General features: G+C 39.5%; 50 protein-coding genes and 1 tRNA gene (1 of these 51 only partly in view). 31 read left to right on the forward strand and 20 right to left on the reverse strand.

What is annotated here, in order from left to right; translation table 11 throughout:
• Positions 1-79 precede the first annotated feature (79 nt).
• Positions 80-967 carry an alpha/beta hydrolase gene (locus IX83_RS03000; RefSeq protein WP_158332740.1) on the reverse strand — a complete coding sequence of 296 codons (888 nt, stop codon included), beginning with the start codon at positions 965-967 and terminating at the stop codon, positions 80-82.
• Positions 968-1,354: 387 nt separating this feature from the next.
• Here IX83_RS03000 and prfB point away from each other — a divergent pair.
• The 12 genes from prfB to IX83_RS03065 all read left to right on the forward strand — a co-directional run bounded on the left by prfB (position 1,355) and on the right by IX83_RS03065 (position 16,146).
• Positions 1,355-2,453 (forward strand): peptide chain release factor 2 gene (prfB, locus tag IX83_RS03005; RefSeq protein WP_143244809.1). Its coding sequence is split into 2 segments (ribosomal slippage): positions 1,355-1,435 and positions 1,437-2,453, totalling 1,098 coding nucleotides; the frame shifts between segments, so codons are not numbered across the junction.
• Positions 2,454-2,456: 3 nt separating this feature from the next.
• A complete protein-coding gene (gene lysS, locus IX83_RS03010; RefSeq protein ID WP_038499036.1) occupies positions 2,457-3,950 on the forward strand; it encodes a lysine--tRNA ligase in 1,494 nt (497 codons plus the stop codon).
• Positions 3,951-4,429: 479 nt separating this feature from the next.
• Positions 4,430-4,708 (forward strand): Flp family type IVb pilin, encoded by a 279-nt coding sequence (locus IX83_RS03015; RefSeq protein WP_038499039.1) that lies wholly within the window; start codon positions 4,430-4,432, stop codon positions 4,706-4,708.
• Complete coding sequence (locus IX83_RS03020) at positions 4,708-5,901, forward strand: hypothetical protein (RefSeq protein WP_038499042.1); 1,194 nt, start codon at positions 4,708-4,710, stop codon at positions 5,899-5,901. The genes IX83_RS03015 and IX83_RS03020 overlap by 1 nt, the downstream gene beginning before the upstream one ends.
• Positions 5,902-6,365: 464 nt before the next feature.
• The gene (locus IX83_RS03025; protein WP_038499045.1) at positions 6,366-6,992 is read left to right on the forward strand and encodes a TadE/TadG family type IV pilus assembly protein; all 627 of its coding nucleotides are present in this window, start codon (positions 6,366-6,368) and stop codon (positions 6,990-6,992) included.
• On the forward strand, positions 6,989-7,876 hold the full coding sequence (gene cpaB, locus IX83_RS03030) for a Flp pilus assembly protein CpaB (RefSeq protein ID WP_051919169.1): 888 nt from the start codon (positions 6,989-6,991) through the stop codon (positions 7,874-7,876). Before IX83_RS03025 ends, cpaB begins: the two co-directional genes overlap by 4 nt.
• Complete coding sequence (locus IX83_RS03035; RefSeq protein WP_051919174.1) at positions 7,876-9,228, forward strand: type II and III secretion system protein family protein; 1,353 nt, start codon at positions 7,876-7,878, stop codon at positions 9,226-9,228. Before cpaB ends, IX83_RS03035 begins: the two co-directional genes overlap by 1 nt.
• A 60-nt stretch (positions 9,229-9,288) precedes the next feature.
• Entirely contained in the window at positions 9,289-10,983 is a 1,695-nt protein-coding gene (locus IX83_RS03040) for an ATPase, T2SS/T4P/T4SS family (protein WP_051919177.1), read from the forward strand.
• 259 nt (positions 10,984-11,242) lie between these two features.
• Positions 11,243-12,088, forward strand: coding sequence for a type II secretion system F family protein (locus tag IX83_RS03045; protein WP_038499048.1), 846 nt, complete (start codon positions 11,243-11,245; stop codon positions 12,086-12,088).
• A gap of 217 nt (positions 12,089-12,305) precedes the next feature.
• On the forward strand, positions 12,306-13,082 hold the full coding sequence (locus IX83_RS08535; RefSeq protein ID WP_051919180.1) for a type II secretion system F family protein: 777 nt from the start codon (positions 12,306-12,308) through the stop codon (positions 13,080-13,082).
• Between the two features lie 122 nt (positions 13,083-13,204).
• Complete coding sequence (locus tag IX83_RS03055) at positions 13,205-13,648, forward strand: DUF192 domain-containing protein (RefSeq protein ID WP_158074713.1); 444 nt, start codon at positions 13,205-13,207, stop codon at positions 13,646-13,648.
• 470 nt (positions 13,649-14,118) lie between these two features.
• Complete coding sequence (locus IX83_RS03065; RefSeq protein ID WP_038499057.1) at positions 14,119-16,146, forward strand: BCCT family transporter; 2,028 nt, start codon at positions 14,119-14,121, stop codon at positions 16,144-16,146.
• Between the two features lie 133 nt (positions 16,147-16,279).
• Here the strand turns inward: IX83_RS03065 and IX83_RS03070 are convergent, their stop codons facing one another.
• From IX83_RS03070 to IX83_RS03090, 5 genes are all read right to left on the reverse strand, one after another.
• Complete coding sequence (locus IX83_RS03070) at positions 16,280-17,452, reverse strand: multidrug effflux MFS transporter (RefSeq protein WP_038499060.1); 1,173 nt, start codon at positions 17,450-17,452, stop codon at positions 16,280-16,282.
• 680 nt (positions 17,453-18,132) lie between these two features.
• Positions 18,133-19,071 carry a prolyl aminopeptidase gene (gene pip / locus IX83_RS03075; RefSeq protein WP_038499063.1) on the reverse strand — a complete coding sequence of 313 codons (939 nt, stop codon included), beginning with the start codon at positions 19,069-19,071 and terminating at the stop codon, positions 18,133-18,135.
• A gap of 182 nt (positions 19,072-19,253) precedes the next feature.
• Positions 19,254-19,961: a tRNA (guanosine(46)-N7)-methyltransferase TrmB gene (gene trmB / locus IX83_RS03080; protein ID WP_236620619.1), complete on the reverse strand. Its 708-nt coding sequence runs from the start codon at positions 19,959-19,961 to the stop codon at positions 19,254-19,256.
• Between the two features lie 16 nt (positions 19,962-19,977).
• Complete coding sequence (metG, locus tag IX83_RS03085) at positions 19,978-22,041, reverse strand: methionine--tRNA ligase (RefSeq protein ID WP_038499066.1); 2,064 nt, start codon at positions 22,039-22,041, stop codon at positions 19,978-19,980.
• 189 nt (positions 22,042-22,230) lie between these two features.
• Positions 22,231-22,509: a hypothetical protein gene (locus IX83_RS03090; RefSeq protein WP_143244817.1), complete on the reverse strand. Its 279-nt coding sequence runs from the start codon at positions 22,507-22,509 to the stop codon at positions 22,231-22,233.
• Between the two features lie 123 nt (positions 22,510-22,632).
• On the opposite strand from IX83_RS03090, the gene apbC reads away from it, so the two are divergent.
• The 7 genes from apbC (at position 22,633) to IX83_RS03125 (ending at position 35,041) form a co-directional block, all read left to right on the forward strand.
• Complete coding sequence (gene apbC / locus IX83_RS03095; RefSeq protein ID WP_038499072.1) at positions 22,633-23,736, forward strand: iron-sulfur cluster carrier protein ApbC; 1,104 nt, start codon at positions 22,633-22,635, stop codon at positions 23,734-23,736.
• The gene (locus IX83_RS03100; protein WP_051919189.1) at positions 23,733-25,508 is read left to right on the forward strand and encodes an autotransporter assembly complex protein TamA; all 1,776 of its coding nucleotides are present in this window, start codon (positions 23,733-23,735) and stop codon (positions 25,506-25,508) included. Before apbC ends, IX83_RS03100 begins: the two co-directional genes overlap by 4 nt.
• Positions 25,508-29,695: a translocation/assembly module TamB domain-containing protein gene (locus IX83_RS03105; RefSeq protein ID WP_038499075.1), complete on the forward strand. Its 4,188-nt coding sequence runs from the start codon at positions 25,508-25,510 to the stop codon at positions 29,693-29,695. The genes IX83_RS03100 and IX83_RS03105 overlap by 1 nt, the downstream gene beginning before the upstream one ends.
• 24 nt (positions 29,696-29,719) lie before the next feature.
• Positions 29,720-30,283, forward strand: a complete 564-nt coding sequence (dcd, locus tag IX83_RS03110; RefSeq protein WP_038499078.1) for a dCTP deaminase — start codon at positions 29,720-29,722, stop codon at positions 30,281-30,283.
• 26 nt (positions 30,284-30,309) lie between these two features.
• Entirely contained in the window at positions 30,310-32,553 is a 2,244-nt protein-coding gene (locus IX83_RS03115) for an arginine/lysine/ornithine decarboxylase (protein ID WP_038499081.1), read from the forward strand.
• An 18-nt stretch (positions 32,554-32,571) separates the two neighbouring features.
• Positions 32,572-33,741 carry an NnrS family protein gene (locus IX83_RS03120; RefSeq protein ID WP_077315835.1) on the forward strand — a complete coding sequence of 390 codons (1,170 nt, stop codon included), beginning with the start codon at positions 32,572-32,574 and terminating at the stop codon, positions 33,739-33,741.
• A 94-nt stretch (positions 33,742-33,835) separates the two neighbouring features.
• Positions 33,836-35,041, forward strand: coding sequence for an NnrS family protein (locus tag IX83_RS03125; protein ID WP_038499087.1), 1,206 nt, complete (start codon positions 33,836-33,838; stop codon positions 35,039-35,041).
• Positions 35,042-35,194: 153 nt separating this feature from the next.
• Here IX83_RS03125 and cysK read toward each other — a convergent pair whose 3' ends face one another.
• A complete protein-coding gene (gene cysK, locus IX83_RS03130) occupies positions 35,195-36,130 on the reverse strand; it encodes a cysteine synthase A (RefSeq protein ID WP_038499090.1) in 936 nt (311 codons plus the stop codon).
• A 22-nt stretch (positions 36,131-36,152) separates the two neighbouring features.
• Positions 36,153-36,941, reverse strand: a complete 789-nt coding sequence (gene cysE / locus IX83_RS03135; RefSeq protein ID WP_038499093.1) for a serine O-acetyltransferase — start codon at positions 36,939-36,941, stop codon at positions 36,153-36,155.
• 514 nt (positions 36,942-37,455) lie between these two features.
• On the opposite strand from cysE, the gene IX83_RS03140 reads away from it, so the two are divergent.
• On the forward strand, positions 37,456-37,674 hold the full coding sequence (locus IX83_RS03140) for an accessory factor UbiK family protein (RefSeq protein WP_038499095.1): 219 nt from the start codon (positions 37,456-37,458) through the stop codon (positions 37,672-37,674).
• Complete coding sequence (locus IX83_RS03145) at positions 37,674-37,931, forward strand: hypothetical protein (protein ID WP_051919196.1); 258 nt, start codon at positions 37,674-37,676, stop codon at positions 37,929-37,931. The genes IX83_RS03140 and IX83_RS03145 overlap by 1 nt, the downstream gene beginning before the upstream one ends.
• Positions 37,932-38,061: 130 nt before the next feature.
• On the opposite strand, the gene IX83_RS03150 is transcribed toward IX83_RS03145, so the two are convergent.
• The 11 genes from IX83_RS03150 to IX83_RS08965 form a co-directional block, all read right to left on the reverse strand.
• Positions 38,062-39,276 (reverse strand): class I SAM-dependent methyltransferase, encoded by a 1,215-nt coding sequence (locus IX83_RS03150; RefSeq protein WP_038499098.1) that lies wholly within the window; start codon positions 39,274-39,276, stop codon positions 38,062-38,064.
• 5 nt (positions 39,277-39,281) lie between these two features.
• Positions 39,282-39,854, reverse strand: coding sequence for an HIT family protein (locus tag IX83_RS03155; protein ID WP_051919199.1), 573 nt, complete (start codon positions 39,852-39,854; stop codon positions 39,282-39,284).
• Between the two features lies 1 nt (position 39,855).
• Positions 39,856-40,641: an indole-3-glycerol phosphate synthase TrpC gene (trpC, locus tag IX83_RS03160; protein WP_038499101.1), complete on the reverse strand. Its 786-nt coding sequence runs from the start codon at positions 40,639-40,641 to the stop codon at positions 39,856-39,858.
• A gap of 4 nt (positions 40,642-40,645) precedes the next feature.
• Positions 40,646-41,665: an anthranilate phosphoribosyltransferase gene (gene trpD / locus IX83_RS03165; protein ID WP_038499104.1), complete on the reverse strand. Its 1,020-nt coding sequence runs from the start codon at positions 41,663-41,665 to the stop codon at positions 40,646-40,648.
• 8 nt (positions 41,666-41,673) lie between these two features.
• Positions 41,674-42,240 carry an anthranilate synthase component II gene (locus IX83_RS03170; RefSeq protein ID WP_038499107.1) on the reverse strand — a complete coding sequence of 189 codons (567 nt, stop codon included), beginning with the start codon at positions 42,238-42,240 and terminating at the stop codon, positions 41,674-41,676.
• Positions 42,241-42,267: 27 nt separating this feature from the next.
• Positions 42,268-43,788 (reverse strand): anthranilate synthase component I, encoded by a 1,521-nt coding sequence (gene trpE / locus IX83_RS03175; protein WP_038499110.1) that lies wholly within the window; start codon positions 43,786-43,788, stop codon positions 42,268-42,270.
• Between the two features lie 238 nt (positions 43,789-44,026).
• Positions 44,027-44,695: a phosphoglycolate phosphatase gene (locus tag IX83_RS03180; protein WP_038499113.1), complete on the reverse strand. Its 669-nt coding sequence runs from the start codon at positions 44,693-44,695 to the stop codon at positions 44,027-44,029.
• Complete coding sequence (gene rpe, locus IX83_RS03185) at positions 44,692-45,369, reverse strand: ribulose-phosphate 3-epimerase (protein ID WP_038499117.1); 678 nt, start codon at positions 45,367-45,369, stop codon at positions 44,692-44,694. Before rpe ends, IX83_RS03180 begins: the two co-directional genes overlap by 4 nt.
• The gene (locus tag IX83_RS03190; RefSeq protein ID WP_038499121.1) at positions 45,356-45,835 is read right to left on the reverse strand and encodes a dihydrofolate reductase; all 480 of its coding nucleotides are present in this window, start codon (positions 45,833-45,835) and stop codon (positions 45,356-45,358) included. The genes rpe and IX83_RS03190 overlap by 14 nt, the downstream gene beginning before the upstream one ends.
• An 8-nt stretch (positions 45,836-45,843) precedes the next feature.
• Positions 45,844-46,641, reverse strand: coding sequence for a thymidylate synthase (locus tag IX83_RS03195; RefSeq protein ID WP_038499124.1), 798 nt, complete (start codon positions 46,639-46,641; stop codon positions 45,844-45,846).
• A 6-nt stretch (positions 46,642-46,647) separates the two neighbouring features.
• The gene (locus IX83_RS08965) at positions 46,648-47,070 is read right to left on the reverse strand and encodes an OsmC family protein (protein ID WP_236620620.1); all 423 of its coding nucleotides are present in this window, start codon (positions 47,068-47,070) and stop codon (positions 46,648-46,650) included.
• 159 nt (positions 47,071-47,229) lie between these two features.
• Between IX83_RS08965 and coq7 the strand changes: the two genes are divergently transcribed.
• Positions 47,230-47,895 carry a 2-polyprenyl-3-methyl-6-methoxy-1,4-benzoquinone monooxygenase gene (coq7, locus tag IX83_RS03205; protein ID WP_051919202.1) on the forward strand — a complete coding sequence of 222 codons (666 nt, stop codon included), beginning with the start codon at positions 47,230-47,232 and terminating at the stop codon, positions 47,893-47,895.
• 318 nt (positions 47,896-48,213) lie between these two features.
• Positions 48,214-49,266: a glycosyltransferase gene (locus IX83_RS08540; protein ID WP_051919205.1), complete on the forward strand. Its 1,053-nt coding sequence runs from the start codon at positions 48,214-48,216 to the stop codon at positions 49,264-49,266.
• Here the strand turns inward: IX83_RS08540 and IX83_RS03215 are convergent.
• Positions 49,250-50,626, reverse strand: coding sequence for a phosphomannomutase/phosphoglucomutase (locus tag IX83_RS03215; protein ID WP_038499128.1), 1,377 nt, complete (start codon positions 50,624-50,626; stop codon positions 49,250-49,252). The genes IX83_RS08540 and IX83_RS03215 overlap by 17 nt on opposite strands.
• A gap of 57 nt (positions 50,627-50,683) precedes the next feature.
• On the opposite strand from IX83_RS03215, the gene IX83_RS03220 reads away from it, so the two are divergent.
• The 8 genes from IX83_RS03220 to pth form a co-directional block, all read left to right on the forward strand.
• Positions 50,684-52,102, forward strand: a complete 1,419-nt coding sequence (locus tag IX83_RS03220) for an FAD-binding oxidoreductase (RefSeq protein WP_038499131.1) — start codon at positions 50,684-50,686, stop codon at positions 52,100-52,102.
• 124 nt (positions 52,103-52,226) lie between these two features.
• On the forward strand, positions 52,227-53,918 hold the full coding sequence (locus IX83_RS03225; RefSeq protein ID WP_143244782.1) for a hypothetical protein: 1,692 nt from the start codon (positions 52,227-52,229) through the stop codon (positions 53,916-53,918).
• Positions 53,908-54,426 (forward strand): lipoprotein insertase outer membrane protein LolB, encoded by a 519-nt coding sequence (locus IX83_RS03230; RefSeq protein WP_038499137.1) that lies wholly within the window; start codon positions 53,908-53,910, stop codon positions 54,424-54,426. The genes IX83_RS03225 and IX83_RS03230 overlap by 11 nt, the downstream gene beginning before the upstream one ends.
• Position 54,427: 1 nt before the next feature.
• Positions 54,428-55,315 (forward strand): 4-(cytidine 5'-diphospho)-2-C-methyl-D-erythritol kinase, encoded by an 888-nt coding sequence (gene ispE / locus IX83_RS03235; protein ID WP_038499140.1) that lies wholly within the window; start codon positions 54,428-54,430, stop codon positions 55,313-55,315.
• Between the two features lie 108 nt (positions 55,316-55,423).
• Positions 55,424-55,500, forward strand: a tRNA-Gln gene (locus tag IX83_RS03240).
• 63 nt (positions 55,501-55,563) lie between these two features.
• Positions 55,564-56,502: a ribose-phosphate pyrophosphokinase gene (locus IX83_RS03245; protein ID WP_038501463.1), complete on the forward strand. Its 939-nt coding sequence runs from the start codon at positions 55,564-55,566 to the stop codon at positions 56,500-56,502.
• 78 nt (positions 56,503-56,580) lie between these two features.
• Positions 56,581-57,198, forward strand: coding sequence for a 50S ribosomal protein L25/general stress protein Ctc (locus IX83_RS03250; RefSeq protein ID WP_038499143.1), 618 nt, complete (start codon positions 56,581-56,583; stop codon positions 57,196-57,198).
• 129 nt (positions 57,199-57,327) lie between these two features.
• On the forward strand, positions 57,328-57,671 hold the 5' portion of the coding sequence (gene pth, locus IX83_RS03255; RefSeq protein WP_038499146.1) for an aminoacyl-tRNA hydrolase. 238 nt of this gene lie beyond the right edge of the window; 344 of the gene's 582 nt are visible here — the first part of the coding sequence; it begins with the start codon at positions 57,328-57,330; its stop codon lies off the right edge, out of view.

The raw sequence follows: 57,671 nt of genomic DNA on the forward strand, positions 1-57,671 counted from the left end.
ATTACCTGTAAGCACTGTATAAATAATCAGTATATTATAGGTAAAATTTTAACGATTGGCTAGTACCACTGGCACATGGTTACTCGTGTGAGAGATATGTTTGAAAAGAGCGTCGAAAAAGGCTTCCATGCGTCTCATCTGGATAAAAACGATAATGAACGTTCAGATACTGTTTTTTTGATAAGATTTCGCTGATACGTTCTAAACTAGGAACGGCTTGGATCAAAAGCTGCCGACGTTCTGAAATCGCTTGCATATCTGGCGTGGGTTGTTGAGGGGTAAGACCACTTTTTTCGAGTGATAATGAAATGGGCGAAGATAGGGCTTTTTTCAAAAAAGATTGTTGATAGGAAAGAATCAGGCCATCATGCAACCAAATAGAGGGATCGACGGCTATATAGTGTTGAAAGGCGGATGGGGTGGTAAACAATGTATAAAGCACAAATAGTCCGCCATAGGAATGCCCCCAAAGTGTTTGTTCTTGAGGATTGATAGGTGCATGCTGTTCAACGAGAGGGCGAATTTTAGTTTGGAATAATTGCAAAAAACTAGCTGCACCGCCATTTTTACGAGTGGGGTAAAAAGGATCAATAAGTACGTTGCCTTGAGGATCTGGAGGGGTATAGTCAAATGCCCGACTTTCTGTATCCAAGCGTTTGTCTGTTTCATAGCCAATAAACACCATGACGGTGGGTGTTTGATGAATAAATGTTTCTAATTTAGCTGGCTCAATAATCGTGGAAAAAGCATTGCCATCTAAAGCGTAGAATACGGGGAATCCTGCTTTAGGAGGCGTTTGGGTAGGAATGAGCATGGTGATGCGATAGTGTCGTTTTCCATCCTCAGCACTGAATTGAAACGACTGATATTGGGCATTTGCTATGCTAGGAAAGGAGGATTGATGAGTGGTCATGGTGGTAGGAGAATTTATGGGTTGGGTCAAAGAAAAAGCGATGTGATTGCTCAATAAGCACAGTAGGAGAAGGATTTTTTTGAACATTCATCTTATTCCTTGATAATAGCCTCATTCCGCTAAGAACGAGGCGAATAGGGAGGTATTGGCTTCATTCATCGCCTGTCATTGGCTGACATTGTATTGGATTCATTATACGATGTCAGCCTTAGCGATATGAAAATTAGTGTGCTTTTCCACGAAATACCCAATAAGCAAAAATATGATAGCCAATAATGCAAGGTAGGGTAATGCCGTTATTTTTGCGAGTGCACAATTTAGATAAGGACGCTGAATGATTGAGTTTTTAAGCAAAAAAGTTCTCTATCCTTTGGTCTAAAAACGGTTGGGAGGTAAGGTGTTTATGTTAAAATTTAAGGTTTTTATATATTTTTTTAGATTATGGAAGCAGAACGCTTAAATTCGATTGGTTCACGCTTATCTGATTATGCAGAACGTGAACAAGCTCTTAGGGGGTATCTTTGACTTTGATCAGAAGTCAGACCGATTAAAAGTAGTGAATTTAGAACTTGAAAACCCCGATATTTGGAATCATCCTGAAAAAGCTCAAGAATTAGGACGCGAACAGAAGTCATTATCTACGGTGATTGATACGTTGACTCAGTTGCACCAGAATATTCAAGATGCTCAAGAATTATTTGAAATTTCTCAAGATGACGATAGTGCCTTAGAAGCGATTGAGCAAGATTTAGATTCATACCAGAAAATTATTGAAGAGTTTGAATTCCGTCGTATGTTCAATAATCCTGCTGATCCTTGTAATTGCTTTATTGATATTCAGTCTGGTGCTGGCGGCACGGAGGCTCAAGATTGGGCATCTATGTTGTTACGCCAGTATTTGCGTTATTGTGAACGTAAAGGGTTTAAAGCAGAATTGCTAGAATGCTCAGATGGTGATGTGGCAGGTATTAAATCGGCAACGATCAAAGTAGAAGGTGATTACGCTTTCGGCTTTTTGCGTACGGAATCAGGCGTGCATCGTTTAGTGAGAAAGAGTCCTTTTGATTCCTCTAATGGTCGTCATACTTCTTTTGCGAGTATTTATGTCTATCCTGAAATCGATGATTCGATCGAGGTGGAAATTAATCCTGCTGATTTACGTATCGATACGTTCCGTGCCAGTGGTGCAGGTGGACAGCATATTAACAAAACCGATTCTGCGGTTCGTATCACACACCAACCAACAGGTATTGTGGTTCAGTGCCAAAACGATCGTTCACAGCATAGAAACAAGGCTGAAGCAATGGCGATGTTGCGTTCTAAATTGTATGAATTAGAAATGCGTAAGCGTCAAGCGGAACAACAGAAGTTAGAAGATGCCAAAACAGATGTGGGCTGGGGTAACCAAATCCGCTCCTATGTATTGGACCAAAGTCGAATCAAAGATTTAAGAACGAATGTGGAAATATCAAATACCCAAAAAGTGCTGGATGGGGATTTAGATGCCTTTATTGAAGCCAGCATGAAACAAGGAGTATAAAAGATGTCAGAACAACAGTTAGATGAAAATAAATTAATGGCTGAACGCCGTGCGAAATTAACGGAAATCCGCCAAAAAGGCGTGGCATTCCCTAATGATGCACGTCCTACCGATAAAGCGGGTTTGTTGCATGAAAAGTTTGATGATAGTGCTAAAGAAGAGTTAGAAAGCCAAAACCATCAAGCCTATATTGCAGGTCGCATGATGCTTAAACGCGTGATGGGCAAAGCGAGTTTTGCTACGTTACAAGATGCAACAGGCCGTATTCAGATTTATTTAGATAAAGATTCTGTGGGCGAAGAACGTTATGCAGAATTTAAACAATGGGATTTAGGCGATATTATCGAAGCCAAAGGTACGGTGTTTAAAACCAATCGTGGGGAATTAAGTATTCATGCTCACGAGATTCGTTTGTTAACGAAATCATTACGTCCTTTGCCTGATAAATTCCATGGTTTGGCGGATCAGGAAATTCGTTATCGTCAACGCTATGTTGATTTGATCATGACACCTGAAACGCGTGAAACATTTTTAAAACGTAGTAAAGCATTAAATGCCGTTCGTCAGTATATGATGAAAGCGGGATTCTTAGAAGTGGAAACGCCAATGCTTCACCCGATCCCAGGTGGTGCCAGTGCTAAACCATTTATTACGCACCACAACGCTTTGGATATGGATATGTATTTGCGTATCGCACCTGAGCTTTATTTGAAACGTTTGATTGTTGGTGGGTTTGAACGTGTATTTGAAATTAACCGTAACTTCCGTAATGAGGGCGTTAGTGTTAGACATAATCCAGAATTTACGATGATGGAGTTTTACGCGGCCTACTGGAATTATCAAGATATGATGGACTTTACAGAACAGTTATTGCGTGATGTCGCTATTGAAACGACGGGTTCTGCAGTCTTAACTTATCAAGGTCAAACAGTTGATTTATCCCAACCTTTTGATCGTTTAACCGTGACTCAAGCGATTTTGAAATATTGTCCTCAATATACGAGCGAACAATTAGCTGATGAAAACTTCTTGCGTCAAGAAATTAAACGCTTAGGTGCAGAAGTGCCTGTTACGCCTGGTATCGGAGCGTTGCATTTTGCTTTGTTTGAAGAAACGACTGAACACCTATTATGGAATCCAACGTTTATTGTGGACTATCCTGTTGAAGTGTCGCCATTAGCACGTGCTTCTGACAAAGACCCAAGTATTACCGAGCGTTTTGAGCTATTTATGACAGGTCGTGAATATGCGAATGCTTTCTCAGAGTTGAACGATCCTGAAGATCAAGCAGAACGTTTCCGCAAACAGGCTGAAGCCAAAGACGCGGGCGATGAAGAGGCGATGTATTATGATGCAGATTTTATTCGTGCATTAGAATATGGTATGCCACCTACAGCGGGTTGTGGTATTGGAATTGACCGTTTTATGATGCTTTTAACGGACAGTCCTAATATTCGTGATGTGTTACTGTTCCCGCATTTAAGAAGAGAAGAATAAATTTTCTTTTATTAAATGCTTGTGTTTAACTGGCTCCTGTGATTGATAAGATGACGGGAGCCAATTTTTTTGTCTATTTTATCCCGTCTCAATACACAATCATCGCCATCAAAATAGTTTCTCACGATCGTGATACTTGAGATGAAGTCGTTAACGTATTGGGTAATGATGAGCAGAAAAGCCACGTAATAGATGAGGGATGGACGATCGGATTAAATGATGAAAAGTTATTCATTTTCCCGTACTGCTCTAAATCTCGTGTGAGCAGTGTCCCGAAAACGAGTAATGAAGCGGGTTACCAAGCACGTTCAAAATATATGATGAGGTGGTGGTGTGCTGAAAAGTTTCTCATGGTTACGAACTTTCAACATTGTGGAATCTGCTTAATTGCTTGTTCTTTAAGTATATTATCGAATTGTTAGAAATCTTTTTTTATAGCAAACTTATCACATCGTCATTTAAAAAACGGGAGATGAAAGATGATGAGCTATAGAAAAGCATTGAGATATTGTAAACAGTCAGGGCAGGCGATGACCGAGTACATCATCGTGGTTGCTTTAGTGGCTATTTCAGCTATTGGTGTTTATCAGTTATTTGGTCAGGTGGTCCGTTCACAAACTTCAGCGATGGCTCATGAGCTTGCGGGAGAGAACGGTAGTGAAGCATCTGAACGAGCACAGGAATCTGCACGTAATTCGATGGCAGAAACGGAAACGAAAACCTTAAAGTCCTTTACGAATAACGCCCAAGGTGACTAATGTTTAAGAATAGCCGTGATGAAGATGGTCAGGTATTAGTATTGGCTCTTATCTTATTAAGTGTGATTATCGTAGCGATACAAGGAATGTACGAGGTGATGCAAGAAGTCGATAGGAAAATAAAATTGACTCAGGTATCTGATCTAGCCGCATTCTCTGCAGCAAATGCTGTAGCAACGAATTTAAATACACAGGCTTTTATTAATCAAGCCCAGCTATCTCATCAAATGGCTGTTGGAAACTTAGTGACGTTATTGTCGTTAGCAAAATACAGAAGTGCGATGAGTGAGCGTAGTAAACGTATGAATCCACCTGTTTGGTTAATTGGCATGCACTTTGGTCCTGCACATTCTATGGTCTATTCTTCAGCACAAAATACGGATTCTGAAATTAGACGACTAGAAAAAGCATTAAGTGAGCATCAACAGGCTTCATTAGATTTAGCGAAAGTAGCACGAGCACTGCATTTTAATTTGAAAAAAGTAAGAGACGAAACGATAAAACAGATTGTGACATCACATTACCCAGAAGCTGATGGAGAAATTACTTGGTGGATAGAAGAGGATACAGTGCCAGACATGGTGAGATGGGAAAAGTTTACAGGTAATTATCACGCTTTGATAGAACGTTTGTCGAAGACTTATAAGTTTCTTTCACCACGTAATAAACGACGGCTTTCACCTAATGTCCTGCCGCAGTGTACTTATATGCCGCCTGTTTTGTTAAGACAAGGTGAAACGAGTTTAGAGAAAAATGGTTTATGGATGTCAAGGGACTCTGAGTCTTTTCACAAGGTTTTATGGAATATGTACACGAACTGTTTTTATCGTGAATATCCCATGGGATGGGGAATGAATAAAGCCACTCAGTATGTGGATGAAACGAATGCACCGAGTAACTTTGCTTCACAAACATTTTTGTCATGGGCGATTTCTCAAGGCATTAACGTTTTTACAGCTTCTAACAATAATTTGGCCAATGCTTGGGCCCAAAGAGATGCTTCGACCTCCCAATCTAGTGCCTCACTTCAACGAGCAGTATTACACAGAAAAACAGGAGGATTTAAATTGGTTTTAAAAGAAAAGAAAAGGGTCGCTACCTCAAAGGGAAAAGTATTTTATGAATCATGGGATGGGAAAAAGAAAGACCCCAGTTTGTATCAAGCATATTGGCATGGACGATTATCTTGGTAGTAGTTAAGGCGATGAAGTAAAAGTTCTGATAGATGAATGATGATTTAAATAAGTACTGATGGGGATCTTGGAGTGAGGGTAGTGTTGGTATATGAAGATGATGAGATGGAAAGATGATGATGTGTGGTGGGCTGAATAAGTGTTAATGGGGATCTCGCAGTGAGTGTAAGTGTTGGTGCATGAAGATGATGAGATGGAAAGATGATAATGCGTGGTGCCTTGAATAAGTACTGATGGGGATCTTGAAGTGAGGGTAGTGTTGGTATATGAAGATGATGAGATGGAAAAATGATAATGCGTGGTGCCTTGAATAAGTACTGATGAGGATCTCGGAGTGAGTGTAAGTGTTGATGCATGAAGATGATGAGATGAAAAGATGATGATGTGTGGTGGTTTGAATAAGTATTGATAAGGATCTTGGAATAAAGATAAATGTGGTGTGTAAAGATTAAGGTGTAATGAGAATGGACATATTCATACAAAACAGAACATTAAATGATGAATCTGGTCAAGCAATGATCGAGACAATCGTTATTTTTGTTTTATTTATTAGTATTTTTTATGCACTCGTATTTTTAGGAAGAATCAGTTACTTTTGGGTTAAGGAGGCGAGTATTCTTAATTATCAAACAGTGATGAGTGCTTACCATGCTTCAGATGCTCATCGTTCGGAAGAAAGGAAATATCTATTGTCTGAACATGAACATAACTATCTAAAACGTCAATATAACAAAGTTAACGAAACATATCGTTTGTCCGCACTAGATTTTCCAGTCCTTTCTAATAAGGATGCTAAACGAAGCATATTAGCCAAAGATTGGGAAGTTGATCAAAAAATGGTCCATTTGTCGAAAGTGGGAAATTTTTGGAATATTCCGTGGGAGAAAGAAAGGTTTGTGGTACCAGAATATGGGCAGGTCCCTTTTACGGCTAATCAAATGGTGAAATCCTCATGGGGATGGAAGAAGCCCAATGGATTATCACGATCGATAACAAATATCTCAAAAGTGTGGGCCAACACGATAGACAAACCTTGGTTACGGGCAAATATGGTTAATGATTGGGTTTTTATATGGCAGGATAAGTTATGAGTTGGATAAAGATACATAAGAAACAGTTATTGTTATTGCTAATTTCATTGGTGGCGGGCATCATCCTGTCTTTTCTGATTAAAAGACATTTTGCCATGCAGTTTAACGATCAAGGGCAAGTCGCGAAAGTCGCCAGAATTGTTGCAGATAGAGATATATCAGCAGGTACGATTCTAACGACTCAAATGTTATCGCTACGAGAAATCCCTGCAGAATTTAAACAGTCTAGTAGTTTTGCGGCATCTGCATTGGGAGCGGTCGAAAATAAGATATTGCAGAAAGATTTAAAAAGAGGAGATTTAATTTTACAGGCTCATCTATCTGCGAATGTAAAACCTTTTTCACATAGCGTCGGAACAGGTCGAAGGGCTATTACGATTCCCATTGATGAACTTAATTCGGCTTCAGGCATGATTGTTCCAGGCGATCTAATTGATTTATATGTTTCGTTTGAATATCAAAAAAAACGAATTACGGCTCCTTTGCTACAAGGGGTGTTAGTCATGGCAACAGGAAAACAAAATCGCTATATTGCACAAGAGGGAAGAGAAGAATCTTACGATACGGTAACGTTAGACACCTCACCTGAAGAAGCTGTCCAATTAGTAGCGGCTCGTGAATCTGGAGAAATTACGGCCATGTTGAGAAACCCTCAGGACAAGCATATTAGCTCAAAAGGTGTCAAAGGAAATTTAGCACAAATGTTAGGAATCTCCCCTCATAAAACATCTAATAAGCCTGTTGTGATCTATGCGAAATCACAAAGAATTCCAAATAAAAATAAACCTGATGCCACTGATCTGAAAAAAGGTTTGTTTGATTTGCCTGATACGCAAGATTTAGTCAGCGATTGGATTAATTCATTACCCAAGGAGTCAGAATAATGAGACTGTTTATTACTGTTTTGTTTTTTATAGTGCAGACATGTTTACTGGTCGTTCATGCCAGTACGGTTGAAAAAATCGATTTAATGGTAGGCGATATTCATTTGATTAAGGAAAAAAAGATAGAAAAAGTGGCTGTAGGTGATGGAAAGATTATTAATGTGTTAAGTGACAATGAATCGGAAATAGTAATTTTTGCAAAAGAAGTAGGGAGTACTACTTTGCAAGTATGGTTTGATGAAGAACAAACTAAGCACTATCAGGTTCAAGTATCGAATCCATCGAATATTAAATTAAAAGCAGACTTGGAAAGGTTACTGTCTTCTGTAAAGGGAATTAAGGTCTCTCAATTAGGTGAACAGATGGTCGTAGAGGGTTACTTTTACAGTAAATCGGAACAATTACGATTTCAGCGACTAAAAGAGCATTATCCAAACTTAATCGATATGACCCAAAGTGGCTGGGAGAAAATGATTTTATTAGAAGTTGAGATGTTAGAACTTCCAAAGAATTATTTAAGAAACTTGGGGGTGAGTTGGGAACATGAAATAACAGGTAATGTATTTGGAGACATGTTGTTTAACGTACTACCGAGTTTGCAAGCATTAAGAAATGAGGGAGGCGGTGTGATGCTGGCCCAGCCAAAATTGATGACACGAAGTGGTACCGCTGCAGAATTTTTGGCAGGTGGTGAATTTCCTTATCAAATTACCGATACCCAAGGGCGTATTCATACACAATTTAAAAGTTATGGCGTGAAATTAAGTATTACGCCAGAAGTGTTACCTGATGAAGCAGTGAGTTCTCAGATTGCATTAGAGATTAGTGCATTAGATAACTCCTTGACGGTAAATGGTGGTCCTGCCTTAAAAACAAGACGAATCAATACACAGTTTAATGTCAAAAGCGGCCAGACAGCTATTCTTGCTGGATTTATTTCTAAGGAACAATCACAAGGTTTAGAGGGGATTCCAGGTATTTCCCAGGTGCCGATTTTGGGTGATTTATTTAAATCAGAAAAATTTCAAAGCAATGAAACGGAATTGGTTATTTTAGTGACACCAAGAATTATTACGAATGACTCACCTTTGCAAGCAGCTGCTCAAAGAAGCCAAATGGTGAAAGATGCCAGCTTTGGGACTTCTGAGGGTATTTTGCCTACCCAAAATAAAGCAAAACCTAAAAAGCGTCAGCATGCTCCAAGCAGTCAATGGCAAAAAGGTGAACCGCCAAAATGGCCAACTGAAAACGTTTCTGATAAAGGGAAAACAAAAAAGACAGATCAGAAAAATAAATCGTCAACAACGCCTAACACTAAAAAAGTATTGGGAAAAGAAGCTCAGAGTAAGTAGCGATAAAGCGTATAGATGTATCAACAAAATTAATATGTGAATGATGAAAGGGTAAATAAGATGTATCAAATTAAAGTATCACTGGAATTTGAAGATGGAAAATTAGAAACCGTTCAGGTCAATACACCCGCAAGCATTGGTCGTTTTGCAGCGTCATCGATTAGACTAAATAGCTGGAGAGTGGCTAAAAAACACGCACAATTTATTGAAAAATCATCAGGAGCCTTTTTTTATGATGAGGGAACTTTAGCAGGAAGTTTAGTCAACGGTGCAAGAGTCAGTCGTTATGGTCCTTTGAAAGAGGGCGATAAAATTATTATTGGTCCGTGTAGATTAACCATTTTAGGCTTAGAGAAGATATCTGATGACAGTCATAACGAGATGCCCGTTTTTTCAAATGAAAAAGAATCGTACCGAGTCGATAAAGAGCAACACGATGATCATGGTAATGGTGAGGGGCTTGTATTAAGCGATCATAAAAAGATTGCTCAATATCGTCAAAAGCTTCATCAGGTGTTATTTAGTAAATTAGAAATTCACAAACGGGATATTTTAAACGTGGATCAAGACAGTTTACGACAAGAATGCCATGATGTTTTAACGGATTATCTAAATACCACTCAGGATATTCCTACATTATCTGAATTATCACAAGCAGAAAAAAATACTTTGATAAAAGAGATATTGGATGAAGTGCTAGGATTGGGACCATTAGAAGCATTGTTATCTGATGATAGTATTAGCGAAATTATGGTTAATCGTTATGATGAGATTTTTGTTGAAAAAAAAGGAGTCGTATCACTTTATCCATCTGTGTTTAGTAATGATGAATCTGTACGTATTGTCATTGATAGAATTATTGCACCCACTGGTCGGCATATCGATGAAAGTTCGCCTATGGTGGATGCACGTTTATCGGATGGTTCTCGTGTTAATGTTGTGCTTTCCCCTGTTGCACTAAGAGGTTCTACCATCACGATCAGGAAATTTTTGTTGAATAAACCCGATGTCCAATATTTAATTAAAGAGGGCAGTCTAAATGAGGAGATGGCTTGTTTTCTGGAGCGAGCCGTAAAAGAAAAGAAAAATATTATTCTAAGCGGTGGTACAGGAACGGGTAAAACTACTTTGTTAAATATTTTGTCTAATTTCATTCCTAAACATGAACGTATCATTACGATTGAAGATGCGGCGGAATTGAAATTAAATCACCCTCATATTATCTCGATGGAAGCAAGACCAGCGAATGTGGAGGGAAGAGGCCAAATAACCATTAGAGATTTGGTACGTAATGCATTAAGGATGCGACCCGATAGAATTGTTGTGGGTGAATGTCGAGGAACGGAAACCTTAGACATGTTAACAGCGATGAATACGGGGCATGAGGGATCGTTAACTACATTGCACGCGAACTCCCCTAGAGACGCATTAAGTCGATTAGAAACAATGGTGCTTTTGTCAGGTGTCAGTCTGCCTTCTCAAGCAGTCAGGGAGCAGATTTCGGGGGCGATTGATTTTATTATTCAGTTGACGCGTTTGCAGACAGGAAAACGAGTTATCAGTAGTATCGTGGAAATCTGTGGTATGGAATCCAATATGATTAAAACACAGAATATTTTTTCATACGATCGACAAACACAGGAATTTAAAAATACAGGACTAATGCCAGAGTGCTTGACATTAGAACAGAACACTTGGGAGACGGGCGTAAAAAGACATATATCAGGCATATCTGTAGAACCGTTATTTCATTAAATTAATACGAATAAGATAAGGTGTTTGTACTGAGTGTATGGATTCATCTGTTAGGTACTAAAAACCTTATTAAACGGTAATGCATGTAATGTGTAGGCTAATAATGATTTAGATAAAGAGGATGATAGATTGGACTTAAATAAAAAACCTTATTAAACGGCGATACACGTGATGTGTAGGCTAATAATGGCGTAGATAAAGAGGTTAAGAGGGGTGCTTAGGATAAAGCAAAAAGGATGATTATCAAAAAGAGGGATTCATGATATTTTTATTAACGTTATTTTTAATCATGATTTGCAGTATCGTCATTTGGTTGATGATACATTTTCTTTCCGATTCATGGCGACAATACCAAAGTCAATTTGAAAAAACGGCAGAACAAAGTATGTACGATTTCTTTTTGTTTTTGGATGTGAATCGATTGCGTTATTTCGTGATGGGGATTGCAGTGATGATATGGGGGTTTGTTTATTTGTTTACCTCTCATATATTGCTCGCTATATTGATTTCACTAGTTAGTTTATTCATGCCATTTTATGGTTTGAAAATTTTACATGCCCGTCGTATGCGTCAATATGAGGAGCAGTTGCCAGATTTCTTATCTGCCATCGCCAGTGCATTATTGGCAGGTTCCTCTTTACAGATGGCGTTAAATAAAATTGTACCGACAACCAAAAAACCGTTATTGCAGGAGTTCTCATTGTTAATGCGACAAGTCCAATTGGGGGCTTCATTGTATGAGGCACTTGATGATTTAGCAAAACGTATTCCTGGAGAGTCTAATGAATTGATGATTTCTGCGTTTAAAACGAGTTTAAAAAATGGCGGTAATCTGGCCCAATTATTATTTACGATATCTCAAACCATTCGCCAACGCTATCAAATCTCACAAAAAATAAAAGCATTGACATCACAGGGAAAAATGCAAGCATGGGTAATGGGGGCTTTGCCTTTGCTTATTGTATTTGCAATGAGCTTTATCGATGAAAAATTAGTGGGATATTTTTATCAATCATGGGTGGGATGGTTAGTGATTGCATTCGTGTTGATACTGGAATTAGTCGGTCTGGTCATGATTAGAAAAATTGTAGGTATCAAAATTTAACCTAAAGATAGCTAGACACAAATCTGGATAGCTTGAAAACTAAATCAAATAGGCAGAGTTTGTTTGATAGATGAGTGGAATGTATTGATGTAATTGTCTTTGAAAGAAAAAATCTAAGACAGTGGATGCAGGGGTGTAAACATTAACGATGACATGAAAAGGGTAAAGTTAAGTATGGGCAGTTCATACGAAAAGCAATTAAAGGATGATAGGGGAAATGATTGTATTTTTAATGTTAGCGACGACAATGGCTGTTTATTGTTTGGTTCTTTTGTTGAGTAAAGCATCTTTTAAATCTTTTTCTGTTGATAAGTTGATGACTTGGAAATACCGTCTTTATATCGAAAAATGGTTATTAAGAGGGCGATCAAAACAAAGTATCAAAAACTTAGTCACAAAACAGATAGTGTATGGCGGTTTTGCTTTTATGATTCCTTTTTTGTTGTGGCCCACATTGCAGTTCTGGGCGATACCATTAGCAGTGTTTTTTGCAGTGTTGGTATTTTTTCAGCCTATTGTATCGTTGAAAAAACAATATCTAAAACGAGAAGAACATATTTCAAGAGTATTGCCTTTTTATATTGATATGTTAATTCTTTCTTTAGAAAGTGGGATGAGTTTAAACATGGCGTTGTCGTATATTCAAATTGCTGACAGTCCCTTAGCCCAAGAAATTGAGATGTTAAACCATGAAATTAAAGTGGGGGTGACGAGAATGGATGCGTTTCATCATTTATCAGAACGAAGTCAAGCTTGTCAATCGTTAATGATGGCACTGATTCAAGCCGAACAAATGGGAATGAGTTTAGCCCCTTTGTTAAAGGATTTAGCCAATCAGATGCGGCAATTACGTTTTATTGATGCGGAGAAAAGGGCCATGCAAGCACCCGTTAAAATGATGTTTCCTTTGTTAGTGTGTATTTTTCCTTGCACCTTTATTTGCATAGCATTCCCACTGATTATGCGTATATTAGACACGGGCGTGATTAGGTAAAACATCTGATGCTAGAAACAATAAGGTATGCATGAAACATGAGGATTAGATAGACATAAGAATATTGAAATATTATCCAGTTGATCGATAAAAATCTGATGATAAGAAGTGAGGGAAAGAAAATGATTAAAAAATGGATGAAACATTTTGCTGAGTATATTGGCTCAAAAAACGTATGGACGCTATCTCTAGAAGATAAAGTGATTGACATTGAGTTTGCCACTTCATTAAAGTCTAGATGCCGAGGTTTAATGGGAAGAACGATACCTCAACGACTTTTATTGATTCCAAATTGTAAATGTGTTCATACGTTTGGAATGTCATGTCCATTAACGATTTACGCATTGAATTCACGTTTAAAAATATGTGCAAAAAAAGATAGCTTGGTACCGAATCGCATATGGGGGAGTTTGCATGCCCAATACATTCTTGAGGTGCCAACACATTTAAAGATAACAAATGAGGAGTTACGGAAAATACATCGTTTTATTTTTACAAAAATAGTGGGGTCTAAAAAAGAGATGATGAGTTATATGGAAAAAGAATATGAGTCTTTTAAGTCTTGAAAAGGGCATAAACACTGCTTTTGGTGGGTGTTTAAAAGAAGATAAAGGGGTGTTTTTGCAATGCGTGGTAAAATAAGGAGGATGGTACGTCCAAAAGGGGCAAGACGCGATGATTAAATTATTCTCGAAAACTATAATGTGAGTTGGGTGCTGAGAACTAATGTTCAAATAACCATCTAATTTGTACGAGAAATTCGCAGGCTTTAGTTATCTATATCAATGATAAAAAGTACATTCGAGAATGCTATATGAAACCAGTCGTCCGTCTTTTTGATAGGGTGAAAAATGCGAACTCTGCATCGCATCATTTATCTGCTTGCTTTAATGATAATTGCTCAAGTAAGGAGAGAGTTTAAACATCGTGATCATGCCTTAAAAATGGAACATAATGTTCATGTGATTTTGGGTATGAACAGTGACTTTTGGATGTTGAAGTTATTAAATACTTTATTTTTATTGGAGGTATTATTTTGTCTTTAACAAAATTTATTCAAAATAGAACTTCTTTTAATCCGCTTGTGATGGGGGTCACCTTATTATTAGTGGTATTGTTAGTCTTATGCACGCTCGTGTTACAAACAGACACCCAAGGTGTATTAGATTGGGCAAAAGCGGCTATTTTTAAAAATTTTAGTTGGTTTTATATTCTGACGTTTTCTGTTTTCCTAGCCTTTTTGTTCCTACTATCTTGCAGCTGCTTTGGTAGTATAAAACTAGGATCAAATGAAGAAGAACCCGAATTCTCGTTTATGTCTTGGATGGCGATGTTATTTGCTGCTGGCATGGGGGTCGGTATTATGTTCTTTGGTGTGGCAGAACCACTGACACATTACACTTCATCGATTACAACAGGAACGTTGGAGCATAAAGAACAAGAAGCGATGTTGCATACCTTTTTTCACTGGGGTATTCACGCATGGTCTGTCTATGCGGTGATCGCATTGGCTTTGGCTTATTTTGGGTTTAGATATAAGTTACCGTTATCGCTACGTTCATGTTTTTATCCTATTTTTAAAGAACGTATCAATGGCAAAGTCGGTGATTTAATCGATATTTTGGCATTAGTGGCGACTTTGTTCGGTATTATTACTACCTTAGGGTTTGGTGCCTCACAATTAGGTGCAGGCATTGAACAAATAGGTTTGGTAAACAAAAGTGATTTTTCACTACAAGTTGGCATCATCATCGTGGTGATGTCTTTAGCGGTCATCTCGGCGATTTCTGGTGTTGGAAAAGGGGTGAAATTGCTTAGTGAAATGAACTTGGTCATTGCGTTACTTTTGATGCTGTTTGTATTGGTGACAGGTCCTACGTTAACAGTGTTATCGGCGTTTAGTGATAATCTGGGGACGTATCTAAGTAATGTTGTTAATTTAAGTTTTAAAACGTATGTGTATGAATCTGAGCATACATCATGGTTCACTGGCTGGACAGTGCTTTATTGGGCTTGGTGGTGTTCTTGGGCACCATTTGTAGGGCTATTTATTGCTCGTATCTCAAGAGGCCGTACGATTCGTGAATTTATTTTTGGTGTTTTGGCCGTACCGAGTTTGTTCTGCGTGTTATGGTTTACCGTTTTTGGCAATAGTGCGATTTGGATTGATGTAAATGTTGCCCAAGGTGCTTTGCATGACCTAGTCTCCTCACCAGAAAAATTGTTGTTTGCCTTCTTAAATTATTTGCCTCTCCCTTTATTAACAGGGATTGCGGCGTTGATCACGATTTCTTTATTCTTTATCACATCTGCTGATTCAGGCATTTACGTTTTAAATAATATTGCATCTCGTGACAAAAGTATGGCTTCTCCTCGTTGGCAAGCCGCTATGTGGGGAGTATTGATGTCCGTCGTGGCTATTGTGTTACTCAGATCAGGTGGTTTGGGAACATTGCAAACGATGACGCTTATTGTGGCATTACCTTTTGCGGTACTCATGTTAGTCATGTGTTTTAGCTTGTGGAAAGGTATTCGTGCAGATAAGAAATACTTTTCAGCAAAAGTTACACCAACTAGTATTTTCTGGACGGGTGAAAAATGGCGTGAACGTTTGAGTCAGATGTTGAGCCAAACTCAAGAAACTGATATTCTCAAGTTTTTTAGAAAAACAGCACTACCTGCGATGAGAGAATTACGTCAAGAATTGGTCACTGTCCATAATCTTAATGTTGAGTTGGTTGAGAATTTGAGTCAGGAAGCACCTAGTTTAGAGTTTGTCATTAAAAAAGAATCAATGAGAGACTTTATGTATGGTATTAAATCAGTTAGTCATGAAGTGGCAGAAGAATTGATTCAAGATGAACATTTACCTCATATCCAACATGCCGTAACTTATACGCCAGTTACGTATTTCTTTGATGGAAGAGCAGGGTATGATGTCCAATATATGACAAGAAATGAACTGATTGCGGACATATTAAAACAATATGAACGTTATCTAAGTTTAATGTCTCATGTAGGACAAGAAATCATGTCTCATGAACAAACGGAATTGGCAGAATAATCCTTAGTGCATTTCCGCAAGAACACCCTCTCATCATACTGACATAAGGTGAGAGGGTGTTTTATTATTTCTTATCATGTGCGTTAACAGCACCTTAATCATCATGTTAGTTATTCATCTGACCAATGAATGTTTATTTTTGGTGAATGAATAAGGCTATGATAAAACTCAACGTCGCAGCAACGCCCATTATCCATGCCATGGCCAGTGCCGATCCATCAGAAAAGATGGCTAGTAAAATAGAACTGAGGATTCCACTGCCATATTGTAAAGAGCCCAATAATGCCGCACCAGATCCCGCCATATGGGGAATACCATCTAATGCACCTGCTGTCGCACAGCTTGCAATCACGCCCACCATAGAAAAATAAACGAAGACAAAAATAACAAAAGGCAGGATGTGATTGATAGGAATCGTAGATAAAATCGCTAAGATAATGCCCATGATACAAGCCAAACCTGTGGTTACTTTCAATAGGGTATTGAGCGAGAAATGTTTAATTAAAAAACGACTGGCATAACTTAAAGCCATCACACCGATAACATTCACGGCAAATAGCCAACCATAGTGTTGTGGGTTGACGTGAAAATATTCAATGTAAACTTTTGGTGAACCGACTACGAAAGCAAATTGTCCTAGATAAAAGAAACTAACGCACAATGTGTACTTCATGAAAGTTTTATTGACTAACAACTGGGCGTAGTTTCCGAAAACTTTCCAGAAATTCCCTGTGTGTCGCCGTTCTTGAGGCAATGTCTCAGGTAAAAGAAATAAGCTCAAAAACATGATAAAACCTACACTGGCTAATAGGTAAAAAATACTATGCCAAGTGCTAAAACGGATCATTTGGCCACCAATTAAAGGTCCCGCAATTGGAGCAATAGCCATAATTAAGGTTAAGCTGGACAACATTTGTACCGCTTGTGTGCGTGCAAAAACATCTCTGACGATAGCACGAGAAAGCATGGGGGCCGTGCATGCTCCTATTGCTTGGAAAATACGCCATAAAATAATGGACTCCATAGACTGAGCCATGGCACATCCAATCGAGCCGATGATATATAAAACCATCCCGATAAAAAGAGGAATTTTTCTGCCAATACGGTCACTGATCGGCCCCCATAATAACTGAGCCAAGGCAAAACCTATTAAAAAACCAGAGACCGTTAGCTCCACTGAACCATTTAATTCTTTTTGCATGTCAGGCATAGCAGGCAAATAAATATCCGTGGAAAGAGACGTAAACGCCATCAATGTGCCTAATATGACAAAAAATAAAGGATGTTGTGTATTTAATGTTTTCATTTTTAAAAGGGGAAAGTGCTTGTTAAAAATATTTAAACTTATTCAGTTAGTTAAATAAAGGCCATTTTCCTGAGATCAGGAGTGTTAGTCACCTTATCTCAGTGATCGATACGTCTAATTTAAATCACTTACGATCTGAGATGGATATATTTAAACCATACCACTATCATACCCATTTTCCTGAGATCAGGAGTGTTAGTCACTTTATCTCAGTGATCGATACGTCTAATTTAAATCACTTACGATCTGAGATGGATATATTTAAACCATACCACTATCATACCCATTTTCCTGAGATCAGGAGTGTTAACCACCTTATCTCAGTGATCGATACGTCTAATTTAAATCACTTACGATCTGAGATGGATATATATAAACCATATCACTATCATATCTATTTTCCTGAGATCAGGAATGTTAGCCACTTGATCTCAGTGATCGATACGTCTAATTTAAATCACTTACGATCTGAGATGGATATATTTAAACCATACCACTATCATACCCATTTTCCTAAGATCAGGAATGTTAGCCACTTGATCTCAGTGATCGATAAACTTAAAGAATGATGTCATTTATTCCCTTGAAAGCGAAATCACGTTAACCAATTCACCACACATGGCGGTGAATCGGTCGTATTAGTGATTCGTAGATAAAAAACTGAAATATATGACAGCGTATTATAAAACAAATTTATCCAATGCTTGGATAAGGGCTTTTTGAATACCTGGTTCATCAAAAGCATGCCCAGCATCATCAACCGTGATAAAAGTAGCATCTGGTAATGCTTTATGTAGGTCCCAAGCTGTTTTGAAAGGTGTGCACATATCATAACGACCCTGTACTATTACGGTAGGAATATGTGCAATCTTGTGAGCATCGGCAATTAACTGACCCTCACGCATAAAGCCATGATGAACAAAGTAATGGTTTTCAATGCGAGCGAAAGCCAAAGCAAAATGTCCATCTTCGTGTTGTTCTTGATGATGGTCATTGGGCAATAAAGTGATGGTGCGACCTTCCCATTGGCTCCATGCACGAGCAGCGTCTAATTGTTTATTTTTATCCGAACCTGTTAACAGTTCACGATAGGCGGTAATCATATGATGTCGTTTTTCTGGAGCAATAGGGGCGATGTAATCTTCCCAATAATCAGGATAGATATAAGAGGCCCCCTCTTGGTAAAACCATCTGAGTTCTTCTTCTCTTAATGTAAAAATACCGCGTAAAATAAGCTCACTGACGTGTTCAGGATGAGTTTGTGCATAAGCTAAAGCAAGTGTTGACCCCCAAGATCCACCAAATACCAATAGTTTCTCAGTCTTTAGCACTTCTTTTCTTAAACGTTCAATATCCGCAACTAAATGCCAAGTCGTATTGTTTTCTAGACAACCATGCGGTTTGGAGCGTCCACAACCACGTTGATCAAAAAGTAAAACCTGATATTTCTCAGGGTTAAATAAACGACGATGCATGGCTGAACAGCCACTGCCAGGTCCACCATGTAAGAATACAGCAGGTTTTCCGTTAGGATGACCACATAATTCCCAATATATCTCATGGCCATCGTCACTGTTTAAATAACCTGTTTCGTAAGGAGTGATTTCAGGGTAAAGCATAAGACCTCCTTTGCTTATAAAAAATATCTTATTAAAGATATTAAATAAAAAAAATCTTAATGTCTATCAGGATTAAAACGGTATTAAGTATCGGCAGTTATCCATCCCAGCAGCACAACGTCGAGATCATCATCCAAGCAATAATCAGCACAACGTCGAATTCACCGTACAGTCAGTAGGACTTACACGCGTTTGAAAACCAAGTCATTTACACGGTATCCCAGTTTTAGACCGCGATTCTCGAATTTCGTTAAAGGTCGATAATCTGGTTTGGGAGCAAAACTTTCCGCTGTATTTTTAAGTAAAGGCTCTTGCGATAACACTTCTAACATTTGTGCCGCATATTCTTCCCAATCTGTCGCACAATGTATGTAAGCCCCAGGTTTAAGACGACTGCAAAGTAAACGAACAAAAGGGGCTTGGATGAGACGACGTTTGTGATGACGTTTTTTGGGCCATGGATCGGGAAAGTAGATATGAACGCCATCTAAGCTTTCAACAGGAATCATATCTCTTAATACTTCAACGGCATCATGTTGAATAATACGAATATTATTAAGATTCTCGTCTTCAATTTTTTTAAGTAATGAAGCGACCCCTGTTTTATAGACTTCCAAAGCCAGAAAATTATCTTGAGGTCTGGTTTGGGCGATTTTGGCAGTGGTTTCGCCCATGCCAAAACCAATCTCTAAGATAGTAGGAGCTTGACGTTTAAATAGTGCCGAATAGTCAAGATGTGTATGACCATATTCGACGACCCATAGTGGATAGAGTCGATTTAAAGCATCCTCTTGTGCAGAAGTTAACGTAACGCGATGACTCACAAAACTACGGATATGCGGGTGCGGTGCATCTTTGGCGTACTGAGGATCAAGCTCATAAGTCTTCATTTTCTGTTCCATGTTTTTAGTGAATACGCATACCAGGTAAGGCCCCTTCAAAAGGTTCCAGAATATAAATGCCAGGATGGGTGGCTTCGTCTGCATGACTGGCTGCTAGTACCATGCCTTCAGAAATACCAAAACGCATTTTTCTGGGAGCTAAATTTGCCACCATGACCGTGAGCTTGCCGACTAAATCTTCAGGTTTATAGAACTGGCTAATACCTGAGAAAACATTGCGTAGTCTGCCTTCGCCGACATCTAAACTTAATTGGAGTAGTTTGTTAGAACCTTCCACAGGTTTACATTCAACGATTTTGGCGATTCTTAAATCGACTTTGGCAAAATCATCGATAGTGATGGTAGGTGCAATCTCTTCACCACCTGGTTTTACTACTTCTGGAGCAGGGGCTTCAAATAATTTTTCTAACATTTCGGGTTCAACACGCGTCATTAAATGTTTAAACGAAGCAATATGTTCGGGCAGGATAACCGCATCATTCCAAACAAAGGAATGATTCATCCCAAATAGTTCGGTAGCAATTCGTTTACCTAGATGAGGCAAAATGGGATTGAGCATCACCGCTAATGCTTTAAATCCTGCAATGGCTTGAGAACAAATAAGTTGTAATTCGTCTTTTTTCTCTTGAGTATCTAGATTTTTGGCAAGTACCCAAGGTTTTGCATTATCAAAAGCTTGGTTAATCGTGTCGGCATAACTCATGATAGTTCTGATGGCACGAGAAAACTCGCGGGTTTCTAGATCATTTTTCACTGATTCTAGGACGGGTGTAAGGGCGTTGACAAGGGTGTGTTCTTGTCCGTGATAAGCCAATTCGCCGTTAAAATGTTTAGAAATAAAGCCTGCCGCACGACTTGCAATATTCACAAACTTACCAATCAAATCACTATTTACACGTGCGATAAAATCTTGAGATGTAAAGTCAATATCTTCAACTTTGGCATTTAGTTTAGCCGCCAAGTAATAACGTAACCATTCAGGATTCATGCCGATTTCAAGATATTTCAATGGAGAAATACCTGTACCGCGGCTCTTGGACATTTTTTCGCCAGATACAGTCACAAAACCATGTACGGCTAATTGGTCAGGGACTTTACGTCCAGAAAAATGTAACATGGCAGGCCAGAACAAAGAATGGAAGTAAGTAATATCTTTACCGATAAAATGAACCTGTTCGGTATCGCCGTTTGGATCCAGTAACTGATCCATATCGATATCATGTTTTTTGCAATAAGCTTTTAAAGCGGCCAAGTAACCGACAGGGGCATCTAGCCATACATAAAAATATTTACCTGGTGCATTCGGAATTTCAATGCCAAAGTAAGGTGCATCGCGAGAAATATCCCAATCTTGCAATTGACGATTTTCTTCTGAATCGCCTAACCATTCTTTCATTTTGGCCAGTACTTCGTTTTGTAAGCGTGGCTGACCTTGTTTGTTTTTGCCACTTACCCACTCATTTAGGAATGTGGCGGCTCTTGGATCAGAAAGCTTAAAGAAAAAGTGTTCTGATGATTTCAAAACTGGTGTGGCATTGGTTAAGGTAGAGTAAGGATTAATCAAATCAGTTGGTGCATAAACGGCACCACAAACCTCGCATGAATCGCCGTATTGGTCGTGAGCATGACATTTTGGACACTCGCCTTTGATATAGCGATCGGGTAAGAACATGCCTTTTACGGGATCATAAAACTGTTCAATCGTTTTCGTGCTGATAAATCCAGCTTTTTGTAGGGCAAGATAGATCTCGCCTGATAACTCTGTATTTTCGGGGCTATGCGTGGAGTACCAAATATCATGTGAAATATGAAATCCCTCTAAATATTTGGGACGGTCATTAGCCACTTCTTGGATTAACTGTTCAGGGGTGATGCCACGTTTTTCTGCCATCAACATAATAGGGGCACCATGAGTATCATCTGCACCGATGAAATAAACTTTGTGTCCTGCCATACGCATGGCTCTTACCCAAATATCAGCTTGGGTATATTCCATAATATGACCAATATGAAAAGCTGCGTTAGCATAGGGTAGTGCAGTTGTTACAAAAATCGTACGTTGTGTCATCATTATCTTCTTTTAAAATGTCAATCGCTTATTGCGAAACTAAACTATTACATAAACTGTCCATTTTAACAGAATGTTTTATTTAGAACGCAAGGAAAATCAATCAAAAGCACTCTGTTAAAAATGAGATAAAAAAGCTTTAACATTCCGTTGTTACCCAAGAAATGTCGTTCAGTAGATAAAAATACCTCAGTCTTTTTCTTTAAACTCAATGTCCGTAACGTCTTTTGCTTCTTCTTTTTTCCATGTTTTGTTAAATCTGCTATTGCGAAAACGCACGATAGAATCCTGAGTTTGTGACTGTGTTTTTTTTACAAAGCCTTTTAGGTCAAAATCTTTTTTAAATAACCAAGAACGAATCAACATGATAAGAACAAAGATGGCAAGAATGCCGATCACGACAGCACCAATAAAAAATAATGCGATGCCAAATGCTAAAGAAATAATAAGGTATAAAATTCTATTCACAATATCCATATTAAAACTATTCCTGCTTAGGGGTATAACCATGCTAAAAATAATGTTGAATCACATATTTTGCACTGAACAAGTTATGATATAGCTTTCATCCAAAAACGATTGAGGTTAAGAATGAGTATATCAGAGGTATCTATTTTACAGGCACTTGAAGCACTTTGTGATCCACTTACTGGTCATAAATTAGGTCAAAAACTCAAAATTCAAGATATCTCGACATCTTGGTTAGGTAAGATTGAGATTAAACTCGCCTTGGGGTATCGATTAGGTGCATCAAAAACGTTATTAGAACAACAAATTCTAAACATTCTTGAAACAAAGTTAAGCATCAAGCCGTCTAAAGTTAATGTGTTGGTGGACGAAACAGTAAAAAAACATGTCGTCAAACAGAATTTAACGCCTTTGGCACAAGTTAAAAACATTATTCCTATTTCTTCTGGTAAAGGTGGGGTCGGCAAAAGTACGACCACTGTCAACCTTGCCTTGGCCTTGGCTGCAGATGGAGCATCGGTCGGTATTTTAGATGCAGATATTTATGGGCCTAGCCAGCCATTATTGCTTGGTATAGCAGGACAAAAGCCAGAAAGCAAAGATAATAAGAGTATGGAACCTTTGTCAAATTATGGGGTATCGGTAAATTCAATTGGCTTTTTAATTGATGATAGTGCTCCTGTTGCATGGCGAGGTCCGATGGTATCAGGAGCTTTGGACCAGTTATTGAATCAAACAAATTGGCCAGAATTAGACTATTTGTTAATCGATATGCCACCTGGAACGGGGGATATTGCTTTAACATTAGTGCAAAAGGTTCCTGTTGTGGGGGCGGTTATTGTGACGACACCACAAGATATTGCTTTATTGGACGCTAAGAAAGGATTAAGAATGTTCCAAAAAGTGGAGGTTCCTGTCCTAGGCGTGATTGAAAACATGTCTGTTTATTGCTGTCCTAATTGTGGGCATACCGAACATTTATTTGGTCAAGAAGGGGGGCAAAGAATGGCCCAAGAGTTATCGGTTGATTACTTGGGTGGATTGCCGCTAGAACTATCGATTCGTGAACAGGCTGATGCAGGCAAACCCATCGTGATCGCTGATCCCCAAAGTCAAGCAGCCCAAGATTACGCTAAAATAGCAAGAAATTTGGCGATTGCGGTATCAAATTTGGAAGAGGATACGCAACGACACTTTCCTAAATTTATGATGAAAGTTACTCAGTGAAAAAGATATTATTATGTTCGATCACCTCACTAGCTTGTGTGGCACAGGCTAGTGGTTTGGTAAAACCAGAAATTGTGATTTATCCTCAAGGGATGACACCTGAGGTATTGCAAACAGTGAGTAAAGCACTGGATGCCGTGATCAGAACGTTAGATGATGAAGATACAAAAGAAGCCATGCGTGTTCGTTTTAAGGCACGTGACGCAGTTGTATCGGCATTACGAATCCATGGTTACTATAATGCCAGAGTGGATTTGATCGTTGGTACGGATGCATTTGGAGAAACATGGGAGGTATCCGTTAATTCAGGGCCGCCAGCTAAGGTTTATCAAGTGAATCAGCACTTTTCGGGGGCGGTGTCTTTGCCTCAGTTTTCAGAAAGATTGCAAAAGATAAAAGATCAATGGCCTTTGAATAAAGGCGATGTCTTTGTGAATGACAATTGGTCCAAAGCAAAATCAGATACCTTAACTCAGTTATCACAACAAGATTTTTATTATGCTCGAATGATTGATACACAGGCTATCGTTAATACCAGCAATCAACGAGTGATATTGAATACTTCATATGATTCAGGCCCTGCAGTGAAACTTGGAACACTACAAATAGAGGGCTTAAATCGTGTACCAGAAAGATTGATTCATCGCTATGTCAGATATAGTGAGGGCGATCCTTATGATGCCAATACACTATCAAAGTGGCAACAACAGCTGATGTCCACAGAGTACTTTAGAGGTGTTTTTATTTTTCCAGATGCACAAGTGTCATTGAATGAACAAGAAGTAACCGTTCCTTTAAAAGTTAAGGTTACCGAAGGTCCGTCTAAGCAAATAACCGCTAATGTCGGATGGACCGATGATGTGGGGCCAAAGGCAGAATTATTGTATAAACAATACATTTTGTTTCATTCACCGTTGACCTTAAATTCAGGCATTGGCGTAGATAAAACTCAACAAAAAGTTTTTCTGGATGTCTATAAACCGCCTAATTTAGATGGCACGGTGGATAGTTTTGGTACCTTGTTTAATCATTATGATAATGATGGTGAAGATGTAAAACGCTTTGCATTAGGCTGGAAGCGTACCCATGAATTTAAACTAGATGAGCGTTCACGTGTTTTATTTAATTCAGAGTGGGGGGCTCGTCTTAATTATGATTGGGTAACCCGTGACAACGATGATAAATACTCTTTACCGACGGTCGTGGCGACTTGGACAGGGATGCGTCGAGACGTAGATGATATTTATAATCCCACTCGAGGTAATTTGGTCGCGATAGGATTGGGAGCGGGTATCGCGGGGGGATCGCATTCACATCGTCCATTTACGCGAATGGATTTGCGTTACCAATATTGGTTTTCTTTAAGTCCCAAAGATATTGTGACCATTAGGGCTCAGGCAGGGCAGGTATTTGCTGATGATCAGGTAACCATTCCCTATGACTTTGGATATCGCTTGGGAGGTGCCAGAACATTGCGTGGTTATCGATATGAACAGTTTGGTCAAGAAATCGGCGATGGTGTCACCGTAGGTGCTAAAGCAATGATGGCGGCAGGAGTAGAGTATATTCATTACTTTAATGATATGTTGGGTATGTCAACATTCATTGATATGGGGAATACGGCTAGATATATTAAAGACGTTGAACCTGTATTAGGTTACGGTATCGGAGCGGTCGCCAAAACACCAGCTGGGCCATTTGAACTACAATTTGCGTGGGGACAAAAAGATAGAAAATTACGCATACATTTTTCCCTTGGGATGGCATTTTAATGAAATGGTTTAAAAGAATTTCCCTATCACTGCTTGGCATCATATTATTGCTTATCATCGCACTGTTCATTGTGGTGCACACCAGTATTGGAACACGATATGCGTTGAACTTTGCTTTAAAACAGGCAGGTGGTTCTGCTCAAAAGATAGACGGTACCTTGTTTTCAGGTTTGACGATTGAGAAACTGAATTTAAAACAAGACAGCTTAGCACTGAGTAATGACCGCATTTACCTTGCCGTTTCTTTTTGGCCGTTGTGGTTAGGAACCGTTCATGTCAATGATCTTGAATTAGGCCATACACATATGGTGTTAACGCCCGCACAGACCGCATCGGCTTCTGAACCCTCAACAAAGCAAGCTGGCTGGTTGCCGACATTACCTGTTAATGTGTTTGTCGATAAATTATCACTGGACTCATTAGAGATAAAGTCTGAACAGAAACAGTTAATTCAAGTGGGAAACGTAGCGTTAGAACAGTTTGAGTGGAGTAAAAAACAAATCAAAGGTCAACTACCCTCATTGTATTTGAAACAAGATAATCTGGCTTTAGGCGTAGCTGCTGACTTTTCTGCTCAAGTTAATCCACTTTATAAAGGCTTACTGAATGCCGTCGATTTAAACGCTAAAATTTTAAATGACAGTCAAATCAAAGGCGAGCCGCTATCTGGACAGATGCATGTGAAAGCAGAGGGGTTAAGCAGTTTAAGCCAATTTAAAATTCATCAAAGCCTTGTCCTGTTAAACATGGGAAATGGCCATTTAACCTTGACTGGTGATATGATGAATGCGAACAGTAAGTTGGTCATGACGGCGAACTTCCCGCATCTTGAAAAGCTGTTCAGTGATGATCCATTGTCTTTTCAAATGACCGCTGAATTTGATGGCAATATCGCCAAACATAACACATTGATTCGTTCTGCCTTTAAGCGTCCTAATAAAGCCACCGCGTTGATGTCACTTCAGGCTAATGGTAATTGGAAACAAGATAATTCAGGAAGACAGTATTATCGAGGAACATTAAGTGAACTAGATTTTAATTTTAAAAACATTGCATTAAAACAAGTAGATGCGTTACCCATAGAATTTAGTGTATCACCACAAGGTAAGGTTCATTTCGTGGGCAACAAAACGCAGTTAAATGTTCAAATTGCTTCTTATCAAGTACCGATTTTCTTAAATAGTTTTGGTATGGATGGGGATAAATGGAATGTTAAAGGTTATATCCAGAAGTTGCCTATTTCTCCTGAAATCATCGCTTATATTCATGAAAGTATTCAGCTGTTAAATCCATCTAACCAATCCTTGAAAGCTCCGCATATTGTGCTGGATGGAAATTGGGATGTGGTTTTTGATAAAAAATTAAATGCTAAGGTGAATCTGAATCGTATTGATGGCAAAGGATCTTGGCCCTTTCAATACGGTAATCTAGCAATGGATTTTGATCGTTTTAGCCTGTCGGTATTGGGCGATACGCTTTATAACATTAATGCTCAGGCAAGCGGTGAAAAATCTTCTTTTGACGCTCAGGCTGAATTGGATCTTGAAAAAATACAACCGCTACATTTTGCAAAAGCAAACCTTCTTCTTGCTGATAACTCGTTTTTAAAACTGAATGCCATATCCATCGATAGAACTCAACAAGAAAGTAAGCAACTTAAACTGCCTTATGAGCATTCAATCGATGTCACCTTGCAAACGAAAGATTTAAAACTAGAAAGTTTGTCTATGGGGATGTTGCCTAGTTCCTTGCTAAATATGGATTGGCAAGCGAAAGTAGGCTTTGATCATGTATTGCATTTAAGGTATTTAACTTTAGATGGACAGATTAACAAAGGATCAAAATGGAATAAACAAGCGGCTCAAGGCGAGGCGGCTTTTGGTTTGATGTTTGATGGCGATTATCAATCTGAACCTATTTCTCAACTCAAGCAATTATCTTTATTAGGCAGTCATCTGGATTTGAAAATAGGTGATGCACATTTACAGGTCAATGCAGATGAAGAAAATGAGAAAGGTCGAGATTTAACGGTTGATGTGAGTGTCCCGAATTTGTCGCAGTTATGGCCTAATGGAAAGGGTTATGCGTATTTGACGATGCAAGCCGATGGTGACATGATGGATCATCGTCTTGATATTCATGCACGAACTGATTTAATGAACAAAAATGTTCAGTTTGATTTAAATAGCCATAATCAAATAACGGATAATAATGAGTTTCACGTACTGATTGAAAAGTTATCTTCTAATTTTTCAAGTTTTGGTATGAGCCAAGAAAAAGGAATGCTGTCATTGGCATTTGAACCGATTCGTTGGAATGTTAATTTAGATGGCTTGAATATTAAGTTAACACCTACTCAAAACGTGTCATTTGCAAGGTTAAATGCCTCAGGTCAAGAGACGGCATGGCAGACTCAAGGTGAGGTGCCAGAAGTTCGTCTTAATGATGAGTTGTTGAGAAAAATCATTCAAGAATTTGATCCTAAACGCTTGGAAAATCGTTCGGGTAGTTTAAAAATTAATGATGGTAAGAAACGTAGTTTGATAAATTTATTAGTGAGCTTGGACTGGAATCTGGCTTTTGACGGTGCTTTGGCAGGAGATATGCACCTTAAACGTTTATCAGGTGATTTCTTGGCTTTTGGAGGCAAAGAAAACTTAAAAGGCTTAGATTTGCATTTGAATAGTACCAAAACGAGTGCAAAAACGAGTGATCTGACTGCTAGTTTTGAATTATTGATGAACAATATGGGAAATTTTAATGCGGTCGCAAAAGTTCCTTTAAAAGGTTATGAACCGCAGATTTTTCCAGGCGTGACAGGGGCGATTCAAGGACATATTCCCAATATTGCTTGGTTGACTCCTTTTACCAATAATCTGTTAGAACTAGGAGGGCAAGCGACGTTTAGTTTGGCAGGAGCGAGTACCGCCAGTGGCAGTTGGTTGACCAATGGGTATCTTCAAGGTAAGGATTTGAAAGTGATTCAAATTGAAAATGGTGTTCGTTTGGTCGATGGCGAGTTTAAGGCATTCTTACATAATAATTTACTGAATATCGAGCGATTATATTTTCCAGGAAAAATTAGGGTGATGCCAAATGAATGGCGAACAAAACAATGGGTTCAAAATACCCCAGAGGCTCAAAAAGGCTATTTGTCAGTGACGGGAAATTGGAATATTTTGGAGCAAAGAGGAAATGTTCAAACAGAATTGAATCATTATCCTTTGGTACAACGTTCTGATCGTTTTGTGATGGTAAGTAGTAAAAGTGATATTCAAGTAGCGATGCCTAATATCAAAATTAATGGAAATGCTTTGGTGGATGCAGGCTGGGCCAGTATCGATTTATTGGGAGAGGTCCCCACGATTGATGGGGATATTGTGGTCACGGATGGTAGCGAAACCATCAAAAAATCAACCGCCACAAATATTGATATGAATTTTTCATTGAATATGGGTGATAGATTTTTTGTGACGGGATTGGGCTTAAATACTGCGGTTATCGGCAATTTGGATCTAACCATGCAAGATAATTTATTAAAAGGAGTAGGTATTTTTGCCACTAAAGAGGGTTCTTTTAATATTTATGGCCAAAATCTTAGCATTGATAGAGGACGAATTACGTTCCAAGGCGATATTAAAAATCCATTGTTAGATATTGTGGCGTTACGCACGGAAACAGAGGTCAAAGCGGGGGTCTCTATTACAGGAACGGCATCAAAACCAAAAATTAGTTTAGTTTCTGTGCCCGAAGTCAGTGAAGTTGAAAAACTGTCATGGTTAATCATGGGTAGAGGCCCTGATAGCAATGGTAGTGATTTGGCGATGTTATTAAGTGTTGGTACGTCATTTTTCACAGGTGATGGCACGTCTGAACCTTTTTATCGTAAACTAGGCTTAGATGACTTAAATTTAGGTTCAGGAGGGGTGGGTCAAACATCCAGTATTCTGCCTGTACAAACCGTTGCTTCTGGGGCTTATAATGCCTCGGGTGAGTCTGAAGCAAATCGATATATTAGTGCAACAAAAAATTTAAGTAATCGTTTTAAAATAGGCATTGAACAGGCATTAGATACGACTGGAACAGTTGTGTTAGGAAGTTATAATCTATTGAAGTATTTAACTTTTGATGTTCAGTTTGGTACGATTAATGGGTTTGGGTTTACGTATAAACGCCAATTTAATTAACGCTAATTTGGAATAGGAATTATTATGTCAATAAAAAATGATAGATGGATACGACGAATGTCAGAAAAAGGCATGATTGAGCCATTTGAACCTGGTCAGGTAAGACATAATGCGATGGGGAAAATCGTCAGTTATGGGACAAGTAGTTATGGCTATGATGTGAGATGTGCGGATGAGTTTAAAATTTTTACCAATATAAATTCAAGCATTGTCGATCCCAAAAACTTTGACTCTGGCAGTTTTGTTGATTTTAAAGGGGATGTATGTATTATTCCGCCTAATTCATTTGCCTTGGCCAGAACCGTTGAATATTTTAGAATTCCAAGAGGCGTGTTGACTATATGTTTAGGTAAAAGTACCTATGCTCGATGTGGCATTATTGTGAATGTGACTCCTTTGGAACCCGAATGGGAGGGTCATGTGACACTTGAATTTTCTAATACAACGCCATTACCTGCCAAGATTTATGCAGGAGAAGGATGTGCCCAGATGTTGTTTTTAGAAAGTGATGAAGAATGTGAAGTATCTTACCGCGATCGTGGTGGCAAATATCAGGGTCAAACAGGTGTTACATTGCCTCGTACCTAGATGAAACTTTATGATTAGGAAAAATGATGAAATTTAATTTCCCCATTGTCATTATTGATGAAGATTTTCGTTCAGATAGTGCTTCTGGATTTGGGATTCGTGCTTTAGCTGATGCGATTGAGGCAGAGGGTATGAAAGTGTTGCCGGTTACCAGCTATGGTGATCTTACCTCATTTGTTCAGCAACAAAGTCGTGCAAGTGCCTTTATTTTATCGATTGATGATGAGGAATTTGACACAGACTCTCCAGAAGATGTCGCCACAGCTATTCGTAATTTACGTGCGTTTATTGGTGAGTTACGTTTTAGAAACGAAGATATTCCCATTTATTTATATGGCGAAACGAGAACGTCAGAACATATTCCTAATGATATTTTGCGTGAGTTACATGGCTTTATTCATATGTTTGAAGATACGCCAGAATTTGTGGCTCGTCATATTATTCGCGAAGCTAAATCTTATTTAGATAGCCTACCACCGCCATTTTTCAGAGAGTTGGTAAAGTATGCTCAAGATGGTTCTTATTCCTGGCATTGTCCAGGTCACTCTGGGGGCGTGGCATTTTTGAAAAGTCCAGTCGGGCAAATGTTTCACCAGTTTTTTGGTGAAAATATGTTGCGTGCGGATGTGTGTAATGCGGTAGAAGAGTTAGGGCAGTTATTGGATCATACAGGTCCTGTCGCAGAGTCAGAAAAAAATGCAGCACGTATTTTTCATGCAGACCATTGCTACTTCGTCACGAATGGTACCTCAACATCTAATAAAATCGTTTGGCATGCCAATGTCGCCGCCAATGATATTGTATTGGTGGATCGTAATTGCCATAAATCGATTCTTCATGCCATTACCATGACAGGTGCCATTCCAGTATTTTTGCGTCCTACACGAAACCATTTAGGGATTATTGGACCGATTCCTTTGGAAGAGTTTGAGCCTGAAAATATTCGTAAGAAAATAGAAGCCAATCCTTTTGCTCGCGAGATTAAAGATCCTAAGATTAAGATTATGACGTTAACACAAAGTACTTATGATGGTGTGATGTATAACGTCGAAAAGATTAAAGAAAAATTAGGCGATCGCGTCGAGAATTTGCACTTTGACGAGGCATGGATTCCTCATGCAGCATTCCATGAATTCTATAACAATATGCATGCTATTGGTGAAGACCGTCCACGTAGTGAACACTCTATGATTTATGCGACACACTCCACTCACAAAATGCTAGCGGGTATTTCACAAGCATCGCAAATTATCGTTCAAAACGCGAAAAATCGTGAATTGGATCGTAACTTATTTAATGAGGCGTATTTAATGCATACCTCGACATCGCCTCAATATGCCATTATTGCTTCATGTGATGTAGCAGCTGCGATGATGGAGCCGCCAGGTGGTACAGCTTTAGTGGAAGAGAGTATTCGTGAGTCTATTGATTTCCGTAAGGCAATGCGTAAAGTGGCCTCTGAGTATGGAAAAGATGATTGGTGGTTCAAAGTATGGGGACCGAATCGTTTGCCGAAAGAGGGAATTGGAGAACAAAGCGATTGGATTCTGGATGATGAGCAATGGCACGGCTTTGGTCCTTTGGCAGAAGATTTCAACATGCTTGATCCGATTAAGGCGACAGTCATTACACCAGGATTAAACCTAGATGGTAGTTTTGATGAAACAGGAATTCCAGCTACCTTAGTGAGTAAATTCTTAGCAGAACATGGTGTTGTGGTTGAAAAAACGGGTCTGTACTCTTTCTTTATCATGTTTACCATTGGTATTACAAAAGGCCGATGGAATACGATGTTGACTGCCCTACAACAATTCAAAGATGATTACGATAAAAACCATCCTTTGTGGCGTGTGATGCCAGAATTCTGCAAACAATATCCTCGCTATGAACGCATGGGATTGCGTGATTTATGCCAAATGATTCATGAGGCTTATCGTGAAAATGATGTGGCTAAGATCACCACTAAAGTTTATTTAAGCGATATGGAACCCGTGATGAAACCATCAGATGCTTTTGCTCGTATGGCTCATCGTGAGGTAGAACGCGTGCCGATCAGTCAGTTAGAAGGACGTGTGACAGGGGTGTTATTAACGCCATATCCGCCAGGTATTCCTTTGCTGATCCCTGGTGAACGCTTTAATAAAACCATTGTGGAATATTTAGAGTTTTCCAAAGATTTCAATGAACGTTTCCCAGGGTTTGAAACCTTTATTCACGGCTTGGGCTATGACGAAAAACTTGGCTATTACGTGGACTGCCTCAATCTATAAGGTAATAGGAACGCTGACATGATATTTAAACCCTCATCGCCTGCCTTTCTTTCGGTAGGCTTGAGACCCTTTTATTTTCTAGGGGTTTGTTTTGCCATTCTTATGATAACCATGTGGACCAGTGGTTTTCTTGGGGTGAGGGGGATGTTAGATTTTTATTGGCATGCTCATGAAATGCTATACGGCTTTGTACCCGCTATTATGACAGGCTTTTTATTAACGGCTATGTCAAATTGGACAGGCTATGTAACCGCTAGAAAGGGTCGTCTATTGGGGCTGGTCTTGGTATGGTTGATGGCAAGAATCGCTCTTTATATTCCTACACTAGGCTTAAAGTGCAGTTTGGGCCTTAGTTTGCTGTTTTATGTTCTGGTGATTCTTTGTCTGCTTCATGCGGTGATAAAAAGTCGCATCTGGGCCCATCTTTTGCCTATTGTTGTGTTTGCTTTGTATGCAGGCAGCCATTTTGCTTATGTCTTTTGCTTGCTGAACCGACGCAGTCTCATCGCTCAAGATTATATGCTGGCGACCTTATGTTTGGTGGTGGGCATGATTTCAGTCATTAGCATGAGGGTGTTACCTTTTTTTATTGCTCGTCGCTTTAATCTTAGACAAGTGCTCATTCCTAAACTTTCAAATATATTGGGTATCTGTTTGCCTTTGTTGTTGGCACTGGGCATGGTGTTTTCAAAATATCCTGTTGTACTACCGCTAACCGCCGTACTCTCCATCATCTTTTCATTCAATTTAAGCTATATTTTATTCAAACAATATACCTCTAAAATCTGGACAGAACCGATGTTATGGGTCTTATATGGGGCATTGATTTTTGCGATGATAGGCACGCCCGTTTTAGTGTTAGGGCGATTATGGCAGTTTGATTTACCGTTCAAAGTATATGATATGGGTGTTCATTTGATAACCTTGGGTGGGATTGCAGCCATGACGTTAGGCATGATGACACGTTCCACACTCGGTCACACAGGACGTTCTTTGCAAGCCCCTAAACTAATGCCTTGGGCTTTTCGTTTAGTCTTTCTGGCTGCTTTATTAAGAGCGATGTATCCATTGACCCTAGATTATTTCTGGGGACATATGTGGTGGCATATGTCGGCCACTTGTTTTATTTTGGCATTTTGTTTTTTTCTGTATCACTTCGCTTTGGTTTTCTTTAAGAAAAGTTTGTAAAAACGATATTCTTCGATATGAATCGTTGCGTTCTTCTCCGATAACCGCTTACTTGGGTTAAAATACCCTAGTTATTTACTCGGGAATAAAGATTATGATCGTAAACATAGATCCTCCTTCTTTCAAAAAAGCACCAGAACCCACAGGATTGGACCGTTTTCCTGTGCTGAGTTATGCTTTTAGACCGTTGTACTTTTTCGGTACACTTTTCTGTTTAATCAGTTTGATAGAATGGACGGCAGGGTATAAGGGTACGCCACAGCTACCTTTCCAATTATGGCATGCTCATGAAATGATTTATGGTTTCGTGGGAACGATTATTGTGGGGTTCTTGCTGACGGCGGTTAGAACTTGGACGGGGTTGGTGACTGCCAAGAATGCAGAGTTAATTGTGCTGTTATTTTTCTGGTTTGTGGCTCGCATTGCGGTCTATGGTGGTGAGCAAGGCTTGTGGCTTGCTTTTATGGCGAATGTGCTGTTTTATGGCTATGCGACCTATCTTTTTGCAAAACCCATTATCCAATCTAAAAATAAACGTAATTACATTCCTATCGGCATTCTTTTCTGTTTGCTATTGAGTTTGTGCGGGTTTGATTTAACGGTTTTAACAAGACATACGTTATGGGCGATGAACTTTATGTATGTCGGGATTTCGGTGGTGTTGTCTGTTGTCTGTTTGATCGCTATGCGTGTATTGCCATTTTTTACGGCTAGACGCTTGGGTACGAATCAAATGGTTATCCCGCCTAGTATGCAAAAGTGGGGGATGTTGGTTCCCATTTTTATAGCGGTTTTAATGGTGTTTAAACATATTGATGCGGCAGTTTGGGTGGCATTTGTTTTGTCGCTGTATGTGGCTTACTGTTTGTTCTTTATGTTGAAAGGCACTTATGTGAAAACGATGTGGACAGAACCCATGTTGTGGATTCTGCATTTGGCCGTCTTTTTTGTGGCATTAGGTGCACCATTTTTGTACTTCTTTATGGCTATTGATAGCAAGTTTATGGATAGTGCCATGCATATGATGACGGTAGGTGGGATTAGTGCCATTATTCTAGGTATGATGGCTCGTACTAGTTTGGGTCACACGGGTCGTATGATGAGAGCCGTACCTCCCATGCCTTGGGCATTCCGTTTGATTTTTGTGGCGATGTTGATTCGAGTTTGTTTGCGTTTTGCACAAACAGATGTTCAGTATCATATGATCTGGGGTGCCTCTGCGGTCTTTTATATTTTGGCATTCGCACTTTTCCTTGGTCGATATGGTCTTTGGTTGTGGCAAAAGAGTGAGTCGAAGTAATTTTAAACAGTATATCAGTGCTCCTTTACGGAGCACTGATAGTATTACAAGATGTATCGTAAAAAAATAAATTAAGAAAAGATCTGGCTTTGATAAAAAATCCCCATAACAAAAAATATTATGGGGTAGGGTAAAAATTAGAGAGAGTTAAGATTAGTTAGATAAACCCTCAAATAACACAGTTGAAAGGTAACGTTCGCCATTAGAGGGTAATACGGTAACAATCAATTTACCCGCATTTTCAGGTTTTTTGGCAAGTTCAATCGCGGCCCAAATCGCTGCACCTGAAGAAATTCCCACTAATAAGCCTTCTTTTTTGGCACTTTCGCGAGCGGTTTCCAAAGCAGCTTCAGAAGGGACTTTGATAATGCCATCATAAATATGCGTATTTAACACAGCTGGAACAAAACCTGCTCCAATGCCTTGGATAGGGTGAGGCCCTTTAGGTCCACCGCTTAACACAGCAGAGGCTTCGGGTTCGACGGCATATACTTTGATATTGGGGTTACGTTCTTTAAGTACTTCACCCACACCTGTTACGGTACCACCCGTTCCGACACCTGCCACAAAAATATCGACTTTGCCATCGGTATCACGCCAGATTTCTTCTGCGGTGGTCGCACGATGAATCGCTGGGTTAGCAGGGTTTTCAAATTGTTGTGGCATGAAGTATTTGTTAGAATCGGATTCGGTAATCGATTTGGCAAGATTAATCGCACCGCCCATTCCCTCTGCCGCAGGAGTTAGTTTTAACTCGGCACCATAGGCACGAAGAATCGCACGACGTTCTTTACTCATTGATTCAGGCATTGTGATAATTAAGCTATAACCTTTGGCGGCACAAACCATTGCTAAACCAATACCCGTATTGCCACTAGTAGGCTCGACAACGGTCATACCAGGTTTAAGTTTTCCTTCTTTTTCTGCGGTTTCAATCATGGCCGCTGCAATACGATCTTTGACGCTACTACCTGGGTTAAAGGATTCTAGTTTGACCACAACACGCCCTGGAAGTCCCTCTGTCAGTCTTTGTAGTGCTACCAATGGGGTGTTACCGATTAATTCAACAATACTTTTTGCAATCGCCATGTGTTTACTCCTGATAGGTTAATTAAATACTTTGGTCCATATCACTAGCGGGAATGTCGGCTAGTTTTCGTATGATGGTTTTAGCAGGAACCCCGACAACAGTCGTATGAGCGGCCACATCATTGACCACTACGCTACCGGCACCAATTTTGGCACAACGACCGACACGAATATTGCCCAAAATAGAGGCGTTCGCACCAATGAGTACGCCATCTTCAATTTTAGGATGGCGATCACCACGTTCTTTTCCTGAGCCTCCTAGCGTCACGCCATGAAGAATGGAAATATTATCGCCCATGATAACCGTTTCACCGATGACGACACCTGTTGCATGGTCAATCATAATGCCACTGCCAATTCTTGCTGCAGGATGAATATCCACCGCAAACACTTCAGAAATTCTGTTTTGTAAGAAAAAAGCCAAAGTTTTGCGGCCTTGTTCCCAAAGAAAGTGGTTAATACGGTGAGCTTGAGTCGCATGATAACCTTTGTGATATAGCAAGGGTTGCGAATAGCTTTCACAAGCAGCATCTCTTAAATAATAGGCTTGAATATCGTCCAATGCAGACTTTACGATATTTTTCTGTTTATTAAGTGCATCTAAACAGATTTCGTAAAGCGAACACGAGTCGATAATGGGGCCAGCTAATTTATTTGATAAATGGAAAGCCAACATTCGTTCAAAACTATCGTGACTAAGGACAGTTTGATGAAGAAAACTAGTAAGAATTGGCTCATTAGCACAAGCGTTTTTAGCTTCTTGGCAAATAATTGACCATAACTGAGCGTTTTCAATGAGTCGTTTTTCCATTTTACAAATACCCATACATGTGTTAAACAATCTAGCATGATTTGTCAAAGAATTAACCTCTTTTTTATAAATTCTTGATTAAGTAAAACTTAATTTTAGGGAATTTATATCGCATCATGCTTTGGCGAGATCAATTTATTTGAATATCAGAACTTTTTGAATTTCAAATAATTGTGTCTTTATTCTACTATTGAGATGTCATGTTTTTCAAATTTTATTGCTAGAAAAAGTTTAATATTTTGGCCTCAGAAAAACGATTAAAACGGCTGTGACATGTAGGAATAACGTGATGATGCAATATGAGACAGCGATAAAAGCAGTGCTTAGGTTCATATTAAATCGTTAGGGTGGGATTATTTAATTGATCGTTGAAAATGAGAGGGTTTGTTATAACTATTTGATTAATAATAATTAAAATGATATTAAATAATCGAAATTCAAAAACTGGAACAGACAAAAAATAGACGATGTATAATAATGTTTCTTTTAATTTTAATAATAAGGATTGAATAATATGTCTAGTCCATTTGATATGATTCAAAAAAATGTTCAAGATTTGATTTCTAATACCCCCATTGAAGATATTCAAAACAATGTGAAATCAATCGTTAGCCAAGCATTGTCAAAATTAGATTTGGTTACCAGAGATGAGTTCAATACGCAAGTAGAGCTTGTTAAAGATCTACAGGAACGTGTCGAAGCACTTGAAGCAAAACTTCAAGAGAATGAATAATGGTTAAAAGAATATTTTTGATTGCTGGGGCCGTGATATTGACAGGTTGTGCGGGTGGTCCTTTTGATGTGAACAACGGTAGTAACTTGGGTTTGCGTTGTTCGACATCTGCCCATACGGCACCTAACTGGTCATCATGTCTTGAAAAAGCCCAAACTTACTGCGGTAATCAAAAAGTCACTAACATTGCTCAGCATTCCCCCACTAAAAGTGGTTATGCGGACGATGCTTACTTTATGACATTTCAATGTCATTAATAATCGTTGAACAAAGCTGATACACAAGGTATCGGCTTTGCTCAATGTTGATACTCTCCAACAAGCTTTTTATCACTTACAGACAACTCTCTTTTTTCGCCAAACCCACCGTCTAGCTCAATAAACCAACTTATAAATAAGCACGTTTGTCAAACTGTGTAAAACCGATGAGGCGATCCTCTAGCATGGTGATATTTTTGCCTAAAGCTAAGACTTTAAAAACTTCGCCCATTTCACTTTCTGAAATAAGTTTTTGGACAGGGGCAATTTCCTTGGCATAACTCGTGGTTTCTTGGGGATTGAGATGCTTAGCCAGTAAGGTGAGTAAGCCTGCATTGATTAGAAAGTGTTTTTGGGTGGTATAGCCCATTACATCTAATCCAGCCTGATAAGCGGTATCAGCGATGGCTGTAAAATTGACATGTGCGGTAATGTCCTGAATACCTGGATTGCGTAATACATCAGCATGAGCAAGATGATGAAAATGAGCCATAAGTGTACCCTCATGACGAAGAGGGTGGTAATAAGTGGCTTGATCATAGCCATAATCAATTAACAGAATTAGCCCTTTATTCAGGCGGTTTGCTAAAGACTGAGTCCATGCTTGAGCTTGATAATGAAGTTCAGATGTATAGTGTTCAGGTAGTTCAATATCAAAATCTTGAGCAAATGATGGCCAATGCACAAAACATTTTTTAATATCGTCGATCAACTCGGATGAGGCGGGTGTCTCAGTAAATTTAAAGCTTATGGGGGATGATGAAGATTGAGGAATCACCTTTAGTTCATAGTAATGGTCGTTTTGTTTTAAAAAACGTTTGACGGGCATAGCGTCTAGCACTTCATTGGCAATGATCACGCCTTCAAAGTCTTGGGGTAACTGATCTAACCATGTGATATGCGATAAAAAAGCTTGGTTGGTCTCATGTTGTCGTTTTTTCAGATCAGGAGATAACTCTAAAATTTGGTAGCTTAAATCTGGAAAATCAGGTAATAAAGTTTCAATCAAATCATGAGCCAGTTTTCCTGTGCCTGCCCCAAATTCCAGTATCTGTGGTGTGGAAAGATGAGTGAGTACTTGGCTAATTTGTTGGGCCAATGTTCGAGCAAACCAAGGGGAAAGTTCTGGGGCTGTAATAAAATCCCCCATATGCTTTTGATCGCAGGAGAATTTTTGTATTGGGCCTGTATAGTAACCGTAATGGGGGGTGTACAGGGCTAGATTCATAAACTCATCAAACCCTAGTATATGGCCTTTTTGAAGAATGGTAGCCGCACATTGCTGACTGAATAAAAACTCTTCTTCACTGGGCTCTGGAAGTTGGGTGTGAAGCTGGAAACTCATAAGGGTTATGAATATTTTCGATTATTGGGCAGTTTTGTTAGAAATTCAACATCCTCTTCGTCATCATGTTCTTCATCGTCTAGATCATCTTCATCGGTGCCGATAGTGATAAGGCCAGATTCCAAAAGAGCACCGTAATGTTTGCTGAGGTCTTCCATCAGTTCAGTCAATGCATCACGATAAAGAAGGTGTAAATTTTCTTGTTCTAAAAGATACCGTTCATCAACGGGTCGCAATAAGTGAGGATGAAAATAAGCCTCTGGAAATTTAGGATCGTTTGAGTAACGAGGAATAATATGCCAATGAAGATGCGGTACTTTATTGCCAAACTGAGCCAAATTTACCTTATCAGCTTTTAGTAAATGTTTTTGGACTTCTTCTATAACGACCATGACCTTAAATAAGTAAATTTGGTCAATCGCACTTAAATCACTCATTTCTTTGGCATGTTCTTTCCAGATGACTTTCGTGTAATTCGGAAAATGAGGATCTTGTCCAAAGACGACGCGAAGTTTATGATTCTCCCAGATAATGTCTTGAGATTTATCGGGCTGGCATAGTAGGCAGGATGGGTTCATATTAGTGTCCAATTAGTTTTTTTAAGGCCAAAGCAACATCGTTTTGTCGCATTAAACTTTCGCCGACTAAAAAGCCATAAACGTGATGATTCATCATCATGATAACGTCATCGTGATGTTTGATGGCACTTTCGGTAATCACCATTTTATCATCTGGAATTAAAGGTAATAAAGAAAGCGTGGTTTCTAAAGTAGTTTCAAACGTTTTTAAATTGCGATTATTGATACCTAGTAAACGAGTGTTTAAAGTCAACGCAGTTTCTAATTCTTTCTCATCATGAATTTCCACCAGCACATCTAAATGAAGTTCATGAGCGTAAGAAGCCAACTCTTGTAATTGTGTTGGTGACAACGCCGCCACAATTAGCAAAATAGCATCTGCCCCCAATGCACGAGCGTGGGCGATTTGCAAAGGATCTATCATGAAATCTTTTCGTAAAACAGGCAGATGACAATGCTCTTTGACAAGACGAATGTACGATTCATGTCCTTGAAAATAGCGTTCATCGGTAAGTACAGATAAACAGGTAGCACCGCCGTCTTCATACGCCTGAGCAATTTCTGCGGGTTTAAAATCTTCTCGAATCAGTCCTTTTGAGGGAGAGGCCTTTTTAACTTCAGCGATGACAGCAGGTTTTTTCTCTGCTAAACGAGACAGCATGGCTCGTTCAAAACCTCTGGTGGGTGTCAAACATAAGGATTCAAGGTCTTTTACAGAAAATCTTTTTTTGAGTTCAAGAATTTCTTCTTTTTTGGTATCCAGTATTTTATCTAAATAAGTATTCATGGCTTTATGCGGCGTGGAATTGACAAAAGTGTTGAAAATACTGTTTAGCTTGACCCGTTTCAATCATTTCAGTGGCTTTAACAATACCTTCTTGAATGCTATTGGCCTGATTTCCTGCATAGATAGCCAAACCTGCGTTATATATCACAATATCTCTGGCGACACCTGCTTGGTTATCCAAAACATCTCTAATCATTTGAGCCGATTCTTGAGCGTTTTCCACGACTAATGCTTGTAATGAATCAACTGTGTTTAGTCCGAAATCATGAGGATGAATGCGATATTCAGCAATCTCACCGTCTTTTAGTTCGCCTACTAAGGTATGACCGCATAAAGTCGCTTCGTCTAAACCATCTTCACCGTGAATCACCAAGACGTGTTGAGATCCGAGTTGTTTGAGTACTCTGACCTGAATTCCCACCAAGTCTGGATGAAAAACCCCCATGAGTTGGTTGGCCGCACGAGCAGGGTTGGTCAAAGGGCCCAAAATATTAAAAATAGTTTTAACGCCAAGTAATTTTCGTACTGGCGCAACATATTTCATCGCACTGTGATGGCGAGGGGCAAACATAAAGCCAATACCCGTTCGTTCGATACTTTCTTTGATTTCTTCAGGAGTTAAATCAAGTTTGACTCCCAATGCTTCTAATACATCAGCACTTCCACTAGAACTTGATGCACTTCGATTACCATGTTTAGCGATTTTCACGCCTGCTGCGGCAGCAACAAACATCGTGGCGGTTGATATATTGAATGTCTTCATTCCATCTCCACCTGTGCCACACAAGTCTAATAGCTGTTCGGGATGAGGTACATCAACCTTGGTGGAAAATTCTCGCATCACCGTCGCCGCCGCCGTGATTTCTCCAATGGTTTCTTTTTTGACTCTTAATCCCATTAGTAATGCAGCCATAACAGATTCTGGCATCACACCAGACATCATTTGTCGCATTAAACTGAGCATTTCGTCATGAAAGATTTCACGATGCTCGATACAACGGGTTAGTGCTTCATGGTAATTCATTGAACATCCTATTTGATCAGTAAAAAGTTCTTTAATAATGCGTGTCCATGTTCAGAAAGAATGGATTCTGGGTGAAATTGGACACCAAAAATAGGGAGTGTTTTATGTGCCAATCCCATAATTTCGCCATCGTCGGTATGAGCTGTGATGCTCAGACAATCAGGCAAACTGTCTTTATCGACGGCTAATGAATGGTAACGAATCACGGTAAATGGCGAGGGGATATCTTTAAATACATCTGTGCCCGTATGGGTGATTAAAGAAGTCTTGCCGTGCATAATTTCTTTTGCTCGGACGACCTTTCCACCAAAAGCTTGTCCAATCGCTTGGTGACCCAAACACACGCCTAATATGGGTTTCTTTCCTTTAAAATGTTCAATGACCGCTAAACTAATTCCAGCTTGATCGGGATCGCAGGGGCCGGGTGAGATGCAGATGCGATCAGGGTTTAATGCTTCAATTTCCGCTATGGTAGTTTCGTCATTTCGGCGAACGACCACCTGTTCACCTAACTCTCCAAAATACTGAACTAGGTTGTAAGTAAAGGAGTCATAGTTATCTAACATGAGTAACATCGTAAACCTCTTTCTAAAAAATCTTGCTTAGATAGGTTGGTCAAGTCCGTATTGAACTTGTTCAGCAGCTCTAAGTACAGCACGTGCTTTATGTTCAGTTTCCTGCCATTCTTTTTCAGGATCAGAATCCGCCACAATGCCTGCAGAAGCTTGTACGTAAAGCATGCCATCTTTGATAATGGCAGTACGAATTGCAATGGCTAAGTCCATCGTGCCATTGTAGCTAATATAGCCTGCAGCACCACCATAAATACCTCGTCTGACAGGTTCTAACTCATCGATAATCTCCATCGCTTTCACTTTAGGGGCACCAGTCAAGGTACCTGCAGGGAACGTGGCACGTAAGATATCAATTGCATTCATGCCTTGTTTTAATTTGCCTTTGACATTAGAAACTAAGTGCATAACATGGGAGTAGTTTTCGATAACCATCTGATCGGTAACGGTGACCGAACCTATTTCAGCAACACGTCCAATATCATTTCGTGCTAAATCAATTAACATGACGTGTTCCGCTCTTTCTTTAGGATCGTTGAGTAGATCTTGGGCCAGCATTTTATCTTCGGCTGGGGTTTCTCCACGACGACGAGTGCCTGCTAAAGGTCGGATCACAACATTTGTTTCTTCTTTCAACTCTTCATTTAACACCACTTCTTGACGTACTAAAATTTCTGGCGATGAACCAACGACTTGGAAGTCTCCAAAATTCCAGAAATACATGTAAGGAGAGGGGTTTAATGAACGTAACGAACGGTAAAGAGATAAAGGTGCATCTCTAAAAGGTTTAGCGATCACTTGGCCAACTTGGACTTGCATGAGATCGCCTGCTTCAATATGTGCTTTGGCCTTTTTGACAGCATTTAAATAATCTTCTTTTTTGAAATCGCGAATTTCTTCGGTGACTAAACTGGCTAGACTGTAAGGAATTTCAACGGGTTTTCGCAAATTCATTCTCAGTTCGATCAAACGCTTTTGAGCTTTTGTATAGCTTTCTTCTACGCTAGGATCGACATAAATAACCAAATAAGTGCGTCCAATGACATTATCGACAATCACTAATTCATCTACTTGCATTAATAAAATGTCTGGCACGCCTTTCATGTCTTTTGGCCAAGGTTTAACAGCAGGGCCTAAACTGGGTTCAATATGACGAACTGTGTCATAACCAAAATATCCTGCCAGACCTCCCGCAAAACGTGGTAAACCAGGAGATAAACGTACTTTAAATCGTTCTTGGTATTGTTTGATAAATTCAAGGGGATCGCCTTCGTGACGCTCGACGACTTCATCATCCGTGACCACTTCGGTGATATTTCCTGTGGAACGAATAAAAGTCTTAGCAGGCAAACCAATAAAGGAGTAACGTCCAAATCGTTCACCGCCGACTACAGATTCTAATAAACAGCTCATGCGTCCATGTCTTTTGTCGCTATGGGCTAGTTTTAGATAAATGCCTAAAGTCGTATCAAGATCGGCATAAGTTTCTTGGACAATCGGAATACGGTTGTATCCTTGGGCGGCGAGTGCGTTAAATTCAATTTCTGTCATATCTGGTCTCTCTTATCAGGTTACATGACCAGGTATGAAAAAACCCGGTCATCAATACCGGGAATGCAATACTATACTGCTTATACAGCTAGACCCGCATTCCCAAGCATGCACCAACGCCAGTAATAAGCGCTATTAATACGAGCAAGATGAGTTTGCGGTTTCATTTCTTTATAGTCTAAAACGATTAAAAACATTTCTATACTAGCGAATAAAATAAAAATGGTCAAGCTAATTTTTAGTTTTGCACAATATAATCAATCACACCTCTTAAATCTTGGATAAATGCAGTAGGATTCAAGTCAGATAGTGATTTGCCCTCTGTGTAGCCATAAGGCAATAACAATACATCCATCTGTGCAGCTTGGGCGGCAAGCGTGTCATTTTCTGAATCCCCAACAAACACGACTTCTGAAGCAGTAAGATTTAATGTTTCTAATGCGTATAAGATTGGGGCTGGATGCGGTTTTTCATGCTCACAGGTATCACCACAAACCAATAGGTCAAAGTAGTGATCAAGTTGAAATTTCTTTAAAAGGTCTGGCGTAAAAGCAGATGGCTTATTGGTCACGAGTGCCAAGGTCACACCCATGGAATAAAGGGTATCCAAGGTTTCTCGCGTGTATGGATAGAGAGTGGCTTTTTCACCATTGTGTTGTCGATAGTATTGTCTAAAAAGCTGTAGTGCGGGTTCAAGCACGTCTTTATCGACTTCATAATGTGTAATATCGTTGCTTAAACAGCGGGCAACTAGGGTTCTAGCTCCTTTGCCCAAAAATGCTTGGATTCTTGATTCTGGCAAAATAGGGCGTTGAAGCTCGGCCAACATTTTTTGGCAAGCCAGTGCAACATCAGGGACACTATTGATTAACGTGCCATCTAGGTCAAAAAATACAGCTTTCTTCATTGTGTTAAACGGTGCATTTCAGTAATGACATCTTCATAATTATCGGCGTTAAAAATCGCTGAACCTGCTACAAAAGTATCCGCACCTGCTTCATAGATATCGCGAATATTGCTGGTTTTTACGCCACCATCAACTTCTAGGAAAATATTTTGTCCGCCTTGATCGGTCCATTGTTGGATTTTTGAACGAGCTTGTCTGATTTTGTTTAGGGTGGCAGGAATGAAACTTTGTCCCCCAAACCCTGGGTTTACCGACATCAGCAAAACCATGTCCAATTTGTCCATTACATAATCCATATAACTTAATGGTGTAGCGGGGTTAAATACCAGACCCGCCTTGCAACCATGGTCTTTAATCAGTTGTAACGTTCTATCGATATGTTTGCTGGCTTCTGGATGAAAGGTGATATAGTCCGCTCCTGCTTTTGCAAACTCTGGGATCAAACTATCCACAGGTTCAACCATAAGGTGCACGTCGATTGGGGCTTTCGTATAAGGTCTAATGGCTTTTAAAACCATGGGGCCAATCGTTAAGTTCGGCACATAATGGTTATCCATCACATCAAAATGAATCCAATCAGCACCGGCTTGGATCACATCACTGACTTCTTTTCCTAAGCAGGCAAAATCAGCAGATAAAATACTGGGGGCAATACGGATATTAGGATTTTTCATAGCGTACAAAAGAAAAGTGAATATTGTTTTCAGGTTCTTGAACTTGTTCGGATACTTTTTTCCATTCATCACTTAAAGGAGGGAAAAAAGCGTCGCCATCAGGGGTAAGGTCGATTTCTGTTGCATAGATGGTGTCCGCTACATCCAAAGCTTGTTTAAAAATCTGTTCGCCCCCAATAATAAACACTTGAGGACAGTCTTGAGTCATGGTCAATGCCTCAGCCAAAGAACTTGCGTGTTCAGCTGAGTCTGCCTGCCAGTTTGGGTTGCGAGAGATGACGATATTACGTCGTCCTGGCAGGGGGCGACCCAATGAGTCCCAAGTTTTTCTACCCATGATGATTGGACATCCCATGGTGGTTTGTTTGAAAAATTGTAAATCGGCTTTCAGTTGCCAAGGCAGTTGGTTATTGACTCCAATGACTCGATTTTTGGCATAAGCAACAATACATGCAATCTTTGACATAATGGTCCTTATACAGCAACAGCTGCTTTGATATGAGGATGAGATTGGTAGTTTTCGATTTCAAAATCCTCATAGGTATAACTAAAAATATCTTTAGGCTTGCGTTTTATGCGTAGTTGAGGGTAAGGGTAGGGGGTACGACTTAATTGTAATTTTGCTTGTTCAATATGATTGTCGTAAAGATGGCAATCACCGCCTGTCCAAATAAAATCGCCCACCTCTAAATCGCATTGTTGAGCGACCATATGAGTTAATAAAGCATAGCTGGCAATATTGAAAGGCACACCCAAGAAAATGTCTGCACTACGTTGGTATAGCTGACAAGAGAGTCGATTATCAGCAACATAAAACTGAAAGAGTGCATGACATGGAGGCAGTTTCATATGAGGAATCTCGCCCACGTTCCATGCCGATACGATTAATCTTCTCGAATCAGGGGTCTGCTTAATGTTGTCGATTAATTGGCTGATTTGATCGATATGTTCGCCATTTGCTGTTGGCCAAGAACGCCACTGTACGCCATAAATAGGACCTAGGTCGCCATTTTCATCAGCCCATTCATCCCAAATCGTCACACCGTGTTCGTGCAACCATTTGATATTGGAATCACCGTTTAAAAACCAAATTAGTTCATTAAAAATGCTTTTGGTATGTAGTTTTTTGGTGGTGATAAGCGGAAAACCATCTTGTAGATTAAAACGCATTTGGTAGCCAAAAACTGAACGCGTCCCTGTGCCAGTGCGATCGCTTTTGTGGGTACCCTGTTCAAGCACGTGTTGCATGAACGTTTCGTATTGGTTATTCATAAAAGGTTATCCTTTGATCTGATATTCGTAACTAACGGTGGCCGTTTTGGATAACATGGCCATGGCTGAACAGTATTTGCTTAAACTTAATTCAATCGCACGCGTCACTCGCTGTTCGCTGAGATTCTCGCCAGTGACCGTAATGATTAAATGTATTTTGGTAAAAACTTGAGGTGGTGTGGGTGCACGTCCTGCTTGAATATCCACTTCACAGTCTGTTAATACTTGACGTGCTTTTTCCAAAATACTAACGATATCGACTGACATACAGCCTGCGGCACCGATTAACAACAACTCCATGGGTCTTGCCCCTTCATTATGACCACCGTGATCGGGTGATAAGCCCATGGTGATAGGATGTCCTGACCCTGAAGTAGCGTGAAATACCTTTGATTCTTTATGGTTCCATTTAACAAGTGATTTCATCATATAAATTCTGTGTGAAAAGGTAAAAGATGATTGAAAGATGGATTAATTATACAAGCATATAACTTTAATCCTATACAGACACGTATAATTTTAGGGAAATCGAGTTCTTTAGGGTACAATGAACAGGATTTGTTTGGAAGTTTAAAGGAATTTTGTACGATGAATATGATGCAAACCACACAACAAAGACCGTTAACTCCTCTAGATAAGTTATTTGTGGAAGTCTCAAAAGCCATGGAAATTTTATCTGGATCGGTAAGGGGGACGAGGGCAAATCCAGCTGGTCCAGTACAAGCAGATGACCCAGTACTAACGCCAGCGGAACAACGTCATGCCGCAGGACTCATGCGTATTAATCACGTCGGTGAAATATGTGCCCAAGCCTTATACAGAGGACAAGCATTGGTGTGCAAAGATCCAACGATTCATCATGTACTGATGCATGCGGCCTCAGAAGAGGTAGATCATCTGGCATGGTGTTATGATCGCATCACTGAGCTTAACAGTCGTCCTAGTTTATTGAATCCATTTTGGTATGCGGGATCATTTGCTTTAGGCGTGGTGGCTAGTGTGACGGGTACTGCTAGAAACATGGGCTTTATGGCAGAGACAGAGCGTCAAGTGGAAGCTCATTTGAATCATCATTTAGAAACATTACCGCCCCAAGACATTCGCTCACGCAAAATTGTTACCCAGATGCGAGACGATGAAATTAATCACGCTAACACAGCAATTGCTCATGGCGGAGTGGAACTTCCAGCACCAGTAAAAGTAGCGATGAAGCTGATGTCAAAAGTGATGACTACTTTGGCATATCGCATATAAGATCAAGTGGGTAGCGATAATATGTTTCATGTTTTGCAATATTTTTGTTGTTATTTTTCAAAATAAACGAGTGGATTGAGAAAAGCAAATGGAAGTATCTTGCAATGCAGTGAAATCTAATATTATAATACCCTTAGTTCAGAAGAAATAAGTTCTTCTACGAGATTGTCTCCTCCACCCTCCTCCTTTGGTGGATATTTTCCCTGACTGCTTTTGTAGTCAGGGATTTTTTTTGCTTGGCCAGGGACGGATTTGTTCTATCCGTTTAAACACTATAAAATAGTAAAAATTTTTACTTGAATTGATAAAGAGTTATTAATGAAAATTGTATATTATGTAGATGCTAACCAAAGTGACGAAAAATCATGGTTGACTTCTAAGTTAATTCAAGCAGATCATGGGGCAGAAGTATGTGTTTTTGCTCCATCTCAGAATAAATTGTCTTCTATAAAAATCCCCGAAGGTGTTAAAAAATATATCCTCAAAAGGAATTTAAAAAATTTCTTTTTATCAGACATGAAGCGTCTTCAACGAGCCATGCAGGAAATTAAACCTGATGTCATTGTTGTGATGAGTGGGGCTTTAAAGGTACTGAACACCTTGTCAGAAGCGAAGTATCAGGTAATTGCGTGGGCTGATGAAGAAAATTTAACATTACCCGCCTCCAAAGCAGCACTTTACGAAAAATATGTGCGACTTATCGTTCCTAACAATTATTTATTAAATTGGTATCAAGAACATTTTCCAAACATACGCGTCAGTCTTATCAATGAACCGATTCGATTGGAATTTCCAAAAGGCGATAAGATTAAAGATACAACAAAAAGATTAAAACATCGTTTATTATGCGTGGGAAAATTAGAATCCAGTAAACGATTTGATTTGTTGATAACTGCTTTTTCGCAAGTGTGCGATATTATCAAAGATTGGGAACTGGTGATTGTTGGAGAGGGGGCAGAAAAAACAAGATTACAAGCACATATCCAATCTTTAGAGTTAAACGATCGCGTGTTTTTAGTGGGTGAGGCTGATAATATCGTTCAGTGGTATGAATCCGCGGATATTTATTTATTGGCTGCGATGAATGAGGGAATATCAAGAAGTCTGTTAGATGCGATGTCTTTTGGATTGCCATCCATTGTGGTGAAATCAGATATGGGAGCAAGTGAAATCGTTCGACATGGCGTTGATGGTTTTATTGTGCCAGCAGAAGCTGATGTTATTGCCCAACGAATGGCAGAACTTATGGTTAATGAAGAACTCCGTCAAGCCATGTCAGTACGAGCCAAAGATGTCTGCGATCGTTACAGTGAACATCGCAGTAGAATGCTTTGGCGTCATTTATTGGATACGATTAAAAAGGAAGTTTAATATGAGGGGCTACTTCTTGAAGGGCCTCTCTAAAAATATGTTGAATCCTTTCTAGTGCTTGAGGGGTTTCTGCCTCAAATCGTAAGACAATAACGGGCGTGGTATTGGATGCACGTGCCAAACCAAAACCATCTGAGTACTCAGCTCTGACACCGTCAATATAAATACATTTCTCAGCATTGAATTTAGGATAACGTTGTAATGCTTCAATAATGGGAAACGCTTCACCCTCATTTAACTGAATTTTAAGTTCGGGGGTTGAAATATCTTTGGGAAGACTTTCTAAAACATCGCTAGGATGCGGGTATTGGGATAGGATCTCTAATAAGCGGGCCCCAGCATAAAGTCCATCATCAAAACCATACCATCTTTCTTTGAAAAAGATATGTCCGCTCATCTCGCCCGCTAATTCTGCTTGAGTTTCCGCTAATTTTGCCTTAATTAGAGAATGTCCTGTTTGAGACATAATGGCGGTAGCACCTAGTTTTTCAACGGCTAAGGCAAGGTGGCGTGTGCATTTTACGTCATAAATAATTTTGGCTTGGGGATGACGTTTGATAAGGTCTTGAGCAAAAAGAATGAGCTGACGATCGGGCCAAATAATTTCGCCATGTTTAGTGACCACGCCTAAACGGTCGCCATCTCCATCAAAGGCCAAGCCAAATTCAGCATCACTATGTTGCACATGATGAATCAAATCGACTAGGTTTTTAGGATCGGCAGGGTCTGGATGATGGTTGGGAAAGGTGCCGTCTGACTCACAAAATAAGGCATCGACTTCACAACCCATGGCACGATAAAGAACAGGAGCAACCTTGCCCGATACAGCGTTACCACAGTCGATCGCAATTTTTAAAGGACGTTTAACGTTGACATCTGAGATAATGCGTTGGATATAATCTTCGCAAGGATTGTAAAAACGACTAGTGCCTTTAGTGCTAGCTACCACGGATGTCTTTACTTTTAGCATTGCGTCTCGAAGTGCCTGAATATCTTGACCATGTAACGTGACGTGGTTCATCATCATTTTAAAACCGTTGTATTCAGTAGGATTGTGGCTACCTGTGATGGCTACACAAGCTCCTTTGTGCTGCGAATACGTGACAAAATAAACCAAAGGTGTAGGAACTTCGCCCAACATAAGCGTATTAGTGCCACTGTCGTGAATGCCATTTGCTAATGCTTGAGCCAGTTGTGGGCTACTGATACGATTATCGTGTCCGATGACAATTTCAGCTAATTGGTGTTCTTTAGCTTGTTGACCTAAGACTCGTCCTAATAAATAAGCAAATTCAGGGTTTAATTGTTCTAGCACAATTCCACGAATATCGTATGCTTTGAAAACAGCTTGAGCAATCACGGTTCATCCTTTAGTAGTGGTAATATATGATGAGATGAATTATAACAAAGGTCTTTTATGCAAGTAAGAAAAGATTTGATCCAAATAGTGGGGCAACCCTATGTGTTAGATGAAGCAAATATGGAAAAATATTTGCTTGATTGGAGGGGGAGAATCTCGGGACGGGCGATAGCAGTCGTTTTGCCAGGGAATAAACAAGAATTGATCCAAGTTGTAAATTATTGTCAGGAAAAAAACATTCCAATAACGACACAAGGTGGTAATACAGGCTTATGCGGTGGTTCGATTCCTGATCAAAGTGGCCAGTCTATAGTGATCGTCACACAACGAATGAATCGTATAGTAGATATTGATGTGATTAATGAAACGATAACAGTTGAGGCGGGCTGTACACTGAAAGATGTACAGGATGCAGCCAAAACCGTATCGAAGTTATTTCCGTTAAGTTTAGCATCTGAGGGAAGTTGTACGATTGGTGGCAATATCGCCACGAATGCAGGAGGAACTCAGGTGTTGCGTTATGGAACCATGCGAGATTTAGTACTGGGACTTGAAGCCGTGATGCCAGATGGCAGCTTGTATGAGGGGCTCAAAGGCCTGCGAAAAGATAATACGGGTTACAGCTTAAACAATTTATTGATAGGTAGTGAGGGGACTTTGGGGATTGTCACCGCAGCGACATTAAAGCTGTTTCCTATGCCAAAAAGTCAACGTACGGCTATGGTATGCGTGTCAACTCCTGCTAAGGCTTTGGAGTTATTACATTTGGCCAAAGCCCGCCTAGCAAGTGGTTTGACGGCGTTTGAACTGATCGCTCAGACCTGTCTTCATGCGGTGACGACTTTGTTTCCAGAACAAAAAAATCCTTTTGTGGACGAGTCATCACGTCAATCCGAATGGTTTGTATTGCTGGAACATTCTGATTTTGAAGGTGATGAACATGCTTATGAACAATTAAGTCGTTTGCTGTCTCAAGCGATGGAAGAAGACATAATTAGTGATGCGGTCATTAGTCAATCGATACAGCAGTCTCGTAGGCTATGGCATTTAAGAGAATCGATTCCTTTGGCAGAAAAAGCATTAGGGAAGGCGGTTAAAAACGATATTTCATTGCCAATCTCTGGTATTGATGATTTTATTCAAACAACGAATGCCTTGTTACAAGAGGCTTTTCCTGGATGCAAACATATTATTTTTGGCCATTTAGGCGATGGTAATTTGCATTATAATGTCGGTCCTTCATCAAAAGCTGATCCACAGTTTGTAGAGAAGTATCAAGATCAAATTTTTAAAATAGTTTGGGATAATGTGGCAAAATACAATGGAAGCATTTCTGCTGAGCATGGTATCGGTTCCTTGAAAAAAGATTACTTGCCCAGATATAAGTCTGCGGTTGAATTGAATTTGATGAAAAAAATTAAACAAGCATGGGATCCGAAAGGGTTGATGAATCCTGGTAAATTATTGTCGAATTGACGATGGCCTAAAATAGCGATAAATCATTGAATGGACGGGGTGGTGGGATAAAAAATGATGATAGGTCATTAGATGTCGCAGTCAATACTGGCGACTTCATCCTGTTCTAGCATATAATCTTTTCATGAATAAAAAGATATTTTATACTTACCGTATGAAACATAAAATCGCGACTTTCTTGGTCCTTGCGGGCTTTTTTGTAAATCTATCTTACGCGAATATCGCGATGAGTGATCGAGATTTACAAGTAAATTTTGAACAAGCAGTTGATAAACATGACTATACACTCATGGGTGAGTATGCTTTAGAATTAGCAAAACGACTTAAAGACCCAGCATACGCCGAAAAAGCCACTATTATTTATCAAGGTAAACAAGACTATAATTTAATGCTTGAATCTGCTAGATTATGGTTGCATTTTGCTCCAAATAATCCAGAGGCTAAAAAAGTATTAAATTTCGCTATGTTGATGACTCAAGACACAGAGGTATCGATAGAACGATTAAAAAAAGAATTATTAGCCTCCTCTGATCCCTTGGCATTGATTGATGAATACTATGATCTCATGGACGTTCCAGATGTTTCAATCTCCGATAATGTCAAGTTGTTAGAGATTTTTAAAGGCATATTGACAGACGATTTATTTAATCAGACAAAAGTTCAGATTTATTTGGCACGATTGGCTTATTTGGCTAATGATCTTGAAACGGCCCAAAAAGCGATGCTGACCGCTAAACGATTGGCAGATGGAGATAGGGTTTTTGCATTTAGTATTCTTGAATTAGATGTTTTTGAACCTCAAGAAACCATTGATTTTGCCATGAATTATCTTAGTACGCATAAGGATGATGCTTATTTTGTCAAAGAGCTTATTCATTATATGCTTCGTTTCCCAGAACATTCATTGGCCTACGTGCCTTTGTTAAATGAATGGTACCCTGGTAAGACTTGGTTGCCTTTAATTGAATTGCCTATTTTAGCTAACCTAAAAAAATATGATGATTTGCTTAAACAGGTTAAATTGAGGATGCAACAAAATGATGGTCAAAATAGCGATTTAAATGATACGCTTAATTCGTATCTGGCAGAGGCTTATTATGGATTAGGGCGTTATGAAGATTCCTTGGATGTTATTGATCATCAGCTTAAACCTGACTACTCGCATTTAATTACTTACGTGTATTTGAATGATTTATATCGCTTGGGTAAATACGACGATTTTGAAATCGCACTCAAAGAAAATGTGGATGTTTCATTTACCTATTCGGGGCAGGTGTTGGCCTTGGAGTATTTAATTTATCTGAAACGCCATGAAGCATTATCGGTAAAAGATATTGAAAGTAGTCTTGAAGAGTTGGATGACGATGAGCTATTTGCCTTTGTGAAACAGCTTTATGAAGAAAATGAAGCGTTGGATGAGGCAGTGAAATGTTTGGATATTTTATTAAAACGTGCCCCTTTTGATCCCGAGTGGAACAATATGTTGGCGACCATTAACTTGGTATTGGATGTTAATTTAGACAAGGGATGGTTATCAAATCAAACGGCATTATTATCCGAACAAAATAATCCAATCTTTGTGGGAACCCAATTGTTATATTTGTTTAAGTTTGGTGAAAAAGCTAAAGCACTGGAAGTTTTAAAACAAAATGAACGTATTTTGGAAAATCCTTATTTTATCCAAACGCTACTTAAAACCTTGGCTCGCCAAGAACCTAATGTCGCGATGCCTTTGTACAAAGAATTAAGTGCGGATTCACGATTTTCATTTTTGCGTTCTGATATGAATAAGATGGAGAAAATGAATGATCAATAAGATCATAAAATGGCCTTTGCTATTACTGGTTTTGTTTCTAACGGCTTGTTCAAGTCTTAAAAAGGCTGAAGAAACTCCCTCGCTGGTTAAAGAAGGACGCATTGCGGTTGTGGTAAGTCAGTTATTGCCTAAAAAACGTTCAGCTGATACGTTTAATTTTATGTGGCGTGATTTCGATCGTCGCACGCAGGAGCTGATATTTACGAATACATTAGGTATTACGGTTGCTAAGATTATAGATGATGGCCATAAAATCAGCGTCCAATCTGCTTTAGGCGATGATAAGGTTTTCTCAAGTTGGGATGAATTTAGCCAATATTACTTTGGTCAATTATTACCATTAGATCAAATTCGTCCGCTGTTTTATGGGGAAACGATTCATTTAAGCGAGCCTTGGAAAGTTGATACACTAGAATATAACCAAAAACAAGCGATTAAAAAACTTGTGGTGTCTTCAGATGATTTAAATGGTCGTCGAGTTAAATTAACGATTGTGGTCACAAAGTAATATGGAAACGATAAGCTTAACTTCTCCTGCTAAATTGAATTTGTTTTTGCATATTAATGGTCAGCTTCCTAATGGCTATCACGAACTACAAAGTGTTTTTGTGCCAGTGGGTTTAAGCGATACGATTCATTTGAAAAAAACAAGCGATGGCAAAATTAGAAGAGTCACGGATTTGCCTTTTGATGCGGAAAGTGACTTAATGGTTAAAGCGGCTAAATCGCTACAAGCTTATTATGATGTTAGCTTGGGAGTCGATATTTCGATCACTAAAAATATTCCGATGGGGGCAGGGTTAGGTGGCGGATCCAGTAATGCTGCAACGGTTTTGCGTGGTTTGTCTCAGCTGTGGGCGTTAGACGCGAGTGATGAAGTTTTGCATGAATTGGCCATTAAGTTGGGAGCCGATGTACCTTTCTTTTTGCAAGATAGTCCTGCTATTGTGGAGGGAATTGGAGAGAAAATTACGCCCATCTCTTTGCCGTCAGAATGGTGTTATATGATTGTCTGTCCTCATGCTCATATAGCGACTGCGACGATTTTTAACGATCCCGCTTTGCCGAAAAACGCAAGAAAATACACGCATGAAGAAATCGTTAAACGTTTAAATCACTACCAAAGTCATCGATCAGTGGTGTCGTTATTTGGTGAAAATATGTTAGAAGAAGTGGCTTTAAAACACTGTCCTGCTTTGAATGAATGGATGGAAAAAGCTTATTTCTCAACAGGGTCTTCTTTAAGATTGACGGGGTCAGGTTCGGCCTTATTTTTGGTGTTTGACGATATCGGACAGGCAAAAAAAGCGATGGATGATTTTTGTCTTCAATTGGATGCAGGGGTTGATAAGGTGGTCTTGTGTCAATCTCATCGTCCTCATATAAAAGAAAAATAGTCTATCTTGTGGTGTGTATGCAACAAAAAGGTAGGGGATAAGACTTTTGTGAGAGGATGACTTTACAAGTTAATTAAATGTCTTTATAATAGCAATCTTTATCGATATTGGGGTGTCGCCAAGCTGGTTAAGGCACCGGATTTTGATTCCGGCATGCGAAGGTTCGAATCCTTCCACCCCAGCCACTTCACTTATATCCTCTTGAAGAGATTTCTCTCATGACAGCGCTAAATACTCCTAATGACTTCATGATCTTTACAGGTACAGCGAACACTGAACTTGCTAAAGAGGTAGTCGAACATCTGAATATGCCTTTAGGTAAGATGACCGTTGGTCAGTTTTCTGACGGTGAAGCGATGGTTGAAATTCTAGAAAATGTTCGTGGTCGCGATGTTTTCGTTCTTCAGCCTACTTGTGCTCCTACGAATGATAATCTGATGGAAATGATGATTATGGTGGATGCACTTCGTCGTGCTTCGGCAGGTCGTATTACCGCCGCTATCCCTTATTTTGGTTATGCCCGTCAGGATCGTCGTCCACGTTCTGCACGTGTGGCAATTAGTGCGAAAGTCGTTGCTAATATGCTTCAGTCAGTAGGGGTGGATCGTATTTTAACGATGGACTTACATGCAGATCAGATTCAGGGCTTTTTTGATATTCCTGTGGATAATATTTACGCTTCACAGGTATTGATTGCGGATATGCGCAAAAAATACGCTCAGAAAGAGGATTTGGTTGTCGTATCCCCTGATATTGGTGGTGTTGTTCGTGCTCGTGCTACCGCTAAACAGCTAGGATGTGATTTGGCGATTATCGACAAACGTCGTCCACGTGCGAATGTATCTGAAGTGATGAACATCATCGGTGAAATTAAAGAACGTAAATGTATTATTGTGGATGATATGGTCGATACAGCGGGTACCTTGTGTAAAGCCGCTGAGGCATTGAAAGAAAGAGGGGCCACTGAAGTGTCGGCTTATTGTACTCACCCAGTTCTTTCTGGCCCTGCTATCGAAAGAATCAATACATCTGTACTAGACGAATTAGTTGTAACGAATACAATTCCTTTATCAGACGAAGCGAAAAAATCTGTTAAAATTCGTCAGCTGTCTTGTGCAGCATTGTTGGGTGAAACGATTTTACGTATTGCTCATACAGAATCTGTGAGTGCTTTATTTACTGAATAAGGTACTTTTTGGGGCCTAATACTGGTCGCGGTATTAGGCATTTGCCGTAAGGCGTTTTTTTTTATTTTGGAGTTTTCCATGAAGTTTAATGCAGTGACTAGAGGTGTTCAAGGATCGAGTGCGAGCCGCCGCCTTCGCCGTGCAGGTCGTTTACCTGGTATCGTTTATGGTGGTGGAGAGCCTGCTGTATCGATCGATCTTGATCATAACGAAATTTATTATGCACTACAAAAAGAAGCGTTTCACTCTTCTATCCTAGAATTATCTATTGATGGTAAAGTGGAACAAGTTTTATTGCGTGCATCACAATGGCACCCTTATAAACCACAAGTGCTTCACATCGATTTCCAACGTGTGAAAGCAGGTGAAATGTTAACGACATCTGTTCCATTACATTTCTTGAACGCAGAGATTTCTCCTGCTGTGAAAGAACAAGGTGCCCAAATTAACACCGTTATGAACGAAGTAGAAATCTCTTGCTTGCCTCGTCATTTACCAAGCCATATCGATGTTGATTTGTCTAAGATGAATGATGGCGACGTATTGACCGTTGCTAACTTGATCGCTCCTGAAGGCGTTCAGTTTACACATGTTGCTGATGAAAGTGCAGTGGTAGCGGTAGCTAGCGTGATTCAAGAAGCAGCATCTCAAGAGGATGCAGAAGCTACTCAAGAAGAAACAACAGCAGAAGCTTAATCATTCTTTTTTTACATCAGAGGCACCCCAAGGGGTGCCTTTATTTTTATTCTCAAATCATCTGAAAATACGATTGAATGCGAGATTTTTAGATGATGTATAATGTTAAGATTTATAAGAAACGAGGCTATGTCTATTAAATTAATAGTGGGCTTGGGTAATCCCGGAAAACAGTACGAAAAAACACGTCATAATGCAGGATTTTGGTTGTTAGATGATGTGGCGAACCATTTAGGGGTTTCATTTAAGCTTGAATCAGGATTTTTTGGTGAGGTGGCCAAAGTGATGATTCAGTCGCATCCTGTTTTCTTGTTGAAACCAACAACATTTATGAATCGTTCGGGACAGTCTGTTCGTGCGTTGAGCCAGTTTTACAAGATATCGCCAGAAGCGATCTTAGTGGTGCATGATGAGTTAGATCTACCGCCAGGTGAAGTGAAGTTAAAGAAAGGCGGCGGTCATGCAGGCCACAA

It is taken from the genome of Basilea psittacipulmonis DSM 24701, assembly GCF_000743945.1.
In the GTDB taxonomy this organism is placed as follows: Bacteria; Pseudomonadota; Gammaproteobacteria; order Burkholderiales; family Burkholderiaceae_B; genus Basilea; species Basilea psittacipulmonis.

Bases quoted from the DNA above. Each gene is read 5' to 3' on its own strand.
- lysS (WP_038499036.1), top strand. From the start codon at position 2,457: ATGTCAGAACAACAGTTAGATGAAAATAAATTAATGGCTGAACGCCGT.
- IX83_RS03015 (WP_038499039.1), top strand. From the start codon at position 4,430: ATGATGAGCTATAGAAAAGCATTGAGATATTGTAAACAGTCAGGGCAG.
- IX83_RS03020 (WP_038499042.1), top strand. From the start codon at position 4,708: ATGTTTAAGAATAGCCGTGATGAAGATGGTCAGGTATTAGTATTGGCT.
- IX83_RS03025 (WP_038499045.1), top strand. From the start codon at position 6,366: ATGGACATATTCATACAAAACAGAACATTAAATGATGAATCTGGTCAA.
- cpaB (WP_051919169.1), top strand. From the start codon at position 6,989: ATGAGTTGGATAAAGATACATAAGAAACAGTTATTGTTATTGCTAATT.
- IX83_RS03035 (WP_051919174.1), top strand. From the start codon at position 7,876: ATGAGACTGTTTATTACTGTTTTGTTTTTTATAGTGCAGACATGTTTA.
- IX83_RS03040 (WP_051919177.1), top strand. From the start codon at position 9,289: ATGTATCAAATTAAAGTATCACTGGAATTTGAAGATGGAAAATTAGAA.
- IX83_RS03045 (WP_038499048.1), top strand. From the start codon at position 11,243: ATGATATTTTTATTAACGTTATTTTTAATCATGATTTGCAGTATCGTC.
- IX83_RS08535 (WP_051919180.1), top strand. From the start codon at position 12,306: ATGATTGTATTTTTAATGTTAGCGACGACAATGGCTGTTTATTGTTTG.
- IX83_RS03055 (WP_158074713.1), top strand. From the start codon at position 13,205: ATGATTAAAAAATGGATGAAACATTTTGCTGAGTATATTGGCTCAAAA.
- IX83_RS03070 (WP_038499060.1), bottom strand. From the start codon at position 17,452: ATGAAAACATTAAATACACAACATCCTTTATTTTTTGTCATATTAGGC.
- pip (WP_038499063.1), bottom strand. From the start codon at position 19,071: ATGCTTTACCCTGAAATCACTCCTTACGAAACAGGTTATTTAAACAGT.
- trmB (WP_236620619.1), bottom strand. From the start codon at position 19,961: ATGAAGACTTATGAGCTTGATCCTCAGTACGCCAAAGATGCACCGCAC.
- metG (WP_038499066.1), bottom strand. From the start codon at position 22,041: ATGACACAACGTACGATTTTTGTAACAACTGCACTACCCTATGCTAAC.
- apbC (WP_038499072.1), top strand. From the start codon at position 22,633: ATGAGTATATCAGAGGTATCTATTTTACAGGCACTTGAAGCACTTTGT.
- IX83_RS03105 (WP_038499075.1), top strand. From the start codon at position 25,508: ATGAAATGGTTTAAAAGAATTTCCCTATCACTGCTTGGCATCATATTA.
- dcd (WP_038499078.1), top strand. From the start codon at position 29,720: ATGTCAATAAAAAATGATAGATGGATACGACGAATGTCAGAAAAAGGC.
- IX83_RS03115 (WP_038499081.1), top strand. From the start codon at position 30,310: ATGAAATTTAATTTCCCCATTGTCATTATTGATGAAGATTTTCGTTCA.
- IX83_RS03120 (WP_077315835.1), top strand. From the start codon at position 32,572: ATGATATTTAAACCCTCATCGCCTGCCTTTCTTTCGGTAGGCTTGAGA.
- IX83_RS03125 (WP_038499087.1), top strand. From the start codon at position 33,836: ATGATCGTAAACATAGATCCTCCTTCTTTCAAAAAAGCACCAGAACCC.
- cysK (WP_038499090.1), bottom strand. From the start codon at position 36,130: ATGGCGATTGCAAAAAGTATTGTTGAATTAATCGGTAACACCCCATTG.
- cysE (WP_038499093.1), bottom strand. From the start codon at position 36,941: ATGGAAAAACGACTCATTGAAAACGCTCAGTTATGGTCAATTATTTGC.
- IX83_RS03140 (WP_038499095.1), top strand. From the start codon at position 37,456: ATGTCTAGTCCATTTGATATGATTCAAAAAAATGTTCAAGATTTGATT.
- IX83_RS03145 (WP_051919196.1), top strand. From the start codon at position 37,674: ATGGTTAAAAGAATATTTTTGATTGCTGGGGCCGTGATATTGACAGGT.
- IX83_RS03150 (WP_038499098.1), bottom strand. From the start codon at position 39,276: ATGAGTTTCCAGCTTCACACCCAACTTCCAGAGCCCAGTGAAGAAGAG.
- IX83_RS03155 (WP_051919199.1), bottom strand. From the start codon at position 39,854: ATGAACCCATCCTGCCTACTATGCCAGCCCGATAAATCTCAAGACATT.
- trpC (WP_038499101.1), bottom strand. From the start codon at position 40,641: ATGAATACTTATTTAGATAAAATACTGGATACCAAAAAAGAAGAAATT.
- trpD (WP_038499104.1), bottom strand. From the start codon at position 41,665: ATGAATTACCATGAAGCACTAACCCGTTGTATCGAGCATCGTGAAATC.
- IX83_RS03170 (WP_038499107.1), bottom strand. From the start codon at position 42,240: ATGTTACTCATGTTAGATAACTATGACTCCTTTACTTACAACCTAGTT.
- trpE (WP_038499110.1), bottom strand. From the start codon at position 43,788: ATGACAGAAATTGAATTTAACGCACTCGCCGCCCAAGGATACAACCGT.
- IX83_RS03180 (WP_038499113.1), bottom strand. From the start codon at position 44,695: ATGAAGAAAGCTGTATTTTTTGACCTAGATGGCACGTTAATCAATAGT.
- rpe (WP_038499117.1), bottom strand. From the start codon at position 45,369: ATGAAAAATCCTAATATCCGTATTGCCCCCAGTATTTTATCTGCTGAT.
- IX83_RS03190 (WP_038499121.1), bottom strand. From the start codon at position 45,835: ATGTCAAAGATTGCATGTATTGTTGCTTATGCCAAAAATCGAGTCATT.
- IX83_RS03195 (WP_038499124.1), bottom strand. From the start codon at position 46,641: ATGAATAACCAATACGAAACGTTCATGCAACACGTGCTTGAACAGGGT.
- IX83_RS08965 (WP_236620620.1), bottom strand. From the start codon at position 47,070: ATGATGAAATCACTTGTTAAATGGAACCATAAAGAATCAAAGGTATTT.
- coq7 (WP_051919202.1), top strand. From the start codon at position 47,230: ATGAATATGATGCAAACCACACAACAAAGACCGTTAACTCCTCTAGAT.
- IX83_RS08540 (WP_051919205.1), top strand. From the start codon at position 48,214: ATGAAAATTGTATATTATGTAGATGCTAACCAAAGTGACGAAAAATCA.
- IX83_RS03220 (WP_038499131.1), top strand. From the start codon at position 50,684: ATGCAAGTAAGAAAAGATTTGATCCAAATAGTGGGGCAACCCTATGTG.
- IX83_RS03225 (WP_143244782.1), top strand. From the start codon at position 52,227: ATGAATAAAAAGATATTTTATACTTACCGTATGAAACATAAAATCGCG.
- IX83_RS03230 (WP_038499137.1), top strand. From the start codon at position 53,908: ATGATCAATAAGATCATAAAATGGCCTTTGCTATTACTGGTTTTGTTT.
- ispE (WP_038499140.1), top strand. From the start codon at position 54,428: ATGGAAACGATAAGCTTAACTTCTCCTGCTAAATTGAATTTGTTTTTG.
- IX83_RS03245 (WP_038501463.1), top strand. From the start codon at position 55,564: ATGATCTTTACAGGTACAGCGAACACTGAACTTGCTAAAGAGGTAGTC.
- IX83_RS03250 (WP_038499143.1), top strand. From the start codon at position 56,581: ATGAAGTTTAATGCAGTGACTAGAGGTGTTCAAGGATCGAGTGCGAGC.